This window comes from Streptomyces sp. MNU76 (genome assembly GCF_020982545.1).
Taxonomy (GTDB): Bacteria; Actinomycetota; Actinomycetes; order Streptomycetales; family Streptomycetaceae; genus Streptomyces.
This window is the reverse complement of record NZ_JAJKLK010000019.1, coordinates 1373461-1431131: the sequence shown is the minus strand read 5'-3', so window position 1 is coordinate 1431131 and position 57671 is coordinate 1373461. Positions and strand designations below refer to the sequence as shown.

49 protein-coding genes and 3 pseudogenes (1 of these 52 running past the window's edge) are annotated in these 57671 nt (G+C 71.2%); 28 read left to right on the top strand and 24 right to left on the bottom strand.

All coding sequences use genetic code 11. The features are described from left to right. Positions 1-171: pseudogene (locus E4N62_RS32985) on the top strand (IS701 family transposase) (its annotated part extends 337 nt beyond the left edge of the window); the annotation flags it as partial. A gap of 262 nt (positions 172-433) precedes the next feature. Here E4N62_RS32985 and E4N62_RS32980 read toward each other — a convergent pair. From E4N62_RS32980 to E4N62_RS32960, 5 genes and pseudogenes are all read right to left on the bottom strand, one after another. Further along, on the bottom strand, positions 434-928 hold the full coding sequence (locus tag E4N62_RS32980; protein ID WP_230220191.1) for a hypothetical protein: 495 nt from the start codon (positions 926-928) through the stop codon (positions 434-436). 294 nt (positions 929-1222) lie between these two features. After that, a pseudogene (locus tag E4N62_RS32975) lies at positions 1223-2360 on the bottom strand (IS701 family transposase). A 232-nt stretch (positions 2361-2592) separates the two neighbouring features. Then, on the bottom strand, positions 2593-3828 hold the full coding sequence (locus E4N62_RS32970) for an IS701 family transposase (RefSeq protein ID WP_374117112.1): 1236 nt from the start codon (positions 3826-3828) through the stop codon (positions 2593-2595). A 262-nt stretch (positions 3829-4090) separates the two neighbouring features. Further along, positions 4091-4321: a helix-turn-helix domain-containing protein gene (locus E4N62_RS32965; protein ID WP_374117107.1), complete on the bottom strand. Its 231-nt coding sequence runs from the start codon at positions 4319-4321 to the stop codon at positions 4091-4093. Then, a complete protein-coding gene (locus tag E4N62_RS32960; RefSeq protein WP_230220189.1) occupies positions 4321-4971 on the bottom strand; it encodes a DUF2975 domain-containing protein in 651 nt (216 codons plus the stop codon). Before E4N62_RS32960 ends, E4N62_RS32965 begins: the two co-directional genes overlap by 1 nt. A 590-nt stretch (positions 4972-5561) precedes the next feature. On the opposite strand from E4N62_RS32960, the gene E4N62_RS32955 reads away from it, so the two are divergent. The 3 genes from E4N62_RS32955 (at position 5562) to E4N62_RS48245 (ending at position 6731) form a co-directional block, all read left to right on the top strand. After that, entirely contained in the window at positions 5562-5711 is a 150-nt protein-coding gene (locus E4N62_RS32955) for a hypothetical protein (protein ID WP_230220187.1), read from the top strand. A 121-nt stretch (positions 5712-5832) separates the two neighbouring features. Beyond that, complete coding sequence (locus tag E4N62_RS48250; protein WP_268269935.1) at positions 5833-6336, top strand: LysR substrate-binding domain-containing protein; 504 nt, start codon at positions 5833-5835, stop codon at positions 6334-6336. Continuing rightward, positions 6336-6731: a LysR substrate-binding domain-containing protein gene (locus E4N62_RS48245; protein WP_268269934.1), complete on the top strand. Its 396-nt coding sequence runs from the start codon at positions 6336-6338 to the stop codon at positions 6729-6731. Before E4N62_RS48250 ends, E4N62_RS48245 begins: the two co-directional genes overlap by 1 nt. Positions 6732-6887: 156 nt before the next feature. Here E4N62_RS48245 and urtE read toward each other — a convergent pair whose 3' ends face one another. The 5 genes from urtE to urtA form a co-directional block, all read right to left on the bottom strand. Then, complete coding sequence (gene urtE / locus E4N62_RS32945; protein WP_230220337.1) at positions 6888-7580, bottom strand: urea ABC transporter ATP-binding subunit UrtE; 693 nt, start codon at positions 7578-7580, stop codon at positions 6888-6890. Between the two features lie 5 nt (positions 7581-7585). After that, positions 7586-8359, bottom strand: a complete 774-nt coding sequence (gene urtD / locus E4N62_RS32940; RefSeq protein ID WP_230220185.1) for an urea ABC transporter ATP-binding protein UrtD — start codon at positions 8357-8359, stop codon at positions 7586-7588. After that, a complete protein-coding gene (gene urtC, locus E4N62_RS32935) occupies positions 8356-9477 on the bottom strand; it encodes an urea ABC transporter permease subunit UrtC (protein WP_230220183.1) in 1122 nt (373 codons plus the stop codon). Before urtC ends, urtD begins: the two co-directional genes overlap by 4 nt. After that, a complete protein-coding gene (gene urtB, locus E4N62_RS32930; RefSeq protein WP_230220181.1) occupies positions 9474-10358 on the bottom strand; it encodes an urea ABC transporter permease subunit UrtB in 885 nt (294 codons plus the stop codon). The genes urtC and urtB overlap by 4 nt, the downstream gene beginning before the upstream one ends. Positions 10359-10457: 99 nt before the next feature. Next, positions 10458-11711: an urea ABC transporter substrate-binding protein gene (gene urtA / locus E4N62_RS32925; RefSeq protein WP_230220179.1), complete on the bottom strand. Its 1254-nt coding sequence runs from the start codon at positions 11709-11711 to the stop codon at positions 10458-10460. Positions 11712-12118: 407 nt separating this feature from the next. Here urtA and E4N62_RS32920 point away from each other — a divergent pair, with 407 nt between their 5' ends. Beyond that, positions 12119-12595, top strand: coding sequence for a MarR family winged helix-turn-helix transcriptional regulator (locus tag E4N62_RS32920; RefSeq protein ID WP_230220177.1), 477 nt, complete (start codon positions 12119-12121; stop codon positions 12593-12595). On the opposite strand, the gene E4N62_RS32915 is transcribed toward E4N62_RS32920, so the two are convergent. Then, a complete protein-coding gene (locus tag E4N62_RS32915) occupies positions 12552-13670 on the bottom strand; it encodes a substrate-binding domain-containing protein (protein ID WP_230220175.1) in 1119 nt (372 codons plus the stop codon). The genes E4N62_RS32920 and E4N62_RS32915 overlap by 44 nt on opposite strands. Before the next feature lie 24 nt (positions 13671-13694). Next, on the bottom strand, positions 13695-14282 hold the full coding sequence (locus E4N62_RS32910; protein ID WP_230220173.1) for a hypothetical protein: 588 nt from the start codon (positions 14280-14282) through the stop codon (positions 13695-13697). A 727-nt stretch (positions 14283-15009) separates the two neighbouring features. On the opposite strand from E4N62_RS32910, the gene E4N62_RS32905 reads away from it, so the two are divergent. Further along, positions 15010-16110, top strand: coding sequence for a YbhN family protein (locus E4N62_RS32905; protein WP_230220171.1), 1101 nt, complete (start codon positions 15010-15012; stop codon positions 16108-16110). A gap of 245 nt (positions 16111-16355) precedes the next feature. Further along, positions 16356-17624, top strand: a complete 1269-nt coding sequence (locus E4N62_RS32900) for a beta-ketoacyl synthase (RefSeq protein ID WP_230220169.1) — start codon at positions 16356-16358, stop codon at positions 17622-17624. A gap of 233 nt (positions 17625-17857) precedes the next feature. Here E4N62_RS32900 and E4N62_RS32895 read toward each other — a convergent pair whose 3' ends face one another. Beyond that, positions 17858-18949, bottom strand: a complete 1092-nt coding sequence (locus E4N62_RS32895; protein WP_230220166.1) for a Ku protein — start codon at positions 18947-18949, stop codon at positions 17858-17860. A gap of 473 nt (positions 18950-19422) precedes the next feature. Between E4N62_RS32895 and E4N62_RS32890 the strand changes: the two genes are divergently transcribed. Both E4N62_RS32890 and ligD read left to right on the top strand, forming a co-directional pair. Further along, positions 19423-21822: an excinuclease ABC subunit UvrA gene (locus E4N62_RS32890; protein ID WP_230220164.1), complete on the top strand. Its 2400-nt coding sequence runs from the start codon at positions 19423-19425 to the stop codon at positions 21820-21822. Positions 21823-21910: 88 nt separating this feature from the next. Beyond that, on the top strand, positions 21911-22792 hold the full coding sequence (gene ligD, locus E4N62_RS32885) for a non-homologous end-joining DNA ligase (RefSeq protein ID WP_230220162.1): 882 nt from the start codon (positions 21911-21913) through the stop codon (positions 22790-22792). Between the two features lie 19 nt (positions 22793-22811). Here the strand turns inward: ligD and E4N62_RS32880 are convergent, their stop codons facing one another. Further along, on the bottom strand, positions 22812-23615 hold the full coding sequence (locus E4N62_RS32880; protein WP_230220160.1) for a nuclease-related domain-containing protein: 804 nt from the start codon (positions 23613-23615) through the stop codon (positions 22812-22814). Positions 23616-23726: 111 nt separating this feature from the next. On the opposite strand from E4N62_RS32880, the gene E4N62_RS32875 reads away from it, so the two are divergent. The 7 genes from E4N62_RS32875 to E4N62_RS32845 all read left to right on the top strand — a co-directional run bounded on the left by E4N62_RS32875 (position 23727) and on the right by E4N62_RS32845 (position 30729). Next, complete coding sequence (locus tag E4N62_RS32875) at positions 23727-24245, top strand: protein phosphatase (RefSeq protein WP_230220158.1); 519 nt, start codon at positions 23727-23729, stop codon at positions 24243-24245. A gap of 173 nt (positions 24246-24418) precedes the next feature. Further along, complete coding sequence (locus E4N62_RS32870; RefSeq protein WP_230220156.1) at positions 24419-25333, top strand: hypothetical protein; 915 nt, start codon at positions 24419-24421, stop codon at positions 25331-25333. Continuing rightward, positions 25330-26607, top strand: a complete 1278-nt coding sequence (locus tag E4N62_RS32865; RefSeq protein WP_230220154.1) for a HAMP domain-containing sensor histidine kinase — start codon at positions 25330-25332, stop codon at positions 26605-26607. The genes E4N62_RS32870 and E4N62_RS32865 overlap by 4 nt, the downstream gene beginning before the upstream one ends. Positions 26608-26739: 132 nt before the next feature. Next, entirely contained in the window at positions 26740-27099 is a 360-nt protein-coding gene (locus E4N62_RS32860) for an SH3 domain-containing protein (protein WP_230220152.1), read from the top strand. 72 nt (positions 27100-27171) lie between these two features. Next, a complete protein-coding gene (locus E4N62_RS32855) occupies positions 27172-28611 on the top strand; it encodes an FtsW/RodA/SpoVE family cell cycle protein (RefSeq protein ID WP_230220150.1) in 1440 nt (479 codons plus the stop codon). Then, entirely contained in the window at positions 28608-30077 is a 1470-nt protein-coding gene (locus tag E4N62_RS32850) for a penicillin-binding transpeptidase domain-containing protein (protein WP_230220148.1), read from the top strand. The genes E4N62_RS32855 and E4N62_RS32850 overlap by 4 nt, the downstream gene beginning before the upstream one ends. Before the next feature lie 136 nt (positions 30078-30213). After that, on the top strand, positions 30214-30729 hold the full coding sequence (locus E4N62_RS32845) for a DUF3291 domain-containing protein (RefSeq protein ID WP_230220146.1): 516 nt from the start codon (positions 30214-30216) through the stop codon (positions 30727-30729). Here E4N62_RS32845 and E4N62_RS32840 read toward each other — a convergent pair. Next, a complete protein-coding gene (locus E4N62_RS32840) occupies positions 30722-31567 on the bottom strand; it encodes a hypothetical protein (protein WP_230220335.1) in 846 nt (281 codons plus the stop codon). The two genes, E4N62_RS32845 and E4N62_RS32840, sit on opposite strands and share 8 nt — an antisense overlap. 124 nt (positions 31568-31691) lie before the next feature. Here E4N62_RS32840 and E4N62_RS32835 point away from each other — a divergent pair. The 4 genes and pseudogenes from E4N62_RS32835 (at position 31692) to E4N62_RS32820 (ending at position 34841) form a co-directional block, all read left to right on the top strand. After that, a pseudogene (locus E4N62_RS32835) lies at positions 31692-32647 on the top strand (diiron oxygenase). A 291-nt stretch (positions 32648-32938) separates the two neighbouring features. Beyond that, positions 32939-33664: a TetR/AcrR family transcriptional regulator gene (locus E4N62_RS32830; protein ID WP_230220144.1), complete on the top strand. Its 726-nt coding sequence runs from the start codon at positions 32939-32941 to the stop codon at positions 33662-33664. Between the two features lie 24 nt (positions 33665-33688). Beyond that, complete coding sequence (locus E4N62_RS32825; RefSeq protein WP_230220142.1) at positions 33689-34030, top strand: hypothetical protein; 342 nt, start codon at positions 33689-33691, stop codon at positions 34028-34030. Positions 34031-34130: 100 nt separating this feature from the next. Further along, complete coding sequence (locus E4N62_RS32820) at positions 34131-34841, top strand: hypothetical protein (RefSeq protein ID WP_230220140.1); 711 nt, start codon at positions 34131-34133, stop codon at positions 34839-34841. A gap of 99 nt (positions 34842-34940) precedes the next feature. Here the strand turns inward: E4N62_RS32820 and E4N62_RS32815 are convergent, their stop codons facing one another. The 5 genes from E4N62_RS32815 to E4N62_RS32795 form a co-directional block, all read right to left on the bottom strand. Next, on the bottom strand, positions 34941-36176 hold the full coding sequence (locus E4N62_RS32815) for a styrene monooxygenase/indole monooxygenase family protein (protein WP_230220138.1): 1236 nt from the start codon (positions 36174-36176) through the stop codon (positions 34941-34943). 43 nt (positions 36177-36219) lie between these two features. Next, the gene (locus E4N62_RS32810; protein ID WP_230220333.1) at positions 36220-36795 is read right to left on the bottom strand and encodes an ATP/GTP-binding protein; all 576 of its coding nucleotides are present in this window, start codon (positions 36793-36795) and stop codon (positions 36220-36222) included. 301 nt (positions 36796-37096) lie between these two features. Further along, positions 37097-37591 carry a DUF742 domain-containing protein gene (locus E4N62_RS32805; RefSeq protein ID WP_230220136.1) on the bottom strand — a complete coding sequence of 165 codons (495 nt, stop codon included), beginning with the start codon at positions 37589-37591 and terminating at the stop codon, positions 37097-37099. Then, the gene (locus E4N62_RS32800; protein ID WP_215448984.1) at positions 37588-38109 is read right to left on the bottom strand and encodes a roadblock/LC7 domain-containing protein; all 522 of its coding nucleotides are present in this window, start codon (positions 38107-38109) and stop codon (positions 37588-37590) included. Before E4N62_RS32800 ends, E4N62_RS32805 begins: the two co-directional genes overlap by 4 nt. Beyond that, a complete protein-coding gene (locus tag E4N62_RS32795) occupies positions 38106-41036 on the bottom strand; it encodes a nitrate- and nitrite sensing domain-containing protein (protein WP_268269933.1) in 2931 nt (976 codons plus the stop codon). The genes E4N62_RS32800 and E4N62_RS32795 overlap by 4 nt, the downstream gene beginning before the upstream one ends. A gap of 365 nt (positions 41037-41401) precedes the next feature. Between E4N62_RS32795 and E4N62_RS32790 the strand changes: the two genes are divergently transcribed. Next, positions 41402-42187 (top strand): protein phosphatase 2C domain-containing protein, encoded by a 786-nt coding sequence (locus E4N62_RS32790; protein WP_230220132.1) that lies wholly within the window; start codon positions 41402-41404, stop codon positions 42185-42187. Between the two features lie 13 nt (positions 42188-42200). Here the strand turns inward: E4N62_RS32790 and E4N62_RS32785 are convergent, their stop codons facing one another. Together E4N62_RS32785 and lon are read right to left on the bottom strand one after the other, a co-directional pair. Continuing rightward, a complete protein-coding gene (locus E4N62_RS32785) occupies positions 42201-42680 on the bottom strand; it encodes a MarR family winged helix-turn-helix transcriptional regulator (RefSeq protein WP_230220130.1) in 480 nt (159 codons plus the stop codon). Between the two features lie 279 nt (positions 42681-42959). Beyond that, positions 42960-45362 (bottom strand): endopeptidase La, encoded by a 2403-nt coding sequence (lon, locus tag E4N62_RS32780; RefSeq protein ID WP_230220128.1) that lies wholly within the window; start codon positions 45360-45362, stop codon positions 42960-42962. 254 nt (positions 45363-45616) lie between these two features. On the opposite strand from lon, the gene E4N62_RS32775 reads away from it, so the two are divergent. Next, the gene (locus E4N62_RS32775; RefSeq protein ID WP_230220125.1) at positions 45617-46207 is read left to right on the top strand and encodes a GNAT family N-acetyltransferase; all 591 of its coding nucleotides are present in this window, start codon (positions 45617-45619) and stop codon (positions 46205-46207) included. Here the strand turns inward: E4N62_RS32775 and E4N62_RS32770 are convergent. Then, positions 46148-47068, bottom strand: a complete 921-nt coding sequence (locus E4N62_RS32770) for a rhomboid-like protein (protein WP_230220123.1) — start codon at positions 47066-47068, stop codon at positions 46148-46150. The two genes, E4N62_RS32775 and E4N62_RS32770, sit on opposite strands and share 60 nt — an antisense overlap. A gap of 502 nt (positions 47069-47570) precedes the next feature. Between E4N62_RS32770 and E4N62_RS48235 the strand changes: the two genes are divergently transcribed. The 6 genes from E4N62_RS48235 (at position 47571) to E4N62_RS32735 (ending at position 56725) form a co-directional block, all read left to right on the top strand. Continuing rightward, positions 47571-49049, top strand: coding sequence for a glycoside hydrolase family 3 N-terminal domain-containing protein (locus tag E4N62_RS48235; RefSeq protein ID WP_308185946.1), 1479 nt, complete (start codon positions 47571-47573; stop codon positions 49047-49049). Positions 49050-49124: 75 nt separating this feature from the next. Continuing rightward, positions 49125-49799: a spermidine synthase gene (locus E4N62_RS32755; RefSeq protein ID WP_230220121.1), complete on the top strand. Its 675-nt coding sequence runs from the start codon at positions 49125-49127 to the stop codon at positions 49797-49799. Positions 49800-49930: 131 nt separating this feature from the next. Further along, positions 49931-50668 carry a response regulator transcription factor gene (locus tag E4N62_RS32750; protein ID WP_184899333.1) on the top strand — a complete coding sequence of 246 codons (738 nt, stop codon included), beginning with the start codon at positions 49931-49933 and terminating at the stop codon, positions 50666-50668. 75 nt (positions 50669-50743) lie between these two features. Next, positions 50744-51898: a cell wall metabolism sensor histidine kinase WalK gene (locus E4N62_RS32745; protein ID WP_230220120.1), complete on the top strand. Its 1155-nt coding sequence runs from the start codon at positions 50744-50746 to the stop codon at positions 51896-51898. 760 nt (positions 51899-52658) lie between these two features. Further along, positions 52659-56456 (top strand): multifunctional oxoglutarate decarboxylase/oxoglutarate dehydrogenase thiamine pyrophosphate-binding subunit/dihydrolipoyllysine-residue succinyltransferase subunit, encoded by a 3798-nt coding sequence (locus tag E4N62_RS32740; protein ID WP_230220118.1) that lies wholly within the window; start codon positions 52659-52661, stop codon positions 56454-56456. 86 nt (positions 56457-56542) lie between these two features. Further along, entirely contained in the window at positions 56543-56725 is a 183-nt protein-coding gene (locus tag E4N62_RS32735) for a DUF6104 family protein (protein ID WP_003961784.1), read from the top strand. Between the two features lie 58 nt (positions 56726-56783). Here the strand turns inward: E4N62_RS32735 and E4N62_RS32730 are convergent, their stop codons facing one another. Continuing rightward, a complete protein-coding gene (locus tag E4N62_RS32730) occupies positions 56784-57605 on the bottom strand; it encodes a hypothetical protein (RefSeq protein WP_230220116.1) in 822 nt (273 codons plus the stop codon). Positions 57606-57671: the final 66 nt, after the last annotated feature.

The following is a 57671-nucleotide window of genomic DNA, read 5'->3' as shown; positions in this document are numbered from 1 at the left end:
ACCTTGGCCATGCTCGCCCACACCTTCCTCGTTGCGATGAGCGCGCGAGCAGCCGAAAAAGGGGATCCACCGGTGAGGATGCCGTGGTCATCGAGCTCACCGTGGCAGAAGTGCGGCGACTCCTGGCAGCTCACACACCCCGAGACGTTCACACCCTCACTCACGTGTTGAGCTGGTCGCACTGGCGCCGACGACGCCAAGCGGTGGCCCGCCGCTGCCACTACCGACGTCGGGGGCACTCCTTCGAGGGGCGTGCGGGCAGAAGCCGTCCGTGACGACTTCCCGCCCGCTACACTCCCACCGCTCGACGTTTCCCCAGGTCAAGCCACGAAGTACTGCTGGAGTACTAATACTGCAGCCGCAGTTGCGGGAGCGGGTGGTCGCGGACACTGGCCACATGCCCGGTCGACGGCCGGTGCGTGGGGCGCCCCGGTCAGCGGTTCTCCTTCGCTGTCTCCGGCGCCTTGCCGGGCCAGATGGTGGTCGCTATCGGCCAGATGAGACTGTATATAAGGATCTTGGTGAGCGGGTTGAGCCAGACAAGTAGCGGAGCGCCTTCGTCGAGAGTGCCGATTAGCATCACCAGGCCGAAGATCAGGCCGACGCTGATCGCATAGGCGAGCAGGAACCTGAGCCAGGACTTCCAGGCGTCCACGACGGCCACGCGGCCGTAGAGCTGAGGGCGTCGCGCGGCAGCGGCTCCGCCGAAGCGGCGGGCGAACTTCGCGTCGGCCCAGCGGACGGTGCGGTGGCCGTAGACCACGGTGATTCCGAGGTAGGCCGCCGACAGGCCGTGCCAGACCGTCGGCTCAGCGCCGTCCTGGATGCTCAGAACGGTGGCCCCCAGCAGCACGACATCAATCAGCGGGACACACAGCAGCAGCGCGCCGCCGAGGATCCGCCAGCCAGCGGCGTAGCGCGCGGCCAAACCGCCCACAAGGAAGATCCAAAAGAGCACATCGCAAGCGAAAATCAAGAAAAGGATGACGCAGCCCCCCAGCGCACAATGTGATCATTATTGTCCCGGGCGGTTCTGATCCGGAGTCCGGATCCAGCCAGTGCTACGGGGGTCGTTGGCCTCGCCGGCGATAGTGGCTGAGACGGGCGCGGTGTTGATGGCGGCGGCGCCAGTATGACCAGTGCAGGAAGTGACCGGCTTCGTACCGGGCGGTGTGAGCGAACCTGCTCAGCAGGCGGCGGATCTCGTTCACGCTCAGCCGGATCAGGTCGCGGCTGTCTCCCCCTTTTCACCGGTGGTGGTCCGGACGGCGGTCAGGTGGGCGGCGGCCGCCATGGCCAGGGTGATGTGCCGGTACCAGGCCGGGTACTGACGGACTTGGTAGTGGTCCAGGTCGGCCTCGTTCTTGGCTGCCTGGAAACACTCCTCGATCGCCCAGCGGGCCCCGGCAGCGCGGACGATCTCGGCAAGCGGAGTGTTCACGGGCGCGTGCACCAGGTAGTAGGCCCGTTCGCCGTCGGCGAGCCTGCGGCGGATCAGTAGGGCGTCGTCAAAGCCGTCATCGCCCCTGCCAGGCAGCGGGACCAGGGCCCAGGCGTATTCACGCAGGCCGTGGGCGCCCTCTCCGGCGGAGCGGATCTCCCAGGCATGTTCCGGCAGGATCGCCGAGACGGTGCGGGCATTCTGTCCGCGCGGCCCGCACCGGTGCTTGCAGGAGACCGCCAGCACGTAGCTCAGACGCTGCCCGGCCAGCCAGCCGCGCAGCACCGGGTCCTGGCCGTAGACCTCGTCGCCGGTCACCCAGCGAAACGGCACCTTCGCGGCAACCGCCCGCTCCAGCATCGTGCGGGCCAGCGCCGGCTTGGTGCGGAAGGTGACCTCGTCACCGATCCTCGCATCCGCCCGGCGGGCCGGATCCTCAATCCAGGAGGTCAGCAGGTACAACTCCCGGTCGATCAACGCCCCGCCCTCTCGTGGAGGCGTAGGCCAAGAACACCCCCACCTGGCAGTTGTCGATCTTCCCAGAGGTGCCGGTGTACTGCCTCTGCACGCCGGCCGACCGGGCGCCCTTCTTGACGAACCCGGTCTCGTCCACGGCCAGCACGCCGTCCTCGGCCCCCAACTGCTCCCGCACGAAGCCGCGAACCTCATCCCGGACCGCATCCGCGTCCCAGTCGGCCTGGTTCAGCAACCGCTGCATACCGTCCGGGCACAGCTCGCCCGCTTCCTCCGCCAGCGTCCAGCCGTTCTTGCGCTCCCACGGCGCGAGCAGCCCGCGCAGATACTTCCCTGCCCGCCGACGCGGCTCCGAGCGACGGAAATGCCCACCGATCCGGGCATGCAGAACATCCAGACCCGCCGCCCAGCGGCGCACCTCATCAACCGTGACGTCCCCACCCATGCCCAGCTCAACGGAGAGCCCGACCGCCGGTCACAGCAACTGCGGCTGCAGTACTAATACTCCAGCAGTACTTCGTGGCTTGACCTGGGGAAACGTCGAGCGGTGGGAGTGTAGCGGGCGGGAAGTCGTCACGGACGGCTTCTGCCCGCACGCCCCTCGAAGGAGTGCCCCCGACGTCGGTAGTGGCAGCGGCGGGCCACCGCTTGGCGTCGTCGGCGCCAGTGCGACCAGCTCAACACGTGAGTGAGGGTGTGAACGTCTCGGGGTGTGTGAGCTGCCAGGAGTCGCCGCACTTCTGCCACGGTGAGCTCGATGACCACGGCATCCTCACCGGTGGATCCCCTTTTTCGGCTGCTCGCGCGCTCATCGCAACGAGGAAGGTGTGGGCGAGCATGGCCAAGGTGACGTGCCGGTACCAGCCGACGTAGCGGCGGACTTCGTACTCGTCCAGGCCGCACTCGTTCTTCGCTGCCTGGAAACACTCTTCGATCGCCCACCGGGCGCCGGCGACGCGCACCAGTTCGTCCACGCCGACATCCAGCGGTGCGTAGCCGAGGTAGTAGGCGATCTCGTCCGGCCGACTCAAGCTGCGCCGTGCCAGCGCCCACCGTCGACGGATCAACACGCCGTCCTGGTGGTCGTACTCGGACACTGGGCGCAACTGGACGGCTGCCCAGTCGTATTCGCGCTGTCCCTTCGCGCCCGTCCCGCAGGAACGGCGTTCCCATGCCTGGTCGGGGGCCTGCTCGAAGGCCTTGTCGATGCGTGGGCCGGCCAGGGAGAACTGGGACTTGGGGACGGCGAGGACGTAGCCGACGCCGGATGATTCCAGCATCCGGCGGAAGCGGTTGTCCTGTCCGTAGGCGGCGTCCGCCGTGACCCAGGCGACCGGCAGCGGCGAGGCCAGCGCCCTGCGGACGATCGTCGCCGCGAGGGTGTTCTTGGTGGCGAACTCCCGCTCGTCGGGGACCTTGGCGGCGCGGCAGCGGTCACGGTCGTCCGTCCAGGACTTGGGCAGGTAGAGCTCCCGGTCCACCAGGGCGCGGCCGGCTGTGCTGGTGTAGGCGGCGAAGACGCCGATCTGGCAGTTCTCGGTGCGGCCGGCGGTGCCGGAGTACTGCCTTTGGACTCCGGCGGATGTAGTGCCCTTCTTCAGGAACCCGGTGTCGTCGATGATCAGCACGCCGTCGGGGCGGCCGAGGTGTTCGGCGACGTAGGTCTGCAGGTCGTCGCGGATGTCGTCGGGGTTCCAGCGGGCTCGGGAGAGCAGGTGCTGCAGTCCGTCCGGGGTGGCGTGGCCGGCGTGTTCGGCAAGTTGCCAGCTGTTTTTTCGGGCCACCGGGGCGAGCAGTGCGCGCACGTAGTCCCGCATGCGGCGGCGTGGTTCGACACGGCCGAAGTGGCGCCCGATGGTGGTGAAGAGGTGGTCCAGGTCGCGGTCCCAGGTCTCGGCTGCCTGTTCGGTGATCACGACCCGAGGCTTCCCAGGCCCGGGGCGACCTTGCCATCGGGGGCACTCCTTCGAGGGGCGTGCGGGCAGAAGCCGTCCGTGACGACTCCCCGCCCGCTACACTCCCACCGCTCGACGTTTCCCCAGGTCAAGCCACGAAGTACTGCTGGAGTACTAGACGAGCAGGGTGTGGCTCTGTCTGAGTGAGCTCCCGTGAAGGCCCGGGACGTCACCACGGTGCCCCGGGTCGCACCACAGGCGGGCGTTGGATTGGGTCTCGTCAGGGCTTGCGGTGGGTGAGCAGGTCGCCGGGCTGGCAGTCGAGGACTTCGCAGAGCCGGGTCAGGGTGCTGAAGCGGATGGCCTTGGCTCTGCCGTTCTTCAGCACGGACATGTTGGCAATCGTGACGCCGACCCGCTCGGCCAGTTCGGTCAGGGTCATGCCGTGCTCGGCCAGGAGCTTGTCGATGTGGATCTCGATGGCGTGCGGGTCGGCGTCGGCGGGGGACACTAGACGACTCCCTCCAGGTCCTCGCGCATGGCGGTGGCCAGCCGCATCAACCGGGCGAAGGTGATCAGGCCGATGCCGGTGAAGAGCGCGGCCCAGGGTACGTGCCCCGGATCGAGCAGCATGGCGAACGGCCAGTACTCCGTCATGTCGCGCAGGAGCAGGCCGCCCACCACGGCCCCGCCGACGTGGAGCACGGCGGCGCCCGCCGCCAGGTACCAGCCGAAGGCGTTCAGCCCGCGGGCGGTCCGCTTCGTGAACGGCCCGTGACTGCGGGCCCGGCGGATCAGCAGCAGGGCGAAGACGAACGCGCCGGCGTTCCATCCCCACGAGGTGGTGAGCCCGGCCAGGTGCAGCGCCCGCTGTCCGGCGGAGGGATCGTCGAGACAGAACTGGGGGCCGTTCACGGTGATGCTCACCCCGGGATAGGAGCCGAACGCTCCGTCCAGCGCGCTGCTGGAGCCGGACATGGCGGTGTCCGTGACGCACACCGCAGGCATGTCGAAGAACCACAGGCTCGCATCATCGAGGACCAGCGAGGCCAGCACGAGCAGCGCCAGCAGGCCGGCGGCCACAGCGCACACCAGTGTCACCGCGAACTCGATGGGCTCCAGCGGGTCCTGCCGCCCCGAGGGTCTGTTCAACATGCCCATACCCCACCCCCTTATCGTTTATCGATGTTATTGAGAAACGATAAGGGCGTCGGCGTGGCCGCGCAACCACCTGCGCCTGCCGAAAACTCATCCGTCCTGGTGGGGGCTGGTGTACGGGTGGTGTCGAGCGCGGGCGCTTGGACGGGTGCTCTGGGCACCTGGTGAGTGCCCGGCAGGATGATCTGTCGCGCTGCTTCGACTTGCCTGTCAGGGTGTGGCGAACGCGATGCGCCCCGCACTGCGGAGTGCAGGGCACATCACGTCTGGGTACGGCTCTTTCTCAGTGGGCGTTTGATGTTGATTCGCTCTGACCGTTTCAATGCACTTTGTCGCATTTATCGCCAACGTGTGTGGCCTGAAATGCCTGGAAGCTCCCTGCCGGCAGGGAGCTTCCGCCCCATTCTTAAACCAGACGGAATCCAGCACCGAGAGGTGGATCAAACGGGCACACGGACCGGAACCCGAAAGGCTGTAAAAGCGCATGCAAGGTGCGAATCGACCCAAAGATTGTTGGCCGCAGAAGCGACTTGGCACCGCAAAGCATCCCTAAACGCCCACTCAGTGGGCGTTTGATGTGGCCGAGTTGCTACTTGGCCGAGCCCCCGGACCACGGCGCCGCGTTCGCCGAACACCTCGACGCCCAGCCGACCACGTCCCCGGCCGTTCAGCCCTCGTCTCCCACGCCCGGCGAGCCGTACGCCGGGCAGACACGGGCCCGTATCGGCGTGTGGCGGACCTGATCGATCCCACTGCCGCGCCCTGACACACCCCCTGATGCGGCAGCCGATCACCTCCGCCTCTTCCCCCCTCACACACGACCGGTCGCTGCCCCGCGGCGCCCGGCCGCAGGAGAAGCACGCCATGAACCACCCCACCCGCACCCTCGTCCCCACCTCACCCGCCCAACTGCCGACACCAAACGCCCCTGCACCCCCGCCGGACTCGTCGGCGACACCCCCGTCCTGTGTCCAGGAGACCTTGCGCAAAGCAGAGGAGACGTTGTCACTGATCCAGCCGTTCGAACCCGAGCACAGTACCCAGCGGCTCTCCATCGTGATGTCCGACTACCTGATGACGATGATGGCCGAGCCACTGCTGCGTGCCATCGGGAGCGCGGCCCCCGGAGTACGCATCGACATCCACCTCCCGGTCCCGGCCGAGCCGACCGACGACACCCAGCTGCGCCGCCATGACCTGCTCCTGCTGCCACTCGGCTACCGCCAGCCGGGGTTCAGCGAGCCGGTGCTGCGCGACCGCTTCGTCTGCCTCGTCGACGCCGGCGGCCCCCGGCTGACCGGTCGCGGACTGAGTCTGGGCGACTTCGCCGAAATGCCGCAGCGGCGGCCGAGTTCGGCAAGGTTCTGATGCTCTTCGACCGTCACCTGGACAGCCAGGGCATCACACCGGGGATCCGGGCCAGTGTGCCCGGCTTCAGTCTGCTGCCCTCTCTTGTGAGTGGCACGGACATGGTGGCGCTGGTCCCGGAGGGGCTCGCCAGACGGTACGCCGACTCCACCGGCTGCACGGTCGTGCCGACGCCGTTCCCCGAGGTGTCGTTCGTGGAAGCCATGTACTGGCACCACAACCAGCAGAACGACCCCGGCCACCAGTGGTTGCGCGCCATGGTGAGGCGGGTCGGCGCTGACCGAGGAGGAGCCGGAGAGCAAGCCGATCGCGAGGGCCTGGCCGACGTGGACGACAGTCGTCATCACCACGGCGGTGCGGACCCGGTTCCGTCATCCGCGGCTGATCACGGATGAGGCCAACCACTTCGTCCGCCGTGGTCCGCCTGCCGTCCGGGACCGAGCCTCTGCGCGGCATCACGGCCCGCTCGACGCTGTCGCTCGCCGTTGTCCTCGCCAACCTCCGATGTGGAGGTCGCTCACCTGCGCGATGAGCAGGGGAGCCCTCCGTCCTCACACACTGAGCGCGGTCCGCACGGTCTGCTCGGCCGCCACCCCGCCGTCGCCGGAGGAGGTCACGCGTCCCGCTTCCAGGACGTAGTAGCGCTGGGCGGCGCGCATGGCGAAGCCGACGTGCTGTTCGACGAGGAGGACGGACAGGCCGCCGCGTCGGGTCAGGGCGAGGATCGTCTCCTCGATCTCGGCGACGACGGAGGGCTGGATGCCCTCGGTCGGCTCGTCGAGAAGGAGGAGCCTGGGGCGGGTGATCAGGGCGCGGGCGATGGCGAGTTGCTGGCGCTGGCCGCCGGAGAGGAGGCCGGCGCGGCGGCCGGACAACGCGCGCAGGGCCGGGAAGAGGTCCAGGGCCTCGGTGATGGCCTCCTTGCCGTCGGGGCGGCCGTCGGCGACGAGTTGGAGGTTCTCGGTGGTGGTGAGGTGCGGGAAGGACTGCTGGCCCTGCGGGACGTACGCCATGCCTCGGCCCACCCGCCGGTGCGGGGCGAGGTGGGTGATGTCCTCGCCGTCCAGCAGGATCGTGCCGCCCGTCGGCTTGATCAGCCCCATGGCCGCACGCAGGAGCGTGCTCTTGCCGGCGCCGTTGTGGCCGAGGACGGCCGCGACGCCGTCCGTCGGGACCGCGACGGTCACTTCGTGCAGCACGGTGGTGCGGTCGTAGCCGGCCCGGACGGTGTTGATCTCCAGCATGGGCGTCACGCCTCCTCGGCGACGGGAACGGCAACGGGCTCGGGTTCGGAGGCGCGGCCGAGATAGACCTCCTGGACCTTGGCGTCGGCCTGGACCTCGGCGACAGAGCCCTCGCTGAGCACCTTGCCCGCGTGCAGGACGGAGACGCTGCGGGCGAAGGAGCGCATGAAGTCCATGTCGTGCTCGATGACGACGACGGTGTGGTCGCCGCTGACCCGTCGGAGCAGTTCGCCGGTGGCCTCGCGTTCGTCGTGGCTCATGCCGGCGACGGGCTCGTCGAGCAGCAGCAGTTTCACGTCCTGGACGAGCAGCATGCCGATCTCCAGCCACTGTTTCTGGCCGTGGGCGAGCACGCCCGCCGGGCGATCACGCAGCTCCGTCAGGCCGGTGGTCTCCAGCGCCCTCGTCACCGACTCCGGTACCCCCTTGCGGCGTCGCAGCATCGTCCACGGGGCGCGTCCGGCGCCTGCCGCGATGTCGAGGTTCTGCAGGACGGTCAGCTCCTCGAAGACGGTGGCCGTCTGGAACGTACGGCCGACGCCCATGCGGGCGATCTTGTGGACCGGCTTGCCCAGCAGGTCCTGGTCTCCGAAACGGACCGAGCCGGTCGCCTTCACCAGACCCGTGACCGCGTCGACGAGTGTGGTCTTGCCGGCGCCGTTCGGCCCGATGAGGAAGCGCAGGTCGCCGGGGTGGATGTCCAGGTCCACTCCGTCGACGGCCCTGAAGCCGTCGAAGGTCACGCGCAGGTCGCGGACGGTCAGTCCCTCGCCGCTCATGCTGTCTCTCCCGTCGGGGTCGCAACGGTACGGCGCTTGCGCAGGACGGTCACCAGGGACGCCAGGCCGCCGGGCAGGAAGCCGACCGCCACGACGAACAGCAGGCCCTGGAGGTACGTCCACGCGGCGGGGTAGGCGTCCGAGAGCGTGCTCTGCGTCCAGGCCACCGCGATCGCGCCCAGCACCGCGCCCACCAGGCTGGCCCGGCCGCCGACCGCCGCGCCGATGACGAAGCCGATGGACGGCACGATCCCGATCAGCGCCGGGGAGATGATCCCGACCGCGGGTACGAAGAGAGCGCCGGCCAGGCCCGCCATGCCGGCCGCGACGACGTACGCCACCAGCTTGACGTTGGCCGGGTTGTAGCCGAGGAAGCGCACCCGCTCCTCGGAGTCCCGTACGGCGACGAGGAGTTCGCCGTAGCGGGAGACGAACAGCTGGCGAGCGACCGCCATCAGCAGCAGAAGCGCAGCGGCGATGATGAAGTACACCGTCCGCTGGTTGACGGGGTCGTTGAGGTCGTAGCCGAAGAAGCCCTGCATGTCGGTCAGGCCGTTGGTGCCGCCCGTGGTGGCCTGCTGGCCGACCAGCCAGATGGCCAGGGCCGCCGCGAGGGCCTGGCTGAGGATCGCGAAGTACGCGCCCTTGACCCGGCGGCGGAAGACGAGGAAGCCGAGCAGCGCGGCGACCGCCATGGGCAGCAGTACGGTCATGGCGAGCGCGAAGGCCGGGTCGGCGAACGGTTTCCACCACCAGGGCAGCACGTCACCGGTGCCGTACAACTGCATGAAGTCGGGCAGGGTCTGGCCGGTGGCGGCCGCGTCGGCGAGCTTGAGGTGCATGGCCATGGCGTAGCCGCCGAGGCCGAAGAAGACGCCCTGGCCGAGGACCATCAGTCCGCCGCGGCCCCAGGCGAGGCTCACGCCGACGGCCACGATCGCGTAGCAGAGGTACTTGGCCAGGAGGTTGAGCCGGAAGTCGGACAGGGCGAGCGGGGCGATGCCGAGAAGCAGGACGGCGCCGAGGAGGAACCCGCCGGGCACGCGGACGCGTTCCAGGAGGGACGCCGACGGCCGCACCACGGGCGTCGTGCTGGTCGGGGAGGTTGTCGTCGTCATGCCAGGCTCCGGGTGCGCAGTGCGTACAGGCCCTGGGGTCGCCACTGCAGGAAGGCGACGATCGCCACGAGCACGATGACCTTCGCGACGCTCACGGTCGTCGAGTACTCCAGCACCGACTGCAGCACGCCGAGCGCGAAGGCCGTGATGACACTGCCCTTGAGCTGGCCGATGCCACCGACGACCACGACCAGGAAGGCGTCGACGATGTAGTTGGTGCCCATCGTCGGGCCGATCGGGCCGACCAGGGTGAGCGCGACGCCCGCCACACCCGCCAGGCCCGAACCGATGAAGAACGTCGTACGGTCCACCCGCTCGGTGGCGATGCCGGACACCTCGGCGAGGGCCCGGTTCTGTACGACGGCCCGGATACGGCGCCCGAGCGGGGTGAGCCGCAGGATCAGGGTGAGGCCGAGGACGCACAGCAGCGCGAGGCCGAGGATGAACAGCCGGTTGTTGGCGAGGGTGATGCCCGCGACCGAGATGTTGCCGGTCAGCAGGTCCGGGGCGGCGGTCTGCACGTTGGGGGCGCCGAAGACGTCACGGGCGAGCTGCTGAAGCATCAGGGACACGCCCCAGGTGACCAGCAGGGTGTCCAGCGGCCGGGTGTACAGGCGGCGGATGAGCAGCCACTCCAGGAGCGCTCCCATGGCGCCGGCGACCAGGAAGGCCAGTGGCAGGGCGACGAGCAGGGAGACACCCGCGCCACTGATGGACTTCTGCAGCACGTACGTGGTGTAGGCGCCGGCCATGATGAACTCGCCGTGCGCCATGTTGATCACGCCCATCTGACCGAAGGTCAGGGTCAGGCCGAGCGCGATGAGCAGCAGGACGGCACCGATACTGATGCCGGTGAAGGACTGGTTGAGGACGACCGTCATGAAGCGGCTCCGGGTCGGGGACGTAAGGTGCGGGCTTTCCATGGGCGTGACCCGGCCTCACTACGAGGCCGGGTCCCACCGCGAGGGGCCGAGCGGGGCTCAGGAGAGGCCGGAGGCCCAGGAGTAGCCCTTCAGGTACGGGTCCGGCTTGACCGGCTTGCCCGAGTTCCAGACCTCCTCGATGAGGCCGTCCGCGCCGACCTTGCCGATCCGGGCCGTCTTGTAGACGTGCTGGGTGGCGCCGTCGACGGTGACCTTGCCCTCGGGGGCGTCGAAGGTGATGCCGTCGGAGGCGGCCTTCACCTTCGCCACGTCGAAGGAGCCGGCCTTCTCGACCATCTCCTTCCACAGGTAGACCGAGATGTAGGCGGCCTCCATCGGGTCGGACGTCGGCTTGTCCTTGCCGTAGGCGGCCTGATACGCCTTCACGAACTTCTCGTTCGCCGCGCCCGGAGTGGTCTGGTAGTAGTTCCAGGCCGTCAGCTGGCCCTCCAGGTACTGGGTGCCGATGCTCTTGACCTCTTCCTCGGCGATGGACACCGAGAGCACGGGCAGGCTCTTCGCGGTCAGGCCCGCGGACTTGTACTCCTTGAAGAAGGCCACGTTGCTGTCGCCGTTGAGGGTGTTGAACACGGCGTCCGCGCCGGCGTCCTTGACCTTGTTGACGATGGTGCTGAACTCGGTCGATCCCAGCGGCGCGTAGTCCTCGCCGACCACCTCCATGCCGTTGGCCTTCGCGTATGCCCTGATCTCCTTGTTGGCGGTGCGCGGGAAGACGTAGTCGCTGCCGACGAGGTAGAGCTTGGTCAGGCCCTGCTTCTTGAGGTAGTCCAGCGCGGGCACGATCTGCTGGTTGGTGGTGGCGCCGATGTAGAAGATGTACGGGGACTGCTCCAGGCCCTCGTACTGCACGGGGTAGAACAGCAGCGACTTGTTCCGCTCGAAGACCGGCTTGACGGCCTTGCGGCTGGCCGAGGTCCAGCAGCCGAAGGTGGCGACGACCTTGTCGTCCGTGATCAGGGTCTGCGCCTTCTCGGCGAAGGTGGGCCAGTCGGAGGCGCCGTCCTGGCTGATCGGCTTGAGCTTCTTGCCGAGGACGCCGCCGGCGGCGTTGATCTCCTTGACCGCGAGCAGCAGGGCGTTGTGGACGGTCACCTCGCTGATGGCCATGGTGCCCGAGAGCGAGTTCAGCAGGCCGACCTTGACGGTGTCGCCCGAGGTGTCCGCCTTGGCGCCGGAGCCTGACGACGTGTCGCTGCCGGTCTTGGCGCCGCACGCGCTGAGGGCGGCCGATGCGCCGAGGGCGGATACGCCTGCCAGGAGACCGCGCCTGCTGATGTTGAGCCCGGACATTCAATACCTCCATGCCCCGAAGGGGCGGTGCGAAGCGAGCGGAAGAATCTGGGGAAGGAATGGGTCGGACGCGCTTCAGTGGCGGCGGCGTTGGCGCGCGAGGCCCCCAGCCGTTCCGGGGTGACCTCCGGGCTGGTCGTTGAAGTGCGTCCACAGCCTGCGGCGGAACTGTTTCAACGGCGTTTCGGCGCAATTGAAGAACAGTTTCCATCGGAAGTATCGAGGTAGGTCGAAAAAGAGGAAAGCCGCCACTGGCGACGCATGATTGACGGCGTCTCAGTGACGGCATTTATTGCTTCCACCGGAAAGGATCATATTCTGGGAATGCTCGTCAAGAGTGCGTTGATCGACGGTAGGCTCACGGCATCCCCGCCGCGGGGTCGTGCGCATGCGAGCTGAGGAGTGCAATGGCGAGGCAGCCCCAGGACCTGCTCCACCTGCTGACACGGGCCGAGCGCCTCTCGGTGCGCCGAGTCCAGTCCGTGCTCGAGGAGTTCGACTGCACCATCGAGGCGTGGCGGGTGCTCGACCTGCTCTCCGACGGCGAGGGGCACAACATGACGGCCCTCGCCGACCATGCCTTCCTGCCGGCGCCGACCCTGACGAAGCTGATCGACCAACTCGTCGACCAGAACCTGGTCTTCCGCCGCGTCGACCCTGCCGACCGGCGCCGTGTCCTGGCCCAGCTCACGCCACGGGGAATGCAGCGCCGGCAGCGGCTGTCCCGCGCGGTCCGGGCCGACTGGGGTGAGGTGGAACCCCTGCTCGGGCAGGACGAGGAGGAGCGGTTGCAGACCCTGCTCGATCAGCTGGCCGGGGCACTGGAAGGCGACGGGAGCGTCACAACAGCTCGTGCGGAGCGCGAAGTTGGGCGAGCACGTTGAAGTCGAGCCCGTCCGCCCGCGCCAGGTAGATGCGCTGGCGCACATGCCGTCCGTCCAGGCTCAGCAGGCCGCGCGGACCTTCGTACGCGACGTTCTCGGCGGCCGCTCCGATGGCGGACACGTCCAGGGTGCGGGCCCGTTCGATGAGCGCCGCGAGCAGCAGCACGCCCTCGTAGCAGGACTCGCCGAGACTGCCCGGAACCGGTGCGTCCACACCGAAGCGGCCCGCGTACCGGCCGTGGAAGTCCATGGTGTTCTGGTCGGCCAGCGAGGCGAAGAACCCGGCCGTGCTGTAGAGGTCGGTCGTCGCCTCGGCGCCGCTCGCCAGCAGCATGCTCTCGTCCATGAGCGTGCTCAGCCGCAGGCAGCGCTGGTCGAGCCCGGCAGCGGCGAAGGCCCGGTTGAAGCGGACCGCGTCACTGCCCACCATGAGCATGAGCACGCCGTCGGCGTCCGCCCGCTCGATGCGCCGCAGGACGTCGGTGAAGTCGTCGGTACCCAGCGGCAGGTACACCTCGCCGCAGACCCGGTCCCGGCCTTCGCGCGCGTAGTGGCGCGCGGCCTGGGCGGTGCGCCGGGGCCAGATGTAGTTGTTGCCGACGACGAACCACCGGCGCACGCCCCGTGCCTCGGCGAGCAGCCGCATCGCCGGCAGCAGCTGCCAGGCAGGCGTCTCGCTGGTCATGTAGACGCCCTCGGTGCGCTCGCCGCCCTCGTACAGGGCCGTGTAGACGTACGGCACCCGGTGCGCGATCCGTGGTGCCACCGCCTGCCGCACCGAGGAGATGTGCCAGCCGGTGACGCCCTGCACCGCACCCGCCGCCACCAGGGCCTCGACCTCGTCCGCGACCCGCTGAGGATCCGCGCCGCCGTCGACCTCCAGCAGCCGCAGCTCCTTGCCGAGCACGCCGCCCGCCTGGTTGATCTCCTCGGCGGCCAGCCGCGCGCACGCCTCGCAGGTGGGACCGAAGATCCCGGCCGGCCCCTGCATCGGGTACACGAACGCCACATTCAGGGTCGACTCGTCGGCCGTGAACCACTCGGGGGCGTAGAGGCGGAGCGGCGGCCGGTGCATGGCCCCATGATTGCCGCACCGCCCTCAGCGCCCAAGCGGTGGCCCGGATCGAGACCGATTCGTAGAAATGCGGCACGACTCGCTGAAGGCGGCGAGGACCTGCGTGAAGCGGGGATCGGTGGCGTCACCGGGGCCACGGTGGGGGGCCGCTGTGGGGTGCTGTCCTCCGTGTCGTCGATGCCGGAGCCGGCGCTCGCCATTGAGGCTGGGGGCGGTGCCGCGGGGTGGGTCCGGGGCACCGGGTTGATACGGCTTTCGCTGACCGTTCCCAGTGGACTGTGCGGTCGCACCAGCGCTGTGGGAGGTGCGGTTATTGCCGACCGCGACAGTGGATGCCGGCGGCGAGGGCGCGCCTCCAGCCGGGCCGGGTCCCACCAGGTCCCCGACCTCGTACAGGTGCGACTCCTCGTGCATGGCGCCCAAGGCGACCCGGCGCAGCCGTGTGCCGGGGCCGAGGGGTTCCGGCTCGTCGCCGAGCAGGACGGAGACCGGCAGGTCCACGGCCGCGAAGTCGGCGAAGCGGCGGGCGGCCACGTCGGCGAGTTCCTCCGCGGTACGGGTGACGTCGAGCATGGTGCCGATGCGGACTCCGGCGTCGTGCGGCAGCTCCAACCGCCGACGCGAGCACGGCCAGCCGGCCGGCCCCCGGGTTCGCCGATGAGGAGCAGCCATGGCGTCGGGGACGCCGGGTGGGTGGGTGTCGTGTTGGTTGCGGCGGATCGGCTCAGGGGCGTGCGGCGAGGTACGGCGGCGGTCGTCGCTTTCAGTGGCGACCGGTGAGGCGGGGCGGCGCGGGGCGGGATGCCGGAGGGGTGGGTGGGGTTCCTTGCGTCGGGGGCTCGGAGTGACTTGCGTCTCATGCGAGTCGTGGGGTTCGGGTGCATTTCGGGCGCGGAGTCGCTGTTCGGAGGCGGTGTCGTCGTTCTGGCGGTGGCAGGAGTTCGGGCGATGCATACCGGGGAGTCATTTGGGGTGGGAACGGTCCTGGGGTTCCCTTCGTTCTTGACTTGCCCTGCCTCCGTCGACGCGGTCCCCCGCCGTACCGACGCGACGCGGAAGGACGACGTGCCCTTTGTTCCCGCTCCCGCTCGACGCGCCGCCCCCTCGCGGCCCACCCCGTCCCCGGTCCCCGATCCCTCACCCTGATACCCAGCCCGGCCCGTCCCGTGGACCTCACCCGGGCCCGCGTCACGCCGCACCCACGGCTGCCGGGCTCACGGATTCTGAGCCCGCGGCTGCCGAGCTGACGGATTGCGCGCCCGCGGATTGCCCGCCCACGGATGGTGAGCTCGCGGTGTGCGAGCTCGCGGCTCCTGTGGATCCCGCGGCTGCCGACCGCGTGGTTCGCACGGCCTCCACGGTCCCTGCGGCTCCCGCGAACCCGACGGCGGCCCCAGCCTGCGACTCCGCCTCCGCCTCCGCCCAACACCCCGTACCCCACCCGGCCCGGCTCGTCGCGCTCCTGCCCGGCAGGGTTCGGGCGCTGCTCCCCGCCCGGTCGGCCGCCAATGGCCGACGGCTGCGGCTGGCCCTGACGTTGTTGCCGTTGGTGCTGCTCGGCGCCTGGGCGGCGTTCGACTGGCGCACCGTGCACGGTGGGGCGGTGCGGCTGGCCTCGGCCGATCCGCGGTGGCTGCTGGCCGGGGTGTTGTTCACCGGCCTGTGCTCAGTGGCCTCCGCGTTCGTACGGCAGGGCGCGGTGCCGGAACGGCTGCCGCCGGGCCAGTTGCTGGCGACGCAGTTCGCGGCCGGGGCGGCGGGGCATGCGCTGCCGGGCAACATCGGCGCCCACGCCGTCGTCCTGCGCTTCCTGCGGCGCCAGGGCATCCCCCTCGCCCGGGCCACGTCCTCGCTCGCCCTGTACTCGGCGGTCAAACCCGTGGCCAAGACCCTGGTGATCGTCGCCTTCGTCGTCGCCTTCCCGGGCACGCTGCGCCTGACCGAACTCCTCCCGAAGGGCGAGACGCTCGCCCTCGTCGGCGCGATCACCGGCGTCAGCCTCGCGGCCGTGGTCACACTGATCACGACCGTACGGCCGTTGCGGCGGCCGCTGATCGGAGGGCTGCGTACCGCCCTCACCGACACCCGGATCGTGCACAGCCGCCCCGGCCGGGCCCTGGCCCTGTGGGGCGGGGCCGCCGCCTTCCCCCTGTGCCAGGGGGCCGTGGTCGCCTCGGTCGGCTCCTCGCTCGGGCTGCCCGTGTCCTGGCCGCAGATGCTCTTCGCCTATCTCGTCGCCAGTACGGCGGCCGGTGCGGTGCCCGCGCCGGGCGGCCTCGGCCCCATGGACGCGGCGCTCGTCTTCACCCTGGTCGCCTTCGGCGCGCCGGCGGCCCTCGCCACCACCACGGTCATCGGCTACCGCGTCCTCACCGTCTGGCTCCCCCTCCTGCCGGGCACGCTCGTCCTCTCGGCGCTGGTGCGGGCGAAAGTGCTTTGACGGGCGACTGACGGGCGGCGGCCTTCGGGCCGCGCCCCGGCAAGCGGCCGACGGTGCGGGAGGCCGCCGTATACCGCCGTGGGCCGCCGTGGACCTCCGTGTCCGCCTCGGCGTCCTTCGCGCTACGCCCCCGTGCGGGTGCCCTCGCCGGTCATGGGTGCAGGGTGGGTGCAGCAAGCAGTTGAAGCGGGAACCGTCTCGGGGACTGGAGGATCGGGCGGGACTGGGCAGTTCGGGGAGGGCGTATGTCGTACTCGGTGGGGCGCCGAGTGGTCGTCACGGGGCTGGGGGCCGTCACCCCGCTCGGGGTGGGCGTGGATGAGCTGTGGCAGGGGCTGCTGGAAGGGCGTTGCGGGATACGGGAGTTGGCCGGGGAGGAGTTCGCGGAGTTACCGGTGCGGGTCGCGGGGACGGTGCCGGTGGATCCCGCCGAGCTGCTCCCCCGGCCCCGGGCCCGGCGTATGAACCGGGCCGCGCGGTTCGCCGTACTGGCGGCGCGGGAGGCGTGGCGGGACGGGGGCTTCGAGCCCGGCGGTGCGGCGGAGAGCGGGCTCGACGCTGACCGGGTCGGGGTGTCCGCCGGGGCGATCCTCGGAGACGCGTCGGTGCTGGTGGCCGGCGACCGGCAGTTACGGGACCGGGGGCCGCGCGGTGTCTCGCCGCTCACGACCCCGATGTGTGTGCCCTCGCAGGCGGCGTCGCAGGTCTCGCTGGACCTCGGCATCACCGGGGAGGCGCGCACGGTCACCAGTGCGTGCGCCTCCGGGACCGAGGCGATCGGGCAGGCCGTCGACCGGATCCGGTACGGGCGGGTGGACGTGGCGCTCGCGGGTGGGGCCGAGGCGGTGGTGACCCCGGCGATCATGGCGTCCTTCGCGGCGATGCGGGCGCTGTCGCGGCACGGGCTGGACGAGGGTGAGGCGAGTCCGTCCCGGCCGTTCGCGAAGGACCGGGACGGGTTCGTGAACGGCGAGGGGGCGGGGTTCCTGCTGCTGGAGGCGGAGGACCATGCCCGGGCTCGCGGGGCCCGGGTCTACTGCGAGGCCGCGGGGTGGGGGCTGTCCGCCGACGCACATCACATGGCGGCACCCGATCCGTCGGGCTCGGGGGTGGCGCTCGCGCTGCGGCGGGCGTTGGAGGACGCGGCGGCGGGGCCCTCGGACGTGGTCCACGTCAACGCGCACGCCACCGCCACGGTCGACGGGGACCTCGCGGAGGCGAACGCGCTGACGGCGGTGCTGTCGGGGCGCCGGGTGCCGGTGACGGCGCTGAAGGGGCACCTCGGGCACCTTCAGGGGGCGGCCGGGGCGGTGGAGGCCCTTGCCACCGCGCTCACGCTCCACCACGGGCTCATCCCCCCGACCATCGGCTGCGCCGACCAGGACCGGGCCATCACCCTCGACGTCGTCACCGCGGCCCCGCGCCCGCTGCCTCGCGACGGCGACCTCGCCCTCACGAACTCCTTCGGCTTCGGCGGCCACAACGCGGTCCTGGCCCTCCGCCGCACCACGTAGCCCTCCGGGTCGGCCGCGGATTGAGGCAGACCCGCTCCTGTGCGTCCCGGCGCCGCCGGCCTACCGCGACCGTCGTGGGTGAGCGGCGCGCGGGTGGGGAGCGTCGGCGGGAGAGCAACCGGAGCGCTCGGAGGGGAACCGGCGGCAGGACGCCGAGGGCCGGCGACGAAAGAACCGGGCCGGACCGCGGAAGGAGGCCCTCGGCGTGGGGGCGTACCGAGTCGAGTCGCCCCTCAGGCCGAGCGTTTGCGTGCGGTGGTTTTCTTTGCCGGGGTTTTCTTCGTGGGCGTCTTCGCCGTCGCGGTCTTTTTCGCCGCCGTGGATTTCGTGGTCGTCGACTTCGCCGTCGTCGTCTTTCTGGGCGTCTGCTGCTTCGTGGCCGTCTTCTTTGCCGGCTGTGCTGTCTTCGCGGTCGATTTCTTGGGGGAAACAGCCGTTTTCCGGGTCGACGCCGTGGACTTCTTGCCCGGGGACTGTTTGGGGGTGGGCCGGGACGCGAGGTGGGTCACGTCGGCGTCGGCGTCGGCCTCGGCGCTCTCGCCCCGGGACTCCTTCGCCTCACGCACGCTCTTCTCCAGCGCGGCCATGAGGTCGAGGACCTTGCCCTCCGCCGCCGGCATGGGAACGCTCGGCGGCTCCTCGCCGGACGCCTTCGCCGCGATCAGCTCCTCCACCGCCTCGCGATAGTCGTCGTGGAGGGATTCCAGGTCGACCTCCCCGAGCGTGTCCATCAGGGCGTCCGCCAGGTCCAGTTCCTTGTCGCGGACGGTGACACTCGCGTCGGGAGCGACCCCCTCGGTCGTACGGATCTCGTCGGGCCAGAGCAGACCGTGCATGGCGAGGACGTCGTCCACCACCCGGAGCATGCCGAGCCGCTCACGCCCCCGCAGCGCGAACTTGCAGATCGCCACCTTGCCGCTGCGCTTGAGCGCCTCGCGGAGGAGGGTGTACGGCTTGGCGGCCGGGACCCCGTTCGCCGCGAGGTAGTACGCCGCGTCCACCTGGAGCGGGTCGACGCTCTCGGCCGGTACGAAGCCCTCGATCTCGATGGTCTTGGCCGTGGGGATGGGCAACGACGCGAGATCCTCGTCGGTGATCGGGATCATCGTGCCGTCCGCGTCCTCGTACGCCTTGCCGATCTCCCCCTGCGTCACCTCACGGTCCTCCAGCTCGCAGACCTTGCGGTAACGGATGCGGCCGCCGTCCTCCAGATGGACCTGGCGGAAGGAGACGGAGTGGCTCTCGGTCGCGTTCACCAGCTTGATCGGGATGCTGACCAGGCCGAAGGAGATGGCGCCGTTCCAGATGGATCGCACGGGCAGCACGCACCTTTCGGGTCCCTGCTTCCGGTTTGTCCACACCGTAACGCCGACCCGCCGCCCCTGCCCGTCGACGACCAACGGGCACCCGCCACCGGCTTGGTCCGGCCCCGCCACCGCACCGGTCAGGATTCGAGAAGCGCGGGTGGGTGGGGCGCGCCTAGCGTGAGGGCCATGGACCTCACCATCAACGCGAGCTTCCTCCCGCACGTCGAGATGATGACCAAGGAGACGTACGCATGTGTGGCCCTACGGCGTCCGCGCCTTCGCCGTCCGCGCCTTCGCCGTCCGTGATCCGGCGGGCAACCTGATCCGCGTCCACGAGGTCTGAGATCCGGAGGACCGCCGCAGCCGTTACGAAGAGGGCTTCACGAAGAGGACGTCACGAAGAGGGCCACCGCGGTCGTACGACGGTGGGCAGTGGACGGGCGACGCCGGTGGGGACCGTGACGCGGCCCCGCCCGACAGATGGAGGAACGATGACCAAGGCCACGAGCGCGCGGACGCAGGCGCAGGCTCCCGGGCCGCACGCCGCCGACAGCCATGATCTGATCCGTGTGCACGGGGCGCGGGAGAACAATCTCAAGGACGTCAGCATCGAGATCCCGAAACGCCGGCTGACCGTGTTCACGGGGGTCTCCGGCTCGGGGAAGAGCTCGCTGGTGTTCGACACGATCGCCGCCGAGTCGCAGCGGCTGATCAACGAGACGTACAGCGCCTTCCTCCAGGGCTTCATGCCGAACCTCGCCCGGCCCGAGGTGGACGTGCTGGACGGGCTGACCACCGCGATCACCGTGGACCAGCAGCGGATGGGGTCCGATCCGCGCTCCACCGTCGGCACCGCCACCGACGCCAACGCGATGCTGCGCATCCTCTTCAGCCGGCTCGGCACCCCGCACATCGGCCCGCCTGGCGCGTTCTCCTTCAACGTCGCCTCGGTCTCGGCGAGCGGCGGCCTCACGGTCGACCGGGGCGCCGACAAGACCAAGACGGAGAAGGTGACGTTCAGCCGCACCGGCGGGATGTGCACGCACTGCGAGGGCCGGGGCACGGTCTCCGACATCGACCTCACCCAGCTCTTCGACGACACGAAGTCGCTGTCCGAGGACCCGTTCACCATCCCCACCTACACGGGGGACGGGTGGGTCGTGCGGGTCATCGCCGAATCCGGGTTCTTCGACAAGGAGAAGCCGATCCGGAAGTACACCAAGAAGGAGCGGCACGACTTCCTGTACCGCGAGCCGACCAAGGTGAAGATCAACGGTGTCAACCTCACCTACGAGGGCCTGATCCCGAAGATCCAGAAGTCGTTCCTCTCCAAGGACCGGGAATCGATGCAGCCGCACATCCGGGCCTTCGTGGACCGGGCGGTCACCTTCGCCGTGTGTCCCGACTGCGACGGCACCCGGCTGAGCGAGTTGGCCCGCTCCTCGCGGATCGCCGGACTCAACATCGCGGAGGCCTGCGCGATGGAGATCCGCGACCTCGCCGCATGGGCCCGCGGGATCGAGGACGCCTCGGTCGCGCCGCTGCTCGCCAAGCTGCACTACACGCTCGACTCGTTCGTGGAGATCGGCCTCGGCTACCTCTCCCTGGACCGGGCCTCCGGCACGCTCTCCGGCGGCGAGGCGCAGCGGACGAAGATGATCCGCCACCTCGGCTCCTCCCTCACCGACGTCACGTACGTCTTCGACGAGCCGACCATCGGGCTGCACCCGCACGACATCGAGCGGATGAACAACCTGCTGCTGCGGCTGCGCGACAAGGGCAACACGGTGCTGGTGGTCGAGCACAAGCCGGAGACGATCGCCATCGCCGACCATGTCGTGGACCTCGGGCCCGGCGCCGGCACGGCGGGCGGCACGGTGTGCTTCGAGGGCACCCTGGAGGGGCTGCGCGCCAGCGACACCGTCACCGGACGTCACCTCGGCGACCGGGCCGCGCTGAAGGAGACGGTGCGCAAGCCCACCGGCGCGCTGGAGATCCGCGGCGCCTCGGCGAACAACCTCCGCCATGTCGACGTCGACATCCCGCTCGGCGTGCTCACCGTCATCACCGGGGTCGCCGGCTCCGGCAAGAGTTCGCTGGTGCACGGGTCGATCCCGAGCGAGAAGGGCGTGGTGTCGGTCGACCAGACCCCGATCCGCGGCTCCCGGCGCAGCAACCCGGCGACGTACACCGGGCTGGCCGACCCGATCCGCAAGGCCTTCGCCAAGGCCAACGGCGTCAAGCCGGCGCTGTTCAGCGCCAACTCCGAGGGCGCCTGCCCCACCTGCAACGGCGCCGGTGTCATCTACACCGACCTGGCGATCATGCAGAGCGTCGCCACGACGTGCGAGGAGTGCGAGGGGAAGCGGTTCGAGGCGTCGGTGCTGGAGTACCGCTTCGGCGGCCGGGACATCAGCGAGGTGCTCGCGATGTCGGTGACCGAGGCCGAGGCGTTCTTCGGCGAGGGCGAGGCGCGCACCCCGGCCGCCCACCGGATCGTCGAGCGGATGGCGGACGTCGGCCTCGGCTACCTCACCCTCGGGCAGCCGCTGACCACGCTCTCCGGCGGCGAGCGGCAGCGGCTGAAGCTGGCCACCCACATGGGCGACAAGGGCGGCATCTACGTCCTCGACGAGCCGACCACGGGTCTCCACCTCGCCGACGTGGAGCAGTTGCTCGGGCTCCTCGACCGCCTGGTCGACGCCGGCAAGTCGGTGATCGTCATCGAGCACCACCAGGCGGTCATGGCGCACGCCGACTGGATCATCGACCTCGGGCCCGGCGCCGGTCACGACGGCGGCCGGATCGTCTTCGAGGGCACCCCGTCCGACCTGGTCGCGGCCCGCTCCACGCTCACGGGCGAGCACTTGGCCGCGTACGTGGGGGCCTGAGCACGGCCGCGGGGCCTGAGCACGGCCGCGGGAGCACGATTCGACCCCTTAGCACCTTTCGTCACCCAATCATGGGATTCTGGGTCCCATGACACCCATCACCGAGGTGGAGGGCCACAGGGTCGCCCTCTCCAATCTGGAGAAGGTCCTCCACCCGGCGACGGGCTTCACCAAGGGCGAGCTGCTGCACTACTACGCCACGACGGCGGACGCCCTGCTGCCGCACCTGCGCGACCGCCCGGTCTCCTTCCTGCGCTACCCGGACGGGCCGGGCGGCCAGGTCTTCTTCACCAAGAACGTGCCGCCGGGCACACCGGACTGGGTCACCACCGCCGAGGTACGGCGGATGGAGGGGCCGGCCCGGATGGTGCTGGTCCAGGACCTGGCGAGCCTGATGTGGGCCTCGAACCTGGTCGTCGAGTACCACACGCCGCAGTGGACCGTCCGCACCTCGGACGAGGCCGACCGGCTGGTGTTCGACCTGGACCCGGGGTCGCCCGCGACCGTCGTCGAGTGCTGCGAGGTCGCCTGCTGGCTGCGGGAGCGGCTCGCGGCGGACGGGATCGAGGTGTACGCGAAGACGTCCGGGTCGAAGGGGCTGCATCTGCTGGCGGCGGTGCGCGGGGCGTCGTCGGAGCGGGTCTCGGAGTACGCCAGGGAACTGGCCGTCGAGGCGGAGCAGGCGATGCCCCGCCGGGTCGTCCACCGGATGACCCGCAGTCTGCGCCCGGGCAAGGTGTTCGTCGACTGGAGCCAGAACGCCGCCCGCAAGACCACGGCCGCGCCGTACACCCTGCGGGCCCGCCCCGAGCCGACCGTCTCCGCGCCGGTCACCTGGACCGAGGTCGAGGAGTGCGGCGCCCCCGAGCTGCTGTCCTTCCGCGCCCCGGACATCGGCCCCCGGCTGCAGGACTACGGCGACCTGCTGGCACCGCTCCTGGACCCGGAGGCCGCACACCCGCTGCCGTGACACGGCTCGCCCCGGCGGCCTACACCCGCGTCCACGTCCGCCGGTCGCGGGCCATCGCGTGCAGGCCCTCCACGTCCGCCGGCTTCAGCACCCCGCCGGCGCGGGCGAGTTCCGACAGGTCCGTGTCGCGCAGGACGCGCACCTCCCGCAGAGGTGTGGTGACCGCGACCGAGGAGGGTTCGGCGAGGGCGAGGACCGGGCGGACCTCGGCGGTGAGGGCGTAGGAGGCGCGGTCGGCGTCGGCCCGCAGCCCGCGCAGCAGCGCCCGGGGTTCGTGCCGGCCCACGGCGACCATGGGGTCGGTGACGACGACGCGCTGCCTGCGGGCGTGGACGGAGCGGACGCAGAACACGCCCCCGGGGCCGACGACCAGGTGGTGGATGCGGTCACCGCCGGGCAGTGGCACGGAGTGCAGGGTGTGCCAGCCGGCGCCCGCAAGCCGGTCCAGCGCGTCGCCGACGGTCTGCTCGGCGGCCAGGGCGCGGCGGCGCGGGTCGGGGCGCAGCCGGCGTGCCGGGCCGGGGGCGCGGTCGAGGGCGATCAACAGGGCCTCGCCGGGCCGGTTGGGGGCGAGGTCGTCGTCCGGGGGGAGACTCAGCCGGGCCAGTTCGGCGGGGGTCGGCACGGGCGGCGGCCCCACGGTGACCGGCCCGGTGACGAAGGGGCGGAGGACGTCCAGCACGTCCTCTCTCAGCTCCTCGCTGAGGAGGTTCACCCGGCCCGCCTCACGGTCGTACCAGGCGATGTTCCTCCCGTCGGTCCGGCACACGTACAGGCGCCGCTGTCCATGACGCCAGGTCGGTATGACGCGCAGTTCGCTCATGCACCATCACCCCACGACCATGGGAACAGGCGGGGTGCTCCATCGGCAAGAACCCGGCTACCTTTGGGGTGACGACCCGTCGTCGAGGGCCACGGCCTGCGGGAGGCGCCGTTGCGGACGCGCAGGCAACCCGATGTCCCGGCTCCGCGGGAACCGTGGAGCGAGATCGTGCCGGGGCTGTGGATGGGCGGGCACGCGTTCGCGGGGCCGGCCGGTACCGGGGGCGTCGAATTCGCGGTCGTACGCGACGAGTTCGATCTGGTGCTGACCCTGCTGCGGCTGCCGGGGCACGGGCCCGACGAGGGGGTCGAGCACCATGTGTGGCCGATCCCGGACGGACCGCTGGACGGTACGCAGTTGGCGGGTGTGATGCGGCTGGCGCAGGCGGCGTGCGACGCGTTGGAGGACGGCAAGCGGGTCCTGGTCCGCTGCTACAGCGGGTACAACCGGGCCGGTCTGGTCGTGGCGCACGCGCTGATCCGCGACGGCCACTCCGCCGAGGAGGCGATCGGGCTGATCCGCACCCGCCGTTCGCCGTGGGCGCTGCACAACGAGCTGTTCGTGGAGTACCTGCACACGGGGCTGGCGACGGTCCGGCTGCTGGAGGAACTGGAGGAGTCGGCCGAGTAGGGCATGTGCCGGGCCGCGGGGCGTGCCGAGTCGATCGGCCCGGCGTGCCGGGCAGCGCGGGCCGGCTCGACCGAGCCGTCACGAAAAAGTACTTCCGCACGAATTAGGGTGTACGGGACCACAGTGGTCCTCCCCCACAACCGTCCTCCCGTCCCTGTACACCCAGGAGTCCCGTGTCCCCCAGCCGCCCCGTGCGCGCTGCCGTCGGCGCGCGCGTCGCCGCCGGCGCCTTCGCCGCCGTGGCAGCCGTCCTGCTGGTGGGCGGCTGTGGCGACTCCGGGGGCCTGGTGAGCGCGGGCGCGACGCCCACCGCGAGCGGCCCGACCCGGCTGTGGCCCGGGGAGCCGCCCGCGTCCTCCCCCGCCTACGACTACGGCGAGGCCGAGACGGAGGTGGTCAAGGGCGTCCGCGCTCCCGGCGAGGACATCCACCAGGTGGACCCGCTGGCCGTCGTCCGCGCGGAGATCGCCGCGCACCCCGAGGTGTACGCCGGATCCGGGGCCCTCTACGGGGGAACGACCGCACGCATGGCCGACTGCGGAAAGGGCGGCACCGACGCTTCGGCCGACCCGGACGCGACCGCAGGCACGGACAAGGACACGGCCGCAGGGCCGGACACGACCGCCGGCAGGAGGACCGACCGCGCCAAGTGCCCCGTCCTCCAGGCCTACTACCGGGACCTCACCGGCGACGGGCGCGACGACATGGTGCTCGGCTTCCGGCTGCTGCCCGGCAATCAGACGGCGGTGCGGATGTACACCTTCCGGGCGGACCGACTGGTGCAGGTGCTGGCCAGCGACGACGCGGTGCTCGCGGTCGAGCTGGCCGGCCGGACCGTGATCATCCGCTCCCCGGCGGGCATCGTCGGCTACGAGTACCGCACCCAGTGGACCTGGGACGAGGACCAGCAGGCGATGCTGCTCACCCGGGACGAGATCCTGCGCGTGGGCGGAGCGGCGAAGCCGTCCCGGTCACCGTCGGCGTCCCCCTCCGCCTCACCCTCGCCCGACCTGCCCTCCACCGCGTCCGCGTCCCGCTCACCCTCACCCGACGCGCCCTCCGCCTCGTCCTCGGTGCGGCCGGGGTGAGCGCCGCGAGGCCCGCGAGACCCGGGCGGAAACGGTTCGGCCTGCCCCGGTGGGCCTCCTCGCTCACCTGGAAGGCGCTGGCGTTCATCACGGTCATGTGCTGCGGGCTGGCCGCTCTGCTCGGCGCCCTCGTCCATGTCTCCGTCACCAACCGGACGGTGAGCGACGCCCGCTCCCGGGCCCTGGTCCGGCTCGACGAGGCGGCACAGGCGTACGAGGCAGGGAACCGGCTACCACCCGATGCCGGGATCGACCCGCGGGGCATGCCGGGGGAGCTGCGCGAGCTGGCGGTGGGCGGGCGGCGCGGCACGATGGTCGGGGTCGTCTCCGGGGTCCCCTCGATGTGGGCCGCCGCGCCGGCCGACGGCCGTGCCCTCGCCGTGCGGATCGACTACGCGCAGAGCGCGGCCACCATCGAGAACCTCGACCGGGCCATCCTGGGCTCCTCGGCGCTGGCGATCGGGGTGACGCTGGCCGTCGGCGCGCTGGGCGTCGGCGGGGTGACCCGGCGGCTGCGCACGACCTCCCAGGTGGCCCGGCGGATCAGCGCGGGCGACCTGGACGCCCGGGTCGACGACCCCCGGACGACGGACCCGGCACGCTACCGCGACGAGGTGGCCGCGGTGGCCGCCGCGCTCGACACCATGGCGTCCACGCTGCAGCGGAAACTGCTCGGCGAACAGCGGTTCACGGCGGATGTCGCGCACGAGCTGCGTACGCCGTTGACCGGGCTGCACGCGGCGGCGGAGCTGCTGCCGGCGGGGCGGCCGACGGAGATGGTGCGGGACCGGGTCGCCGCGTTGCGGACGCTGACCGAGGACCTGCTGGAGATCTCGCGGCTGGACGCGGGCAGCGAGCGGCTGGACCTGGACGCGATCCGGCTCGGACTGCTGGCCGAGCGGGTGGCCGCGCACACGAGCGGCGACACCGAGGTGCGGGTCGTCGAGGACGCGTGGGTGGAGACGGACCGGCGGCGGCTGGAGCGGGTGGTGGGGAACCTGGTGGCCAACGCCCACAAACACGGGGCGCCTCCGGTGGTGTTGACCGTGGAGGGGCCGGTGGTGACCGTGCGGGATCACGGGGACGGGTTCCCTGACTATCTGCTGGCCGAGGGACCGCAGAGGTTTCGCACCGAGGGCTCCGCCAAGGGACACGGCCTGGGTTTGACCATCGCCGTGGGGCAGGCGGAGGTGTTGGGAGCGCGGTTGGGATTCGAGAACGCTTCGGACGGGGGCGCGTTGGCCGTTCTGCGACTGCGGGTCGGTGGGGGTTGATCGCGCAGTTCCCCGGGCCCCTGAAAGAAGCGGCGTTGCCCTGATGGCCCATCGAGAAAGGCGCCCCCTCCGCGCTCCTCCTACCGTGGCGAACAGTCAGCCTCGCCCCCTTTTTTCCTGGAGGAACATCAGATGTCCCTGCGGATTCTGCTCATGCGGTTCGGTATAGCCGCTGCCGGTGGCGCTCTCCTCGCGTTCGCCGCCACGACTCCCGCCGCCGGTGTCGAACAGGAGGACCCCCGCACGAGCAAGCAGATCGTCGACGGCGAGGTCGTCGCCCGGTCCGGCCTGATCCTGCGCAGTGCGCCGACCCGAGGAGGCTCGGTCATCCGGGTCGCGCGCCACGGCGAGATCGTCAAGATCTACTGCCGGACCGAGGGCCAGAGCGTGGACGGCAACCGGCAGTGGTACCTGCTCGTCGACGGGACCTGGGCCTGGGGCTCGGCCCGCTACATCGCCCCCTTCAAAACGCCACGCTGGTGCGACGCCTGAGCAACAAGGCACAACAAGGCGCACAAGGTGCAACAAGACGCGCAAGGCATTCTCTTTGGGTAAGTTCCGGGCATGACCACCAAGGCCGGAACGACCCTGGCGGCGGGTCCCTCGGATCCGTCCCCGCCGCCCGCCGTACGCCTGCTCCGGCGCCGAGGCGTCGAGTTCACCCTCACCGTCGTGGCCGTCCTGCTCTCCGTGTACGGCTACTGCGCTGTGGGTCTGGCCAGATACGGCACCGTCCCGCCCGGCGCCGCCGACTACGGCGCCGGGCTCGGTGTGCTCGCGCTGCTGGCCCATCTGGTGGTCCGGCTGCGGGCGCCGTACGCCGATCCGCTGCTGCTGCCGATCGCGGTGCTCCTCAACGGCCTGGGACTGGTGCTGATCCACCGGCTCGACCTGGAGACACCGGCCGACCAGGCCGCGCCCGCGCAGCTGAACTGGTCGACGCTCGGCGTCGCGCTGTTCATCGCGGTGGTGGCGCTGCTGCGTGACCACCGGGTGCTCCAGCGGTACGCGTACGTCTCGGTGGTGGCGGCGCTCGCGCTGCTGGCACTGCCGATCCTCTTCCCACCGGTCAACGGGGCCCGGATCTGGGTACGGATCGCCGGGTTCTCCCTCCAGCCGAGCGAGTTCGCGAAGGTGCTGCTCGCGCTGTTCTTCGCCAGCTATCTCGCGGCGAACCGCAACGCGCTGGCGTACGCCGGACGTCAGATCTGGCGGTTCAGACGCCTCCAACTGCCCACCGGGCGGGTCCTCGGCCCGATCGTCACCATCTGGCTGCTGAGCGTCGGCGTCCTGGTCCTGGAACGGGACCTGGGCACCTCCCTGCTGTTCTTCGGCCTGTTCGTGATCATGCTGTACGTCGCCACGGGCCGCACCGGCTGGATCGCAGTGGGGCTGCTGCTGGCGTGCGTGGGCGCCGTCGCCGTCGGCTGGCTGGAACCGCACGTCCACAGCCGCGTCGAGGACTGGCTCCACCCGTTCGCGTCGATCGAGGCGGGCCAGGGTGCCAACCAACTCGCCCAGTCCCTCTTCGCGTTCGCCGCCGGCGGGCTGCTCGGCACCGGGCTCGGTCTCGGCCACTCCATCCTGATCGGCTTCGCCGCCAAGTCCGACTTCATCCTGGCCACGGCGGGCGAGGAGCTGGGCCTGGCCGGACTCTCCGCGATCTTCCTGCTCTACGCCCTGCTGGTGGAGCGCGGCTTCCGGGCCGGCCTGGCCCTGCGCGACGCCTTCGGCCGGCTCCTGGCCACCGGCCTCGCCTCGATCATCGCCCTCCAGGTCTTCGTCATCGCCGGCGGCGTCACCGGCCTCATCCCGCTCACCGGCATGGCGATGCCCTTCCTCGCCCAGGGCGGCTCCTCGGTCGTCACCAACTGGGTCATCGTGGCCCTGCTGATCCGGCTCAGCGACTCCTCCCGACGGCAGTACGCCCCCGGGCCGCCGTCGGGGGACCCGCTCGCGGAACCGGAGGGCCGGGACGGCCTGCGGGAGGGCCGCAGCGCATGACGACGTACATCCGCCGGGCCGCCGCCCTGTGCGCCCTGCTGCTGCTCGCCCTCCTCGTCAACGCCACCCGCGTGCAGGTCCTGCAGTCCCGGGCCTACGACGACAATCCCGCCAACCGCCGCCCGGAGATCGCCCGTTGGGGCCAGCCGCGCGGGGACATCGTGGTCGGGGGACGCCCGGTCACCGGCTCGACGGACACCGGGGAGCAGCTCCGCTACGAACGGACGTACCGGGACGGCCCGTTGTACGCGCCGGTCACGGGCTTCGCCTCGCAGGTGTACGGGACGACGTTCCTGGAGCACGCGCAGGACTCCGTCCTCGACGGCAGCGACCCGCTGCTGTCCTTCCTCCCGCTGTGGAACGACATCACCCGCGACCGGAACGCCGGCGCCACCGTCGTCACCACGATCCAGGAGGCGGCCCAGCGGGCGGCGTATCTGGGTCTCGGCAATCGCCGGGGCGCGGTCGCCGCGCTCGAACCGGCCACCGGGCGCGTCCTGGCGCTGGTCTCCCGGCCGTCCTACGACCCCGGACTGCTCTCCGGCAACGGCCCCGAGGCGGCCGAGGCGTGGGCACGGCTGAACGGGGACGCGAGCAGACCGATGCTCAACCGGGCGGTGCGGCAGACCTATCCGCCGGGCTCGACCTTCAAGGTGGTGACGGCCGCCGCCGCACTGGACGCCGGGGTGGTCACGGACCTCGACGCCCCGACCCGCTCCCCCGACCCGTACACCCTGCCGGGCACCACGACCTCCCTCGCCAACGAGGTCGAGGGCTGCGCGAACGCCTCGCTGCGCTATGCCTTCGAGTGGTCCTGCAACACGGTCTTCGCGAAGCTGGGCGTGGACGTCGGCCTCGGCGCCATGACGGACACGGCCCGCGCCTTCGGCTTCAACGACCCCGGGCTGCGCATCCCCTTCTCGGTCGCCCCCAGCAGCTTCGAGACCGAGATGGACCGGGCGCAGCTCGCCCTCTCCTCCATCGGCCAGTACGACACCCGGGCCACGCCCCTGCAGATGGCTCTCGTCACGGCGGCCGTCGCCAACGGGGGCTCGGTGCGGGCGCCGTACCTCGTCGAACGCACCACCACGGCGAGCGGCCGCACGGTCGCCGGCTCGGGCACGCACACGCTCCGCCAGGTCATGAACCCCACCACCGCGCGGCGGCTGCGCGACCTCATGCGCGGCGTCGTCGAGGACGGCACCGGCGCCAACGCCGCCCTCCGTCACGCCACCGTCGGCGGCAAGACCGGCACCGCCCAGCACGGCCTCGGCAACTCCGGCACCCCCTTCGCCTGGTTCATCGGCTGGGCCCAGTCCGACGACGCGGCCGAACCCCAGGTGGCCGTGGCGGTGGTGGTGGAGGACGCGGAGGCGGTACGCGGGGACATCAGCGGGGGCGGCGACGCGGCACCGATCGCGAGGGAGGTGATGCGAGCGGTGCTCAAGGCTGCCGACGTCCCGTAAGGGGCGCGGGGCCGTTTCGATGTGCGGCTCCGCCGCGTGGGCGCGAGAAGCCCCACCGGCCCGCACGGTACGCACCGTTCCCACCATCCGAGATAAGCGATGTCACCCTGGCCCCACCCGGGCCTACCGTTCGCCCATGACTCCCACCGCGTACGAACTCGCCCAGGTGAACATCGCCCGCCTCCAAGCCCCGCTGGACTCGCCCCGGTTGAAGGACTTCGTCGACGCCCTCGACCCGGTGAACGCGGTCGCGGACCGCTCCCCCGGCTTCGTCTGGCGTCTGCAGAGCGACTCCGGCAACGCGACCGACATCCCGGTCCTCGGCGACGAGTGGCTGATCATCAACATGTCGGTGTGGCGGGACACCGACGCCCTGTCCGCCTTCATGTACCAGGGACAGCACCGGGAGCTGCTGGCCCGCAGGCGGGAGTGGTTCGAGCGGCTGAGCGAGGCGGCGAGCGCCCTGTGGTGGGTCCCGGCCGGTCACCACCCCACCGTGGCCGAGGCGGAGGAACGGATCCTCCACCTCCGCGCCCACGGCCCGACGCCGTACGCGTTCACCCTGCGCACCTCGTTCCCGGCGGGACCGGCGGGACCGGCGGAGCCGACAGGACCGACGGAGCCGGCGCAGCCCGACGCGGTGCTCAGCTGATCGGCTGCCGGAGTTCGGAGCGGACCTGAAGCGTGCGCTCCGCGAAGGCCTCGACGTCGACCTCCGAGGCGTCCTGCCCGACGCTCTCGACGCTCAGCTCGGCCACGGACGCCCCGGTGTTGCCGTCGGCCCAGGCGCACATCGGGTAGGTGATCTCGCTGCCGGCCTGGTTCTGGGTGACGACCTGGCAGCTGATGGTGAGGCCGTCGTCGCCCGGGGTGTAGTCCTCGGGCGGCACGACCACCTTGATCGAGCTGACGCCGGCCGCGCCCTTCAGCATGTTGTCGCGTGCGGCGTCGGTGTTCTTGAACCGGCCGTACATGCCCGAGACGATCAGGGCGCCCTGGGCCCCGTCCTTCCGGGGTGCGTACTGCGCGACGGCGGCCGTGACGTCACGGGCGTCCCAGGCTCCCTCCGCCTCGTCCTCCACCTTCCGCCCCTCGGTGCCGGAGAGGTCCTGGGCCAGCTTGTACTCACCGTCGAGCACGGTCTCGGGCAGGGCCAGCTTGTACTCGGCCTCCGGGAAACCGCTGGTGCTCTGCGTCCCCACGACCCACAGCCCCACGGTCCCGAGCACCACGAGGCCCACGACCCCGCCGACGATCCCGAGGACGAGTCCCGTGCGGCTCTTCGGCGGCGGCGTGGGCTGCCACCCGCCGGGCTGGGGCGCGCCGTACGGCTGGGGCTGCTGCGGGTACTGCTGCTGCGGGTACTGCTGCGGCACGTGCGGGTGCTGACCGTACGGCTGGGGCGGCTGTTGCGGCGGGTACGGCTGCTGGCCGTACGGCCCCTGGGGCGGCTGCTGCTGACCGTAGGGCGGCTGGGGCGATGGAGGCATGGACACGCCAGCACGTTACTGCACAAGTCGCGCGCAAAGGATTGACGGCCTTGCTGACAAGTAGTCTCATAAGCAGTGACCGCTGGTAACTCCCTGAACTTCCGTACGAGGAGCTGCGACAGCCATGACTACGGTGACCTCGCTGAGTTCGACGAACCCCGAGTCGGAGGCGGAGGTGCTGCGCGACGCGCTCGGGTTCCTCAAGGACCGGGAACAGGTGGCCGAACGGCTGCTCGTCTCCTCCGCGAAGCACTCCTTCGACCCGGACAGGGAGCTGGACTGGGACGCCCCCTTCGAGGAGGGGAAGTGGTTCTGGCCGCCGGAGCTGGTGTCCCTGTACGGGACGCCGATGTGGCGCAGGATGTCGGAGGAGCAGCGCATCGCGCTGTCCCGGCACGAGGCCGCGGCGCTTGCCTCCCTCGGCATCTGGTTCGAGATCATCCTCATGCAGCTGCTCGTCCGGCACATCTACGACCGGGCCGCGACCAGTGCGCATGTGCGCTACGCGCTCACCGAGATCGAGGACGAGTGCCGGCACTCGAAGATGTTCGCCCGGCTGATCAGCAAGGGCGGCACCCCGTACTACCCGGTGAGCCGACTGCACCAGAACCTGGGCCGCGTCTTCAAGACGATCTCGACGACGCCGGGGTCCTTCACGGCGACCCTGCTCGGCGAGGAGATCCTCGACTGGATGCAGCGGCTGACCTTCCCCGACGAGCGGGTCCAGCCGCTGATCCGGGGGGTCACCCGGATCCATGTGGTCGAGGAGGCGCGGCACGTGCGCTACGCCCGTGAGGAGCTGCGCCGCCAGATGGTGACGGCCCCGCGGATGTCCCGGAGCTTCACCCGCGTCACGTCCGGCGAGTTCGCCCGCGTCTTCTCGGTGGCGTTCGTGAACCCCGAGGTGTACGCGAACGTCGGCCTCGACCAGCGGGCGGCGGTCGCCCAGGTACGGGCGAGTGGGCACCGGCGGGAGGTCATGCAGACCGGGGCGAAGCGGTTGACGGACTTCCTGGACGACATCGGGGTGCTGCGGGGGTGGGGCGGCGGATGTGGAGGTCGTCGGGGTTGCTGGGGTAGGTGCTGGGGCGCCTGGGAGCGAAGGTGGGAGGTTGGGGCGCCTGGGCACTCGGGGGTTCGGGTTCCTTGGCGGCCGCGGGCCCGGTGGGGCTTCTCGCGCAGTTCCCTGCGCCCCTGGAAGACGGCGGGGCTGCGGGACGCGGATGAAAAGCACGGGGCTCAGCCCCGGCTTTTCAGGGGCGCGCGGGAACTGCGCGACCAGCCCCCACGCACCCGCGGCCGCCGAAGAACCCACACCCCACCCTGACGCGATCCCGGCGGTCGCCGCTCACCCCCGACTACCCTGCGGGTATGACGTCCGAGGCCCCCACCCGCGCATACCGTCGGCTCAGCGTCGAGGAGCGGCGCAGCCAGTTGCTGGACGCGGCCCTGGAGCTCTTCGCGCAAAACGCTCCCGAGGACGTCTCCCTCGACGACGTCGCGGAGGCGGCCGGCGTCTCACGCCCCCTCGTCTACCGCTACTTCCCCGGCGGCAAGCAGCAGCTCTACGAGGCGGCCCTGCGCACGGCCGCCGAGGAGCTGGAGCACTGCTTCGACGAGCCCGCCGAGGGCCCCCTCACCAGCCGTCTGGCCCGCGCCCTCGACCGGTATCTGGACTTCGTCGACACGCACGACACCGGCTTCAGCGCCCTCCTCCAGGGCGGCAGCGTCGTGGAGACCTCCCGGGCCACGGCCATCGTGGACGGGGTCCGGCGGGCCGCCGCCGACCACATCCTGCGGCACCTGGAGGCGGCCGAGCCGGGTCTGCGGCTGCGGATGACCGTCCGGATGTGGATCACCTCCGTGGAGGCCGCCTCCCTCATCTGGCTGGACGAGGGCAAACAGCCGGACGTCGGCGAGCTGCGGGACTGGCTCGTCGAGCAGTTCGTGGCCTGTCTCACCGCCACCGCCGGTCGCGACCCGCAGACCGCCGCAGTCGTCCGGCACGCCCTGACCGTCGAGACCCCCGAGGGCGCCGTCGGGACCCTGGCCCGCCGCATCCTGCCCGTGGTCGGCGACGCCGGGCACCTGCTGTGACACCGGTCCTGTGACACTGGTCCGGTGAAGAGCCAAGACACCCCTTTCGTGGGCGGCCCCCTCGACGGGCGCGTCCTGCCCGTGCTGCTCGGGATCACCGGGCACCCCCCGAAGACGTACCGGGTCCCGGTGCCCGACACCGCCGGCGGCCCGCCGACGGTCCTCGTCTACCGCCGGGTCGACGCGGGCCGCAGCGGCTTCCTGCACCAGCTGTGGAAGTACGAGTACGCGCCGGACGCGGACCCCAGCCATCGCCTGAAGTGGCCGTGGTCCAAGCCGGGCACCCGGGCGGGTGCCGGCGCCCCCGACACCTCGGACGGGCAATCCGCCACGCCGCCCGCGCGGCCGCGCCCCACCGACGAGTGACACCCCGGCACCGAACGGTCCACCCGGCGCGCGCCCGCCTCCCTCCACCGATCCTGCCGGTGCGAGGTGGACGGCCCACCTGAGCACTGGAGGTGATGACGTGTCAGCAAGGCTGCTGCGCCTGGTCTGTTCGGCGACGGTCACGGCCCTCACGGTGGCGCCCTCCTCGCCACGGCCCCGCACCCGCCACGGCCGCACCGGAACCCCGCCGCCGACACCCCCACCGACACCGCCGCCGAGTCCCTCCGCCGAGGACCGCTCGGTCGCCGATCTCCTCGCCGACCTCCAACGGCTCCACCGCGAGGCCGAGAAGGCCGCCGAGGCGTACGGCAGGACCGGCCAGGAGCTGAGGAAGCAGCGGGCCGAGGTGGCGAGGCTCGACCATCGGCTCGCGGTGGCCCGGCTCTCCCTGCACGACAGCCGGGGCGCGGCCGGCCGGCTCGCCCGGCAGCAGTACCAGAGCAGCAGCACGGCGCTCTCCCCCTACGTACGGCTGCTGATGACGCGGGACCCGCACCGGGCGCTGGAGCAGGGCCATGTGATCGGACAGGTGGCGCAGGAGCGGGCGGAGACGATCGAGCGTCTGGTCGGCAGCGAACAGGACACCGACGCCCTCGCCCGTAGGGCGCGCGTGGCCCTGGACCGCCAGCTGACCCTCGCCGAACAGCACAGAAGGGAACACGACACCACGTCCGACCGCCTGGCCGAGATCGCGGAACTCCTGGCCTCCCTCACTCCGGCCCAACTGGCCGAACTCAGGAAGTCGGAGCACACCCCCGACCCCGACCTCCCGAAGCCCCCGTCCTCTTAGGGGGCGCGGGGAACTGCGCGAGAAGCCCCACCGGACCCGCACCCGGCAGCCGAGCAGAGCACCCCACAGGCGCCCACCCGCTCACCCGCCCACGGCTCCCTACCCCCCGGCCACCTCGGAGAGATACGCCCGCGTCTTCTCCGCCTCGTAGAAGTACCCCTCGAAATCAGCCGGATCGTCGAACCCGTTGGCGAATCGATCCGCCACCACCGGCAGCCCCTCCGCCGCCTCGACCAGCTCCCGCACATGCTCGGCCGGCGGCGCGAGCATCGTGTTGGTCCACTTGGTGGCCGGCCCCGCGATCTGCCAGAACCGCTCGAACGTCCGCCGCATCCAGACCTCGTCGAACTCGCCGTCCCCGTGGTCGAGGATCGCCGAGAGGTACACGGCCGCGCACTTGGCCGCCGAGTTCGCCCCCTGCCCGGTGAGCGGGTCGTTGGCCACGACGACGTCCCCGGCGCCCAGCACCAGCCCGCCGCTCGGGAGCTGACCCACGGGGTGCCGTACCACCGGCGTGTAGCGGCCGGTCAGTGCCGCCCCCGGGTCGGTCACCTCGACGCCCGCGGCCCGCGCGTGCTCCCAGGGCGTGTAGCGCTTCATCAGCTCCAGGGTCAGCGCGAGCTGTCCCTCCGCGTCCCGGACGCCCTCGAAGGCGTCGACCGGCCCGCCGGGCAGCCCCAGCCAGAAGAGGGCGTCGGCGCGCCCGGAGGTGGTGAGGACGGGCTGGACGATGAGTTCGCCGACGCCGGGCACCAGGTTGCAGCGGGCCGCGTCGAACTCCGGGTGCTCGGGGCGCGGACCCAGTCCGTGCACGTACACCGCGGCGAGCGCGCGCTGCGGTTCGGTGAAGGGCGAGCGGGCGGCGTCGCGGCGGAACATCCGCACCAGTTCGCCCTTGCCCGCGGTGACGAGCACGAGGTCGTACATCCGGGAGAAGTAGTCCAGGTCGGAGACCGCCGCGCCGTGGACGACCAGTTGACCGCCGCGCCGGGAGAACGTCTCCAGCCAGCCGGCCATCTTCACCCGCTGGTCCACGGCCTGCGCGTACCCCCGCAGCCTGCCGACCCAGTCGACGTCGCGCCGTCCGGCCGGGCCGGCGACGGAGACGCCGACGCCCTCGATCCTCGGCGCCTGGAAATCCCAGAAGTCGAGGTCCAGCTCACGCTCGTGGCGCAGGGCCGAGTCGAACATGCACTGGGTGGACATGATGCGGCCGGCGCGTATCTCGTCCGGGGTGCGATTGGACATCAGTGTGACCTCGTACCCGTGCGACTGGAGTCCGAGGGCCAGTTGCAGCCCGGACTGGCCGGCTCCGACGACGAGAATCTTCCGCATCCGGACAGGTCTCCTGGTTCGTCCGTGGCGTCCCGCTCGGGGACTACTCGGGGCTGAGGGATATCGCGTGGGCGCAGAGCGCCAGCAGGGTCTCCATCGCGGAGGCCCGCTTGCGCGCGTCCATGATCATGACAGGTACATGGTCGGGCACGGTCAGTGCCTCGCGGACGTCCTCGGGCTCGTAGCGCACACTGCCGTCGAACGCGTTGACCGCGACGATGTACGGCAGTCCGCAGCTCTCGAAGTAGTCGAGCGCGGGGAAGCAGTCGCCGAGGCGGCGGGTGTCGGCGAGGACGACCGCGCCGATCGCGCCGCGCACCATGTCGTCCCACATGAACCAGAACCGCTCCTGCCCGGGCGTGCCGAACAGGTAGAGGACGAGGTCGTCGTCGAGGGTGATGCGGCCGTAGTCCATGGCCACGGTGGTGGTGAGCTTGTCCGGCGTCGCGGAGAGGTCGTCCGTGCCGACGCTGGCCGCGGTCATCAGCGCCTCGGTGCGCAGCGGGGTGATCTCGGAGACCGCGCCGACGAAGGTGGTCTTGCCGACACCGAAGCCGCCCGCCACCACGATCTTCGTGGCGATGGGGGCCCGGCTCAGGTCGGACTGCCAGGGTTTCAGCTCCTCCTCGGGCTCCGCGGCGGGTCCGGCCGCGTCGTCCCCGGCGCCGGCCCGCGCCTCGGCGAGCCGGTCGAGACCGCGGGAGGCCGCCCGGGCGTAACCCCCGGGCGGGGCCGTGCCGGTGTCGATGCCGACGCCGTGCGTACCGGGCTCGGCACGCACGGCGTCCACGTCGAGACGAGGGGCGTCCGCGTCTATCTCGACACGAGGAGCGTCCGCGTCCAGCGCGACGCGGGGGGCGTCGTCGACGCCCGGGGTGACGCCGGCCGAGGCGTCGGGGTTGACGCCGGCCGAGGCGGCGTCAGAGACGGCGGAGTCCACTCAGCACCCTTTCCAGCAGAGCGCGGTCCGGCTGTCCCGGTCCGTGACCTGTTCCGTACACACGGATCTTTCCCTGGTCCGCGAGATCGCTGAGGAGGACGCGGACCACGCCGAGCGGCATTTTCAGCAGCGCGGCGATCTCCGCCACCGTCCGCATACGGCGGCAGAGTTCGACGATGGCCCGCATCTCGGGCATCACCTTGGTGTTGAGTGAACCATTCGCCAACTGCGGCCGCTCCGCCGGGGCTTCGAGTACGGCGACGAAGGTCTCCACGTGCAGGACGTGGCCGAAGCGGGTGCGGCCGCCGGTGAGCGAGTAGGGGCGTACGCGGGCGGGTTTGCGGTCGCCGCCGCGCACGGGGAGCTTCTTGGCTCCCCTGGTGCTCCTGTTGCCCGTCGCGCCCTTGGTCGCGGGCGGCCGCTTCGCCCGGCCGGGCTCGTGGGCCCGCGCCCTGTTCTGCCTGGGGCCGTTCATCGACGGCTCCCGGCCGCCTCGGTCTCCCTGTGGGACTCGGCCTCCAGGGACTTGCGCAGCTCGCTGCGGAGTTCCGGGGTGAGGACATGGCCGGCGCGACCGACGAAGAGCGCCATGTGGTACGCCACCACACTCATGTCGCAGTCCGGGGAGCCGTGCACCCCGAGCAGCGAGCCGTCGCTGATCGACATCACGAAGAGACTGCCCTCGTCCATCGCGACCATCGTCTGCTTGACCCCGCCGAACTCCATGAGCTTGGCGGCGCCGATGGTGAGGCTGCCGATGCCGGAGACGATGGTGGCCAGGTCGGCGGCGGAGCCCCGGGGACCCTGCGGCCGCTCTTCCCGGGCCTCGCGGGCCGCGGCGTTCCTGCCGGGGTCGGAGGAGAGCAGCAGCAGGCCGTCGGAGGAGACCACCGCGACCGACAGCAGCCCCGGCACCTCCTCCACCAGGTTGGTCAGCAGCCAGTGCAGGTTGCGGGCTTCACTGCTCAGTCCGAAGGTAATGGGCGCGGTCAACTGCTTTCCTCCTCGGAAGTGCCCCCCGTGGTGTCAACTGCCTCTGTCCGGTACTCATGGGGCACGGGCATCCGCGTCTCACCCGACTGCTCGGCGATCTCGGCCTCGACGTCGCGCCGCCCCTCCCTGGCCCCCTGGTGGAACCCGCCGAGCCGCCGGCGCAGTTCCTCGGCGTTCACGCCGCCGACCCGCGGCCGGGGGGTCGTGGGCGCCGGCGCGGTGATCCTGGGCGTGCGCTTGGGCAGGCCCTTGTCGGTGAGGCGCGGGGTCGGTTCCCCCCGTGGCCCCTCCGTCCCGGCCCGAGATACCTCGGTCGCGCGCGCCGTGTTCCCTTCGTCGGCGGCACGCTCGTGGGTGTCGGGTTCGCCCGAGTAGGGGTCGTCCCCGTCGGCGTCGGTGTCGTGGCCGTGGTCGTGGTCGTGGTCGGCGAGGGTCTCGTCGCTCTCCTCGTCGGCGCCCTTCCCCGGGGCCACCGGAGCGAAGAGCTCCATCGTCGTCTCGGACACGGACTCGGCCCCGGACGCGGGTCCGGTCCCGGCCCCGGTGTCGGGGCCGGGTGCGGCCTCGGGTGCGTCGTCTTCCGGTACGACGCTCCCGGCGGCCTCTGCGGCGTCGGCGGCCGTCCCCACGGCCTCCCTCGCCTGAATTGCCCGCTCGGCCGCCTCGATGAGGGGGTCGCCGTCGCCCTCGGGCTCGCGTACGGCGACGGATCGGCCGGGCAGGACGTTCGAGTTGGCCTCGGCGGCGGCGCCCGGCAGCGTGAACTGGGGCGTGACGGAGGCCGGGGTCCCCACGGGCACGGCGGGCGTGGGGGCCAGCAGCGCCTTGGGCAGGACGACGACCGCGGCGGTGCCGCCCGTGCCGTGCGGCCGGAGCCGGACGGGGGTGCCGAGCCGGTGGGCGAGGCGGGCCACGACGTACAGGCCGAGGCCGAGGCCCTCGCCGTCCTCCTGCTCGTAGGGCGCCTCGGGGTCGAAGTCGGTGAGGCGGGAGTTGAGCCGGGCGAGCCGGTCGGGGGCGACGCCGATGCCGCCGTCCTGGACGGAGAGGGTGATCTCGCCGTTCTCCATCAGCCAGCCGGTGACCTCGACGGACATCTCCGGCGGCGAGAACGACGTGCCGTTCTCCAGGAGTTCGGCGAGGAGGTGGCTGAGGTCGTCGGCGGCGAACCCGGCGACGTGCGCGCCCGGCGGCAGCGCGGCGATGCGGACGCGTTCGTAGCGCTCGATCTCGCTGACCGCGGCGCGGACGACGTCGACGAGCGGGACGGGTCCGGCGTGGTGCTGGACGTGCTCGTGGCCGGCCAGGACGAGGAGGTTCTCGCTGTGGCGGCGCATGACGGTCGCGAAGTGGTCGAGCTTGAAGAGGGTGGCGAGCCGGTCCGGGTCCTGCTCGCGCTCCTCCAGGGACTCGATGACGGCGAGCTGCCGCTCGACAAGGCCGAGGGTGCGCAGCGCCAGGTTGACGAAGGTGGCGTGGACGCTGTGCTGGACCTTCGTCAGGTGGGCCGTCGCCTCGGCGAGTTCGGCGCGCAGCCGGTCGCGGTCGTCGGCCATGGTCTGGCGCTGCCCGATGAGGTGCTTGCGGTCGCCCTCCAGGGGCGCGAGCCGCTCGTGCAGGGCGAGGGCGTGCGCGTGGAGCGCGTTGACCGAGCGCACGACCTGCGCGAACTCGTCGTTGCGACCGGTGAACTTGACCGGTTCCTGGTTCGCCGGGTCGCCGGCGACCCGGGCGGAGCCGATGCGCAGCACCGCGAGCGGGCGGGTGAGGGAGCGGGCCATGCCGGTGGCGACACCGACGGCCAGCAGCATCAGGGCGCCGAGGACGGCGATGCGGATCTCCAGCGCGGTGACGTCCTCGTCGCGCAGCTGGGCGAGGTCCTTGGTGCGCCGGTCGTAGAGGGAGGACTCGGCGCCGCGCATCAGGTCCACGCGGGCGGACAGGGCAGCGCCGGCCTTCTCGGCGCTGGTGCCGGCCTCGCGGTCGGAGAGCGTGGGCTGGTCGGTGAGGTCCGCCAGGTACTTGTCGGCGGTGTCGGCCTCGGGGCCGGTGACCGTGGCGTCGTAGGAGGAGCGGCCGGCGGCGGGCGCGGTCTCGCGGAAGTGGGCGAGGGCGGCGTCGGAGCGGACGCGGGCCTGCTGGGCGACGGCGGTGAGGGCGTCGCGCTGCTTGGCGTCGGCGGCCGAGGCGCCGGTCGTGGTGGTGGGCAGCCCGGTGGTGGGGTCGATGACCGTCTGCGTGCTCGTCGGGACGCTCAGCGCGGCCACGAGCAGCCCCCGGGCGGCGGCGGCCTGCTGGACGGCGGTGTCGAGTTCGGCGAGGGCGTAGGCGCCACCACCGGCACGCGGCGGCAGTTCGGCGGCCAGTTCCTCGGCGAGGGCGTGGAGTTCGGTGACGACGGCGGTGTATGCCGTGTGCGCCTCCAGGGCGGTGCTCTTCCCGGAGAGCGCCGCTTCCCGTACGCCGGCGATGGACTCGATGTCCTCCCGCAGAGCGGCGGAGGTGTCGGTGTCGGCGCTCAGCTCCTCGGTCTGGGTGTCGACGCGGTCACTGCGCTGCTTGCTGGGCGCGGCCGACTTGGGGCGCCCGGCGGCGATGTACGCGGTGACCTCGTCCCGCTCGTCGGCGAGCGCGTGCGCGAGGGTGAGCGCCTCCTGGGTCTGCTCGGCGAGCGTGACCAGGCCCTGGGTGTCGTGCAGTTGCTCCGAGGCGGCGAGGATCGAGGGAGCTCCGGCGCCCGCTATGGCGGCGGCCACGACGGCCACGGCGACGATGAGCCGGTTGCGTACGTGCGCCTTCCGCCCGGTGCCGACGGCGGGGGCCCCTGCCTGTGCCGTCCCCTGCTGGTTCGGGGAGGCCGCGGAGGCCTTCGAGGCTGCCTGCTTGCCTGCGCGCCGAGGCCGCGTCTTCTGCACCGGTGCTCGCATTCCTGACTCGTGTACCCATTAGCCCGGGTGACGATCCGTCAACTCGTCAAATCTGGCCGTCCCCCCGGTACGGCTCCCGACCCTCCCAGTGCCGGTGGGCAGTGGTCCCGCATCATCAGTCCCGCCACCCGAAGGAGTGAACATCCCCGAGGAGTTGGCGGGCAAGTTCCTCCGGCTCGCGCCGATGCCCCCTGCGGCAGGCCGGTTGGACGTCGGCGACGCGCTTTGACAGTATTCGCCGCCGCGCTTCACCGCTCACGATCATTCCATGCCAAACCCGGCGGCCCGCCTGGAGGGTCCGGGGCGTACGGCGACCGTTGTCGGCCTTTCACGGATCTTGTGGCGGGCTCGTGCAGACTGGCCGAATGCGCACGGAACTCGTCTCGGAACCCGGCGATCCCCTTCGCCCCAACGAGGACTTCGCGTCGGTGGCCCTGCCCGCGGGGGGACAGGGCGGCGCCCTCGTCGTCCTCGACGGGGTGACCCCGCCGCCCGACGGCTACGGCTGTCGACATTCGGTCGCATGGTTCACTTCCCGCCTCGGCGGCACCCTGACCGAACTGTCCGTTTCGGAGCGGGATTCACCGTTGCCCGACGTGCTCTCACAGGCCATTTCTCGTACCGCCCGAGCCCACGCCCAAACCTGTGACCTTTCTCACCCACGAACCCCACAGGCCACGGTGGTTGTCGCCCGCTGGTCGCGGACGGCTGTGGAGTACCTGGTGTTGTCGGACTCGGCCCTGCTGTTCGAACGGCCGGACGGCACGGTGACGGCCGTGCTGGACGACCGTCTCTCCCGGCTGCCCCGGGCCTCGTTGGCGACGGCCGCGATCGTGGACTCGACCGTGCGGAACAAGGAGGGCGGGTTCTGGACTGCGGCCGCCGATCCCGCCGTGGCCACGCGGGCGGTGACGGGGACCGTCCCCCGCGAGGAGGTCCGCGCGCTGGCCGCGTTGACGGACGGGGCGGGCCGCTGGGTGGAGACGTTCCGCGAGGGCGACTGGGCGGACTGCCTCACCCTGGTCCGCAAGACGGGGGCGCGGGGGCTGGTGCAGCGGGTGCGGGAGCTGGAAGCCACCGACGTGGAGCGGGAGTTCCTGGGCCGCGCCAAGAGACACGACGACGCGAGCGTGGTGTTCGTGGAGTGGTGAACTCCTCGGCCGCTCAGTTCTCCACGCCTCGGTTCAGCTGGTGCAGCAGGTGCGCGAGTTGGGCCACCTCGTCCCTGTCCCAGTCGGCGAGCTGTCGTACGTAGGCGACCCGCCGTGCGTCCCGGACCGCCCGGAAGCGGGCCCGGCCCTCGTCCGTGAGGTGGACGAGCCAGGCGCGGCCGTCGGCGGGGTCGGGTTCGCGGGCGATGAGGCCGAGGTGTTCCAGGGCGCGGAGCTGCCGGGACATGGTGGCCTTGCCGACGCCGATGTAGGCGGCGAGTTCGGTGGCGCGCAGCCGGCCGGTCTCGTCGAGGCGGGCGAGCAGGCCGTAGGCGGCGGACTCCAGATCGGGGTGGACGGCACGGGCCATCTCGCCGGACTTGGCGCGGGCGCGCCGCAGCAGGACCGTCAACTCGCGCTCCAGCGCGAGGAACGCCTGGTCCATGCCGGCCCCGACAGCACCGCCGTCGCCGTTTCCGCCCTCGTCGTGCACGTCAGCGCTCCTGCCTTTCCGATCCGGGTACCTGCGGGTCAGTATTTCGCAGGTGGGGGCGGACATGGTCCAGGTCGCCCGCGGGTCCGGTGGGGGCTGGTCGCGCAGTTCCCCGCGCCCCTGAAAAGCCGGGGCTGCGCCCCGTGCTTTTCAGGCCCGTCGCCGGTCGCTTTCCAGGGCCGCGGGGGCCTGGATCTTTTAGGGGCGCGGGGAACCGCGCGAGAAGCCCCACCGGGCCGCACCCGTGGAACGACGCCCACCGCGCCCCCACCCGGAGGGTCACGCAGCCACAGGCACCCCAACCTCCGCCGGAGCCAGCGCCAGCTCCAGCACCTGGCGGACATCGGTCACCGCGTGCACATCGAGCTTCTCCAGCACCTCGGCGGGCACATCGTCGAGGTCCGCCTCGTTCCGCTTGGGAATGACGACGGTGGTGACACCGGCCCGATGCGCGGCGAGCAGCTTCTGCTTCACCCCGCCGATCGGCAGCACCCGCCCGGTCAGCGACACCTCCCCCGTCATCGCCACGTCCGTACGGACCAGCCGCCCGGACAGCAGCGACGCGAGGGCCGTCGTCATGGTGACACCGGCGCTGGGGCCGTCCTTGGGGACCGCGCCCGCAGGGAAGTGGATGTGCACGCCCCGGTCCTTGAGGTCGGCGACGGGCAGCTCCAGCTCCGCGCCGTGCGAGCGCAGGAAGGAGAGGGCGATCTGCGCGGACTCCTTCATCACGTCACCGAGCTGGCCGGTGAGGGTCAGTCCCGCCGCGCCCGTCTCCGGGTCGGCCAGCGACGCCTCGACGTAGAGCACGTCGCCGCCCGCGCCGGTGACCGCGAGCCCGGTCGCGACACCCGGCACCGCCGTACGCCGCTCCGCCGGGTCCTGGGCCGACTCGGGCACATGGTGCGGTCGGCCGATGAGCCCGCGCAGATCCCCGTCGGTGACGGTGAACGGCAGCTCCCGCCGGCCCAGTTCGTGCTGGGCCGCGACCTTGCGCAGCAGCCGCGCCACGGACCGCTCCAGGTTCCGTACGCCCGCCTCGCGGGTGTACTCACCGGCGAGCCTGCGCAGCGCGCTCTCGTCGAGCACGACCTCGTCGGCGTCGAGCCCGGCGCGCTCCAGCTGCCGGGGCAGCAGGTGGTCCCGGGCGATGACGACCTTCTCGTCCTCCGTGTACCCGTCGAGCCGGACGAGTTCCATCCGGTCGAGCAGGGCCTCGGGGATCGCCTCCAGCACGTTTGCGGTGGCGAGGAAGACGACGTCGCTCAGGTCCAGCTCGACCTCCAGGTAGTGGTCCCGGAAGGTGTGGTTCTGCGCGGGGTCGAGGACTTCGAGCAGCGCGGCCGCCGGGTCGCCCCGGAAGTCGGAGCCCACCTTGTCGATCTCGTCGAGCAGGACGACCGGGTTCATGGACCCGGCCTCCTTGATGGCGCGGACGATACGGCCGGGGAGCGCGCCCACGTACGTGCGCCGGTGTCCGCGGATCTCGGCCTCGTCGCGCACACCGCCGAGCGCGACCCGGACGAACTTCCGTCCCATGGCGTGCGCGACGGACTCGCCGAGGCTGGTCTTGCCGACGCCCGGCGGCCCGACGAGCGCGAGCACGGCACCGCCGCGCCGCCCGCCGACGACACCGAGGCCCCGCTCGGCCCGCCGCTTGCGCACCGCGAGGTACTCGGTGATGCGCTCCTTCACGTCCTCCAGCCCGGCGTGCTCGGCGTCGAGGACGCCCTTGGCGCCCTGGATGTCGTAGGCGTCCTCGGTCCGCTCGTTCCAGGGCAGTTCCAGGACGGTGTCGAGCCAGGTCCGGATCCATCCGCCCTCGGGCGACTGGTCGCTGGACCGCTCCAGCTTCTCGACCTCCTTGAGCGCGGCCTCCCGTACCGCCTCCGGCAGGTCGGCGGCCTCGACGCGGGCCCGGTAGTCGTCGGACTCCTCGCCGTCCTTCTCGCCGTTCAGCTCACGCAGTTCCTTGCGGACGGCTTCGAGCTGGCGCCGCAGCAGGAACTCGCGCTGCTGCTTGTCGACGCCCTCCTGGACGTCCTTGGCGATGGTCTCGGCGACGTCCTGCTCGGCGAGGTGGTCGCGGAGCAGCTGGGTGGCGAGCTTCAGCCGGGCGACCGCGTCGGTGGTCTCCAGGAGCTGGATCTTCTGTTCGAGGGTGAGGAAGGGCGAGTAGCCGGAGTTGTCGGCGAGCGCGGAGACGTCGTCGATGGCCTGCACCCGGTCCACGACCTGCCAGGCACCGCGCTTGCGCAGCCAGCTGGTGGCAAGTGCCTTGTACTCCTTGACGAGTTCGGCGACCTGTCCGGGCAGCGGCTCCGGCACGCCGTCGTCGATCCGCGTCCCCTCGACCCACAGGGCGGCACCGGGCCCGGTGGTCCCGGCCCCGATCCGCACCCGGCGCACTGCCCGGATGAGCGCCCCGGGGTCGCCGTCCGCCAGCCGTCCGACCTGCTCGACGGTCCCGAGCACGCCGATGCTCGCGTAGTTGCCGTCGATACGCGGCACCAGGAGCACCTTCGGCTTCCCGGGTTCGGCCCGCGCGGCCGCCTGCGCGGCCTCCACCGCGGCCCGTACATCGGTGTCATTGAGGTCCAGCGGCACCACCATTCCCGGCAGCACGACCTCTTCGTCGAGCGGCAGCACGGGCAGGGTGAGCGGTGCGGACGTCGATGCCATGATCTCTCCCTCGGCAGTCAAGTTGAGCTATGCCGACTCAATGCAGAGGGGCCGGGGAATGTTCCCCGAGCGACCACCCGTTCGCTGTGGGCGATCACGAGCCCACCTGGACGCACCCCGAAAACATCATACGTAATACCCTTCTCCCAGCCTCACCTATTACAACGAGCGCGGGGGTCTAGGTGGACCGAACAGACCGAACAGTGCGGGCATGGGTCGACGGGTGGGTCGTGTCCCGGGGAGCGGCGCCGCCGGTGGTCGAGCCCTGGGGCTTCACGATCGACATGGGCCTGGCCCACCACGTCACCCGCCACGTCCTCTCGGCGGCGAACGAGGAGGTGGAGGAGAAGACGGTCCGGAAGGTCGCCGACGCCGTCACCGGGGCCGGCACCTGGCTCAAGGTCTTCACGGACGCGTCGACGGTGGGCCCCTGGCTCGGCGAGGGATGGTGGATCGACCCCGACCCCGGCTTTCTGATGACCGTACGACTGAGGCCCCGCGAGACCCCGATGGTCTCCCTGCCCGACGGCTACCGGCTGCGCACCTGGTCGCGCGGCGGCGTGATCCGGGTGATGGTCGCGGCGCCGGACGGTTCCCTGGCGGCCCGCGGTCAGATCGTCCCGACCGGAGCGACGGCGGTCGCCGACCAGATTGAGACGTCCCCGGCCCACCGCCGCCGCGGCCTCGGCACGTTCGTCATGGACACCCTCGCCCAGGCCGCCCTCGAACAGGGCGCGGAGACGGGAGTACTGGCCGGCACACCGGACGGCCGAGCCCTCTACGCGTCACTGGGCTGGACGGTGACGGCCCCACTGACGAGCGCGAGGTTCACCGGCCGCCCCTGACGGGCGCGGCACCACGCACCACTCCCGTACCACCGGCCACATCGCCACCCCGATCGCCAGGGCCAGCAGATGCCCCCAGTTGGTCATCGGGTCCGCGAACGCGATCAGGTCGTCCAGCAGCATGCCGCCGAAGCCCAGCAGCAGCGGCCACCGCAGCCACGGCGGCAGCAGTCCCGCCAACGCGCCCGCGCTCGCCGCCACCCCGAAGCTGATGCCGTGGTCGAGGCGGTGGAGGGAGCTGTCGGGGAGGTGCCCGACCAGGACGGCGAGGCCCACGGGGACCTCCGTCGCGAGGGTGGCGAGGACATGGCCCAGCAGGAAGACACCGGCCGTGCGCCACCCGCCGATGCGGCGTTCCAGCGCGGTCAGCACCAGCAGGAAGGCGAAGACGTACACGGAGCCGACCCCGCCCGCGACCCACAGCGCGCTCGTGCCCAGGACCGACACCGGGGAGTGGGCCAGATGCGCCACGTCCGTACTGGAGCCCTGGTGCAGGGCGCGCACCAGGGCGGGGTCGGCGTACGCGGCGACCAACGAGGTCAGTGCGAGGACGGTGGCGTAGAAGAAGGTGAAGGGCGTGCCGACGGGAGTGGGGAGCAACCGCCAGGGGCGCGGGAACTGGGTACGCCGGCTCTGGTCGGACGCAGCCCCGGCACGCGTCCCGGGCTCCGCGCCGAGCCCCACGCCGGGCTCGACCGGGCACGCCTCGGATCGCGCCGCACACGCCTCGGATGTCACCGCGTACGCCACCGGCTCCCGCCCGGGTCTCGCCGCCGGGTGCCGCGGAATGCCGTCGAGGATGGGCCCCGCGGTCTCCACAGTCTCGCCGGCATCCAAGGTGAGGCGCTCCTTCCGTTTCACCTCACCTTCGACGGCCCGGTACGCCCTTGTCCGTGATCCCCGCCACGGGGAGGGCGATTCACAGCAAGCCCGACAGTTCTACGACCCGGACCCGCTCGTGCGAACCGGCGGTTACACGAGTCAATCACCCGTTCTTTCAAGCCATCTGCCGCGTGAGAGTGGCCACTTGACCCCTATCTGGTCCGCGCCCGGTTTCGCTGATTCCCTGAAGGGCCTGCGCGACGAACCGCCACCCGTACAAGGAACTCCGAATGTCCACAGCCCCGTACCGTGACCCGAGCCGCCCCGTCGACGAGCGGGTGGAGGATCTGCTGGCCCGGATGACCCTCGCGGAGAAGGCTGGTCAGCTCTTCCACTCGGCGCTGACGATGAACGGCGACGGGACACTCGCCGAGGCGAGCGACGGACCGTCCCTCCGGCAGGGCACCACGGAACTGGTCGTGGACAGCCATCTGACCCACTTCCACCTCGTCGGCCGGCACGGGACGCGGGAGACGGCGGAATGGGTCAACCGCCTCCAGGCACGCGCGGCCGACACCCGGCTGGGCATCCCGGTGACCCTGTCCACCGGCCCACGCCACTCGTTCACCGACAGGGCGGGCGCCCTCTTCGGCGCCGCCGCCTTCTCGGCCTGGCCCGATCCACTGGGCCTGGCGGCGATCGGCGACCCGGAGCTGGTGGAGAAGTTCGGCGACACCGTCCGCCGCGAGTACCTCACCCTCGGCCTCCGCGTGGCCCTGCACCCCCGGATCGACCCGCCACCGGCCCCCACCGGGCCGGCCGGGCCCACCGGCCGAACCATCGCGGCTCACCCGCCGACGTCACGAGCGCGCTGTTCAGGGCGTACGTACGCGGCCTCCAGGGCCCCCGGCTCGGCCCGCGCTCCGTCGTCGCGGTGGCCACGTACTGCCCCGGCGGCCCGCAACAGAACGGCGGGGAACCGCGCTTCGCGCACGACAGGGATCCGGTCCGTCCCGGCGGCACGCACGACCACCGCCTCGCGCCCGTCCGGGCGGCCGTCGAGGCCGGATGCTCGCAGATGATGATGCCGCACCACGGCCGACGAACCGGTGCGGACGGCGCTGCGGAGATCGGCTTCGGCCTGGACCGGGACGCCTTGACCGGCCTGCCGCGCGAACGCCACGGCCTCGACCGCGTCGCCTTCGACGGCGTCGTCCGCACCGACCGGGGCCTGCTCACCGACGCCCCCGCCGACGGCGACACACACCGCACCCGCGCCTGGGGCCTCGACCACCTCACCGTCGCCGAACGCGCCGCGAAGGCCCTGGACGCGGGCGCCGACCAGTTCGGCGGCGACCACGGCGAACAGTGCCCCGAGATGATCGTCGAACTGGTCCGGTCCGGCCGGATCGCCGAGGAACGGATCGACGCCTCCGTCCGCCGCCTCCTACGCGAGAAGTTCGTCCTCGGCCTCTTCGAGAGGCGGTACGTCGACCCGGACCGCGCCGAGGAGACCGTCGGCGCCGGCGAGTTCACCGCTCTCGGCGAGGCCGCCCAGCGCCGCTCGCTCACCGTCCTGACCAACCACTCCCTCCTTCCGCTCACCGACCGCCCGAACCTGTACGTCGAAGGAGTGGGCGCGCAGACGGCGTCCCTGTACGGCAACGTCGTGGCCGACCCGGCCCACGCGGACGCGGCCGTGCTGCGGCTGCGCACGCCGTACGAGGAACGGCTGGAGGAGACCCTGGCGCTGCTGGCGGCGGTGCCCACCCTGGTCTGCGTCAACCTGCAACGGCCCGCCGCGCTCCCGGAGATCGCCGCGAAGGCCGCCGCACTCGTCGCCGACTACGGGGCCTCGGACACGGCCCTGCTCGACGTGGCCTTCGGCCGGGCCCGCGCGGAGGGCCGACTGCCTTTCGAACTACCGCGCTCCCTGACGACCGTCGAGCCCTCCCACCGGGCGGCCCCCGACGACACCGAGCCCCCGCTCTTCCCGTACGGCCACGGCCTGACGCTCTGACAGCCGGCCCACCGGGCCTCGCCGGGCCGTCGTAATTCGGCTGCCCCGGCCCAGGGAGCACGTAAGGATGGGCGGATGCCCATCACCGACGAACCCGTAGTCATCGACCGTCACGAGGGCCCCTACGGCGAGGTCGTGCTGCGACGGCACGGAGAGCTGTTGCAGATCATCGCCAACGGGTGCTTCCTGATGGACACCTCGGACGGCCGCTCGGAGCGGCTGCTGGTCGACGCCGCTCTCGCCGCGCTGACGGATCGTTCTCGGCCAAGTGTGCTCATCGGCGGTCTGGGCGTCGGCTTCTCGCTCGCCCACGCCGCCGCGGATCCGCGCTGGGGGCCGATCGCAGTTGTCGAACGCGAACCCTCCGTCATCGCATGGCACCGCTCCGGTCCGCTGGCCGAGGTGTCCGCCGGGGCACTCGCGGATCCCCGTACGGAGATCGTGGAAGCCGATCTCGTCAAGTACCTCGATGAGACGTCCGCCACGTTCGACGCGCTCTGCCTGGACATCGACAACGGGCCCGACTGGACCGTCTCCGAGAGCAACGACAGCCTCTACTCGCCGAACGGACTGGCAGGCTGCGCAAGGGTGTTGAGGCCAGGTGGGATCCTTGCCGTGTGGTCGGCGCGGCCATCTGCGGAATTCGAGGAAACCTTGGGGAATGCCGGGTTCCAACAGGTGCGTACCGAAGAGATCCCGGTTGCCCGAGGAGTTCCGGACGTGGTGCACCTCGCGGTCCGACCTGGATAGCCCTGGTGCGGCGACTGCCCGTACCCTGCTTGCCTGACGCCGATCATTCAAGCGTCAATCGCAGTCATGCGCAGCCATGCGTAGTCAAGGGATCACCCCACGGATTCCGGAAAGCAACACAGGGGCGGGCGATGGAGCAGACACACACCACCCACAGCAACACCACGGCGACACCGGGCGCGCAGCGCCGGGTCCTCGTGGTCGAGGACGACGCGACGATCGTCGACGCCATCGCGGCCCGCCTGCGCGCCGAGGGTTTCGTCGTCCAGACCGCGTCCGACGGACCGGCCGCGGTGGACACCGCGGAGGCCTGGCAGCCCGATCTGCTGATCCTCGACATCATGCTGCCCGGCTTCGACGGCCTGGAGGTGTGCAGGCGCGTCCAGGCTCAGCGGCCCGTCCCCGTGCTGATGCTCACCGCCCGGGACGACGAGACGGACATGCTGGTCGGGCTCGGCGTCGGCGCCGACGACTACATGACCAAGCCGTTCTCCATGCGGGAGCTGGCCGCACGCGTGCACGTCCTGCTGCGTCGGGTGGAGCGGGCCGCGCTGGCCGCCACCACGCCGCGCTCGGGGATCCTGCGCCTCGGTGAGCTGGAGATCGACCACGCGCAGCGCCGTGTGCGGGTGCGCAGCGAGGACGTGCACCTCACGCCCACCGAGTTCGACCTGCTCGTATGTCTCGCGAACACCCCGCGTGCCGTACTCTCGCGCGAGCAGCTGCTCGCCGAGGTGTGGGACTGGGCGGACGCGTCCGGGACGCGGACCGTGGACAGCCACATCAAGGCGCTGCGGCGGAAGATCGGCGCGGAGCGGATCCGCACGGTGCACGGTGTGGGGTACGCCCTGGAGACCCCGACTCCCTGACCCGTGCCCGCCGTTCCGTGTGCGCAGGGCACACGTAGGCACGCAGGCACGTAGGCACAAGGGGCTGGTGGCGTGATGAGCGGAGTCGGTGACCCGAGGTCCCGGAACCGAGGGCTCGGTGGCGCGCAGTCGCGGAAGGGCGCGGGCCCGCTCGGCGGAGTGCGCCCCTTCTCGATCAAGACGAAGCTGGGCGCGCTCGTCGTCATCTCGGTCCTGATCACCACCGGTCTGTCGATGATCGCGGTGCACACCAAGACGGAACTCCGCTTCATCACGGTGTTCTCGATGATCGCCACACTCCTGATAACGCAGTTCGTGGCGCATTCGCTCACCTCGCCGCTGGACGAGATGAACGCGGTCGCCCGGTCCATCTCGCGCGGCGACTACACCCGCCGGGTCAGTGAGAACCGCCGGGACGAACTGGGCGACCTCGCCCACACGATCAATCTCATGGCGGACGAGCTGGAGGCCCAGGACCGCCAGCGCAAGGAGCTCGTGGCGAACGTCTCCCACGAGCTCCGTACGCCCATCGCCGGCCTGCGCGCGGTCCTGGAGAACATCGTCGACGGCGTCACCCAGGCCGACCCGGAGACGATGCGCACGGCCCTGAAGCAGACCGAGCGCCTGGGTCGCCTCGTGGAGACCCTCCTGGACCTGTCCCGCCTGGACAACGGCGTGGTCCCGCTGCGCCGTCGACGCTTCGAGGTCTGGCCGTACCTCTCGGGTGTCCTCAAGGAGGCCCAGATGGTCTCCTCGGCCCGTGGTGGCGTCGCCTCGGACTCGGGCAAGCACACGCGTACGGACGTACACCTGCACCTGGACGTGCACCCGCCGGAGCTCACCGCGAACGCCGACCCGGAGCGCATCCACCAGGTCGTGGCGAATCTCATCGACAACGCGGTCAAGCACAGCCCGGCGCACGGCCGCGTGACGGTGAAGGCCCGCCGGGGGCCGACCCCGGACTCCCTCGATCTGGAAGTCCTGGACGAGGGCCCCGGCATCCCCGAATCCGAGTGGCACCGCGTCTTCGAACGCTTCAACCGGGGCGCCGTCAGCTCCCCCCACGGCCCCGGCAGCGACGGCGGCACGGGCCTGGGCCTGGCCATCGCCCGCTGGGCGGTCGACCTCCACGGCGGCCGAATCGGAGTAGCAGAGTCCCCGAAGGGCTGCCGAATCCAGGTGATCCTCCCCGGCCTCCCCCCAAAATCACACAGCCCGGCAAACACCTAGAACGCGGCCACGCCGGAACTCCCACCCCGCAACCGAACCCTCCCCACCACGAAGCCCCCGAACCCGAGCTCCCCGCATGTCGCCAGAGGCGAGGCGACCGGCCCAAGACCCCACACGCTTCCAGAGGCGAGGCGACCGGCCCAAGACCCCACACGCTTCCAGAGGCGAAGCAACCGTCCCGAGAAGCCGCAGGCTTCCAGGGGCGCGGGGAACTGCGCGAGAAGCCCCACCGGACCCGCACCCGACAACGCATCCCCTTCGCCCCACCATCCCCACCCACCCCCACCCACCCAGGGGTCTGGGGCGCAGCCCCCAGGGACAGGATGGGACGGGTAGGGGCGGCGGGGGCGGAAAAATCCCCGATACCCACATTGCGCCTGGCCGAATCCCCCCACCCTTGCCAGATTTCGCTCATCCTCCCGGGGCTTACTTCTCTCCCAAGTTGACGTAAAGTTCGAACCGGAGCCACAAGATCCATGGCAGATCCGCCCAGCCGGACACGTGTGATCAGGTGCGTTCGAGCAGAGGGCCGCGTGCACATCCCCGCAGGCCCCGCCCGACGCATGCCCAACCCATGGCCCCCACACCCATTCCAGACCGGAACCACGCTTGTTTCCCGCCATTTCCACCCCCGAAACACGCATTCCAATGTGACTTACGCGACGAAGAGTGGGCTCGACCTGACCTTCCCGGCCATGGGGGCGTAGCCTTTATTCCCGCTGTCCATCACCTTGTGAAGCGGAAGAGGGCGGTTGCCGCCGTGTCGCCACAGTCCCCCAGTAACTCGAGCATCTCGACCGACGCAGACCAAGCGGGTAAGAACCCCGCCGCGGCCTTCGGTCCGAACGAGTGGCTCGTCGACGAGATCTATCAGCAGTACCTCCAGGACCCGAATTCGGTAGACCGAGCCTGGTGGGACTTCTTCGCCGACTACAAGCCAGGCGCAGCTGCCGCCCCGGCTCCGGCGAGCTCTGCGGCCACGGGGCCCGCAGCGACCACCACACCCGCGGCCCCCGCCGCCCCGGCCCAGGCCGCACCCGCCGCCCAGGCCGCACCCGCCGCCCCGACGCCCGCGGCAGCGGCCCCGGCCCGCGAAGCGCGCAGCCGCGCCCGCGGCCGCCGCGCCCGCGCCGCCAAGCCCGCGGCAGCCGCCCCGGCGAAGCAGGCCTCGCCCGCCGCTGCCGCCGCCGGCGGCCCGGAGCTGATCACGCTGCGCGGCCCCGCCGCCGCCGTCGCGAAGAACATGAACGCCTCCCTGGAGCTGCCCACGGCCACGTCCGTGCGCGCGGTCCCGGTGAAGCTGCTGTTCGACAACCGCATCGTCATCAACAACCACCTCAAGCGCGCCCGGGGCGGGAAGATCTCCTTCACGCACCTGATCGGCTACGCGATGGTGCAGGCCATCAAGACGATGCCGTCGATGAACTGGCACTACGCGGAGAAGGACGGGAAGCCCACCCTCGTCAAGCCGCCGCACGTCAACTTCGGCCTCGCCATCGACCTGGTGAAGCCCAACGGCGACCGCCAGCTGGTCGTCGCGGGCATCAAGAAGGCCGAGACGCTGAACTTCTTCGAGTTCTGGCAGGCCTACGAGGACATCGTCCGCCGCGCCCGTGACGGCAAGCTGACGATGGACGACTTCACCGGTGTCACGGTCTCCCTGACCAACCCCGGCGGTCTCGGCACCGTCCACTCGGTCCCGCGCCTGATGCCCGGCCAGTCGGTCATCATGGGCGTCGGCTCCATGGACTACCCGGCCGAGTTCCAGGGCACCTCCCAGGACACCCTGAACAAGCTGGGCATCTCGAAGGTCATGACCCTGACCTCGACGTACGACCACCGGGTCATCCAGGGCGCCGCCTCCGGCGAGTTCCTGCGGATCGTCGCGAACTACCTTCTCGGCGAGGGCGGCTTCTACGACGACATCTTCGAGGCCCTGCGCATCCCCTACGAGCCGGTCCGCTGGCTCAAGGACATCGACGCCTCGCACGACGACGACGTCACCAAGGCCGCCCGCGTCTTCGAGCTGATCCACTCCTACCGGGTCCGCGGCCACGTCATGGCCGACACCGACCCGCTGGAGTACCGCCAGCGCAAGCACCCCGACCTGGACATCACCGAGCACGGGCTCACCCTGTGGGACCTGGAGCGCGAGTTCGCGGTCGGCGGCTTCTCGGGCAAGGCCCTGATGAAGCTCCGCGACATCCTCGGCGTCCTGCGCGACTCGTACTGCCGTACGACCGGCATCGAGTTCATGCACATCCAGGACCCGAAGCAGCGCCGCTGGATCCAGGACCGCATCGAGCGCCCGCACACCAAGCCGGAGCGCGAGGAGCAGCTGCGCATCCTGCGCCGGCTGAACGCGGCGGAGGCCTTCGAGACCTTCCTGCAGACCAAGTACGTCGGCCAGAAGCGCTTCAGCCTGGAGGGCGGCGAGTCCGTCATCCCGCTGCTGGACGCGGTCATCGACTCGGCGGCGGAGTCCCGCCTCGACGAGGTCGTCATCGGCATGGCCCACCGCGGCCGGCTGAACGTCCTCGCGAACATCGTCGGCAAGTCGTACGCGCAGATCTTCCGGGAGTTCGAGGGCAACCTCGACCCGAAGTCGATGCACGGCTCCGGCGACGTGAAGTACCACCTGGGCGCCGAGGGCACCTTCACGGGCCTGGACGGCGAGCAGATCAAGGTCTCCCTGGTCGCGAACCCCTCGCACCTGGAGGCCGTGGACCCGGTCCTGGAGGGCGTCGCCCGCGCCAAGCAGGACATCATCAACAAGGGCGGCACGGACTTCACGGTCCTGCCGGTGGCCCTGCACGGCGACGCGGCCTTCGCGGGCCAGGGCGTGGTGGCCGAGACCCTGAACATGTCGCAGCTGCGCGGCTACCGCACCGGCGGCACGGTCCACATCGTCATCAACAACCAGGTCGGCTTCACCGCGGCCCCCGAGTCCTCGCGTTCCTCCATGTACGCGACGGACGTGGCCCGCATGATCGAGGCCCCGATCTTCCACGTGAACGGCGACGACCCGGAGGCCGTGGTCCGCGTCGCGCGGCTGGCGTTCGAGTTCCGCCAGGCGTTCAACAAGGACGTGGTGATCGACCTCATCTGCTACCGCCGCCGCGGTCACAACGAGTCGGACAACCCGGCCTTCACCCAGCCGCTGATGTACGACCTGATCGACAAGAAGCGCTCGGTGCGCAAGCTCTACACCGAGTCCCTGATCGGTCGTGGCGACATCACCCTGGAAGAGGCCGAGCAGGCGCTGCAGGACTACCAGGGCCAGCTGGAGAAGGTCTTCACCGAGGTCCGTGAGGCCACCTCCCAGTCGGTGTCCGCCGAGGTCCACGACCCGCAGGACGGCTTCCCGGTCGCGGTGAACACCGCGATCACGGCGGAGACCGTCAAGCGCATCGCCGAGTCCCAGGTCAACGTCCCGGACCACATCACCGCCCACCCGCGTCTGCTGCCGCAGCTCCAGCGCCGGGCGGCCATGGTCGAGGACGGCACCATCGACTGGGGCATGGGCGAGACCCTCGCGGTCGGCTCCCTCCTCCTGGAGGGCACCCCGGTCCGCCTCGCGGGCCAGGACTCGCAGCGCGGCACCTTCGGCCAGCGTCACGCGGTGATCATCGACCGTGAGACGGGCGAGGAGTTCACGCCGCTGATGTACCTCTCCGAGGACCAGGCGCGGCTGAACGTCTACAACTCCCTGCTCTCCGAGTACGCGGCGATGGGCTTCGAGTACGGCTACTCGCTGGCCCGCCCCGAGTCCCTGGTGATGTGGGAGGCCCAGTTCGGCGACTTCGTCAACGGCGCCCAGACGGTCGTGGACGAGTTCATCTCGTCGGCGGAGCAGAAGTGGGGCCAGACGTCCGGCGTCACCCTGCTCCTCCCGCACGGCTACGAGGGCCAGGGCCCGGATCACTCGTCCGCCCGCCCGGAGCGCTTCCTCCAGATGTGCGCGCAGAACAACATGACGGTCGCCATGCCGACCTCCCCGTCGAACTACTTCCACCTCCTGCGGTGGCAGGTGCACAACCCGCACCACAAGCCGCTGGTCGTCTTCACCCCGAAGTCGATGCTGCGCCTCAAGGCCGCCGCGTCGAAGGCGGAGGAGTTCACGAGCGGCGAGTTCCGTCCGGTCATCGGCGACGGCTCGGTCGACCCGAACGCGGTCAAGAAGGTCGTCTTCTGCGCAGGCAAGGTCTACTACGACCTGGAGGCCGAGCGTCAGAAGCGCGGCATCACGGACACGGCGATCATCCGCATCGAGCGCCTCTACCCCCTCCCCGGGGCCGAGGTCCAGGCGGAGGTCAACAAGTACCCGAACGCCGAGAAGTACCTCTGGGCCCAGGAGGAGCCGGCGAACCAGGGCGCGTGGCCCTTCATCGCCCTCAACCTGATCGACCACCTCGACCTCGCGGTCGGCGCGGACGTCCCCCACGGTGAGCGGCTCCGCCGCATCTCCCGCCCGCACGGCTCGTCCCCGGCGGTCGGCTCGGCCAAGCGCCACCAGGCCGAGCAGGAGCAGTTGGTCCGTGAGGTGTTCGAGGCGTAACAGCGCTCGAAGACCGCACGCCACCGGGCCGCACCCCCTCCTCAGGGGGTGCGGCCCGGGCCGTTTCCCGCACTTATCCTTGACCCATGTACTTCACCGACCGTGGCATCGAGGAACTGGAGAAGCGGCGTGGCGAGGAGGAGGTCACGTTCGAGTGGCTCGCCGAGCAGCTGCGGACGTTCGTGGATCTGAATCCGGACTTCGAGGTGCCCGTGGAGCGGCTGGCGACGTGGCTGGCACGGCTGGACGACGAGGACGAGGACGAGTAGCCGTCCCCACCGACAGGAGCGGACGAGTAGTCGTCCCCTCCGGCAGTAGCGGCAGGGCTCAGTCGCGCGGGTGGGCCAGGTCGTAGAGCAGACCGAGGGCGCCGTGGGCGATCAGGAGACCGCCGGCGACGAGCCAGCCCGGGCTGCGGCGGTGCAGGCCCCAGCCGGTGAGTGGGAGGCCCGCGAGGAGCTGGCCGGTGGCCAGGGCGCGCGCTCTGGGGGTGCCGGCCCAGGGCAGCCACGGGCCCAGACGGCCGCGTTCGAGGGCGTCGAGTTCCGTGCGGACGGCCCCGCGCCAGCCCGTCCACTCGATGCGCTGGGCACCGGGCTGGATGCGGGCGACCTCACGGAGCCGGTCGGCGGGTTCGCCCGGGGTGAGGCCCGCCGGGAGTGACACTCCGGCGCGGGCGAGGACGGCGAGGAGACCCAGCAGGCGGGCGCGGGCGTCGGCGGCCGGGTCGGGCTGGGTGAGCCGGTCCAGGGCCTGTGTGTCCAGGACCGGGTCCAGGCCCAGGCGGGCGGCGAAGGTGCGCATCGCCTCGCCCTCACCGGCCGGGGTGCCGTTGGCGAGCCATACGTAGCCGACGGTGCGGCGGAATCCGGCGGCGAGGGTGTAGCCACTGCGGTCCGCGTCCCACCACAGGGCCAGTACGGGCCACGGGACGCCGACGGCGAGGGCCGTCGCCCAGCCGGTGAGAACCCGGTCCACCAGTTCCCCGCCGTGCGACCAGGGCTTTCCCTCCGGCACCAGCGCGGTCCACTCCGGGCCGGCGGGGACGAGCAGCATGCGTTCGCGCAGCAGCTGGGCGACGGGGGCGACGGCGTCGGGATCCGCCCGGCAGAGCAGGAGCGCGCCGGGTGCGGGGCGGGCCGGGGTCACGGGATCCCTGGGAGCGTTCCGTCGACATGCCTCCACGCTAGGCCGATTTGCCCAGGTATATCCCTA

What these genes read in the sequence shown, in the direction of transcription:
- E4N62_RS32960 (WP_230220189.1), bottom strand. Translation starts at nt 4,971, where the DNA reads ATGGGCATGTTGAACAGACCCTCGGGGCGGCAGGACCCGCTGGAGCCC.
- E4N62_RS48250 (WP_268269935.1), top strand. Translation starts at nt 5,833, where the DNA reads ATGAACCACCCCACCCGCACCCTCGTCCCCACCTCACCCGCCCAACTG.
- E4N62_RS48245 (WP_268269934.1), top strand. Translation starts at nt 6,336, where the DNA reads ATGCTCTTCGACCGTCACCTGGACAGCCAGGGCATCACACCGGGGATC.
- urtE (WP_230220337.1), bottom strand. Translation starts at nt 7,580, where the DNA reads ATGCTGGAGATCAACACCGTCCGGGCCGGCTACGACCGCACCACCGTG.
- urtD (WP_230220185.1), bottom strand. Translation starts at nt 8,359, where the DNA reads ATGAGCGGCGAGGGACTGACCGTCCGCGACCTGCGCGTGACCTTCGAC.
- urtC (WP_230220183.1), bottom strand. Translation starts at nt 9,477, where the DNA reads ATGACGACGACAACCTCCCCGACCAGCACGACGCCCGTGGTGCGGCCG.
- urtB (WP_230220181.1), bottom strand. Translation starts at nt 10,358, where the DNA reads ATGACGGTCGTCCTCAACCAGTCCTTCACCGGCATCAGTATCGGTGCC.
- urtA (WP_230220179.1), bottom strand. Translation starts at nt 11,711, where the DNA reads ATGTCCGGGCTCAACATCAGCAGGCGCGGTCTCCTGGCAGGCGTATCC.
- E4N62_RS32920 (WP_230220177.1), top strand. Translation starts at nt 12,119, where the DNA reads ATGGCGAGGCAGCCCCAGGACCTGCTCCACCTGCTGACACGGGCCGAG.
- E4N62_RS32915 (WP_230220175.1), bottom strand. Translation starts at nt 13,670, where the DNA reads ATGCACCGGCCGCCGCTCCGCCTCTACGCCCCCGAGTGGTTCACGGCC.
- E4N62_RS32900 (WP_230220169.1), top strand. Translation starts at nt 16,356, where the DNA reads ATGTCGTACTCGGTGGGGCGCCGAGTGGTCGTCACGGGGCTGGGGGCC.
- E4N62_RS32890 (WP_230220164.1), top strand. Translation starts at nt 19,423, where the DNA reads ATGACCAAGGCCACGAGCGCGCGGACGCAGGCGCAGGCTCCCGGGCCG.
- ligD (WP_230220162.1), top strand. Translation starts at nt 21,911, where the DNA reads ATGACACCCATCACCGAGGTGGAGGGCCACAGGGTCGCCCTCTCCAAT.
- E4N62_RS32880 (WP_230220160.1), bottom strand. Translation starts at nt 23,615, where the DNA reads ATGAGCGAACTGCGCGTCATACCGACCTGGCGTCATGGACAGCGGCGC.
- E4N62_RS32860 (WP_230220152.1), top strand. Translation starts at nt 26,740, where the DNA reads ATGTCCCTGCGGATTCTGCTCATGCGGTTCGGTATAGCCGCTGCCGGT.
- E4N62_RS32855 (WP_230220150.1), top strand. Translation starts at nt 27,172, where the DNA reads ATGACCACCAAGGCCGGAACGACCCTGGCGGCGGGTCCCTCGGATCCG.
- E4N62_RS32850 (WP_230220148.1), top strand. Translation starts at nt 28,608, where the DNA reads ATGACGACGTACATCCGCCGGGCCGCCGCCCTGTGCGCCCTGCTGCTG.
- E4N62_RS32845 (WP_230220146.1), top strand. Translation starts at nt 30,214, where the DNA reads ATGACTCCCACCGCGTACGAACTCGCCCAGGTGAACATCGCCCGCCTC.
- E4N62_RS32840 (WP_230220335.1), bottom strand. Translation starts at nt 31,567, where the DNA reads ATGCCTCCATCGCCCCAGCCGCCCTACGGTCAGCAGCAGCCGCCCCAG.
- E4N62_RS32830 (WP_230220144.1), top strand. Translation starts at nt 32,939, where the DNA reads ATGACGTCCGAGGCCCCCACCCGCGCATACCGTCGGCTCAGCGTCGAG.
- E4N62_RS32815 (WP_230220138.1), bottom strand. Translation starts at nt 36,176, where the DNA reads ATGCGGAAGATTCTCGTCGTCGGAGCCGGCCAGTCCGGGCTGCAACTG.
- E4N62_RS32805 (WP_230220136.1), bottom strand. Translation starts at nt 37,591, where the DNA reads ATGAACGGCCCCAGGCAGAACAGGGCGCGGGCCCACGAGCCCGGCCGG.
- E4N62_RS32795 (WP_268269933.1), bottom strand. Translation starts at nt 41,036, where the DNA reads ATGCGAGCACCGGTGCAGAAGACGCGGCCTCGGCGCGCAGGCAAGCAG.
- E4N62_RS32790 (WP_230220132.1), top strand. Translation starts at nt 41,402, where the DNA reads ATGCGCACGGAACTCGTCTCGGAACCCGGCGATCCCCTTCGCCCCAAC.
- lon (WP_230220128.1), bottom strand. Translation starts at nt 45,362, where the DNA reads ATGGCATCGACGTCCGCACCGCTCACCCTGCCCGTGCTGCCGCTCGAC.
- E4N62_RS48235 (WP_308185946.1), top strand. Translation starts at nt 47,571, where the DNA reads ATGGGTCAACCGCCTCCAGGCACGCGCGGCCGACACCCGGCTGGGCAT.
- E4N62_RS32755 (WP_230220121.1), top strand. Translation starts at nt 49,125, where the DNA reads ATGCCCATCACCGACGAACCCGTAGTCATCGACCGTCACGAGGGCCCC.
- E4N62_RS32750 (WP_184899333.1), top strand. Translation starts at nt 49,931, where the DNA reads ATGGAGCAGACACACACCACCCACAGCAACACCACGGCGACACCGGGC.
- E4N62_RS32745 (WP_230220120.1), top strand. Translation starts at nt 50,744, where the DNA reads ATGAGCGGAGTCGGTGACCCGAGGTCCCGGAACCGAGGGCTCGGTGGC.
- E4N62_RS32735 (WP_003961784.1), top strand. Translation starts at nt 56,543, where the DNA reads ATGTACTTCACCGACCGTGGCATCGAGGAACTGGAGAAGCGGCGTGGC.